Annotated in this window: 55 protein-coding genes, 1 tRNA gene and 1 pseudogene (2 of these 57 running past the window's edge); 18 read left to right on the forward strand and 39 right to left on the reverse strand. The window is 64.7% G+C overall.

Going from position 1 to position 56,689, the window contains the following annotated elements; all coding sequences use genetic code 11:
• The 8 genes from tatC to argS all read right to left on the reverse strand — a co-directional run.
• A protein-coding gene (gene tatC, locus FHT02_RS09115; protein WP_184086689.1) for a twin-arginine translocase subunit TatC crosses the window boundary here: on the reverse strand, window positions 1-102 show its 5' portion. 663 nt of this gene lie to the left of the window's left edge; the window shows 102 of its 765 coding nt (coding positions 1-102); it begins with the start codon at window positions 100-102; its stop codon lies off the left edge, out of view.
• Window positions 99-542, reverse strand: a complete 444-nt coding sequence (tatB, locus tag FHT02_RS09120; protein WP_184086691.1) for a Sec-independent protein translocase protein TatB — start codon at window positions 540-542, stop codon at window positions 99-101. The genes tatC and tatB overlap by 4 nt, the downstream gene beginning before the upstream one ends.
• 61 nt (window positions 543-603) lie before the next feature.
• Entirely contained in the window at window positions 604-846 is a 243-nt protein-coding gene (locus FHT02_RS09125) for a twin-arginine translocase TatA/TatE family subunit (protein ID WP_184086693.1), read from the reverse strand.
• A gap of 103 nt (window positions 847-949) precedes the next feature.
• Window positions 950-1,528, reverse strand: a complete 579-nt coding sequence (gene scpB, locus FHT02_RS09130) for an SMC-Scp complex subunit ScpB (RefSeq protein ID WP_184086695.1) — start codon at window positions 1,526-1,528, stop codon at window positions 950-952.
• Window positions 1,525-2,259: a segregation and condensation protein A gene (locus FHT02_RS09135; protein WP_184086697.1), complete on the reverse strand. Its 735-nt coding sequence runs from the start codon at window positions 2,257-2,259 to the stop codon at window positions 1,525-1,527. The genes scpB and FHT02_RS09135 overlap by 4 nt, the downstream gene beginning before the upstream one ends.
• Before the next feature lie 84 nt (window positions 2,260-2,343).
• Entirely contained in the window at window positions 2,344-3,351 is a 1,008-nt protein-coding gene (nagZ, locus tag FHT02_RS09140) for a beta-N-acetylhexosaminidase (RefSeq protein WP_184086699.1), read from the reverse strand.
• Window positions 3,352-3,361: 10 nt separating this feature from the next.
• On the reverse strand, window positions 3,362-4,081 hold the full coding sequence (locus FHT02_RS09145; protein ID WP_184086701.1) for an SPOR domain-containing protein: 720 nt from the start codon (window positions 4,079-4,081) through the stop codon (window positions 3,362-3,364).
• 1 nt (window position 4,082) lies between these two features.
• Entirely contained in the window at window positions 4,083-5,807 is a 1,725-nt protein-coding gene (gene argS / locus FHT02_RS09150) for an arginine--tRNA ligase (protein ID WP_184086703.1), read from the reverse strand.
• 223 nt (window positions 5,808-6,030) lie between these two features.
• Here argS and FHT02_RS09155 point away from each other — a divergent pair, with 223 nt between their 5' ends.
• Window positions 6,031-6,303, forward strand: coding sequence for a hypothetical protein (locus FHT02_RS09155; protein ID WP_184086705.1), 273 nt, complete (start codon window positions 6,031-6,033; stop codon window positions 6,301-6,303).
• A gap of 37 nt (window positions 6,304-6,340) precedes the next feature.
• Here FHT02_RS09155 and FHT02_RS09160 read toward each other — a convergent pair whose 3' ends face one another.
• The 22 genes from FHT02_RS09160 to FHT02_RS09265 all read right to left on the reverse strand — a co-directional run bounded on the left by FHT02_RS09160 (window position 6,341) and on the right by FHT02_RS09265 (window position 30,219).
• Complete coding sequence (locus FHT02_RS09160) at window positions 6,341-7,507, reverse strand: deoxyguanosinetriphosphate triphosphohydrolase (protein WP_184086707.1); 1,167 nt, start codon at window positions 7,505-7,507, stop codon at window positions 6,341-6,343.
• Window positions 7,504-9,588 carry an SPOR domain-containing protein gene (locus tag FHT02_RS09165; RefSeq protein WP_184086709.1) on the reverse strand — a complete coding sequence of 695 codons (2,085 nt, stop codon included), beginning with the start codon at window positions 9,586-9,588 and terminating at the stop codon, window positions 7,504-7,506. Before FHT02_RS09165 ends, FHT02_RS09160 begins: the two co-directional genes overlap by 4 nt.
• A 93-nt stretch (window positions 9,589-9,681) precedes the next feature.
• Complete coding sequence (ftsZ, locus tag FHT02_RS09170) at window positions 9,682-11,196, reverse strand: cell division protein FtsZ (protein ID WP_184086711.1); 1,515 nt, start codon at window positions 11,194-11,196, stop codon at window positions 9,682-9,684.
• A gap of 105 nt (window positions 11,197-11,301) precedes the next feature.
• Entirely contained in the window at window positions 11,302-12,564 is a 1,263-nt protein-coding gene (gene ftsA / locus FHT02_RS09175; RefSeq protein ID WP_184086713.1) for a cell division protein FtsA, read from the reverse strand.
• A 4-nt stretch (window positions 12,565-12,568) separates the two neighbouring features.
• Window positions 12,569-13,474 (reverse strand): cell division protein FtsQ/DivIB, encoded by a 906-nt coding sequence (locus tag FHT02_RS09180; RefSeq protein ID WP_184086714.1) that lies wholly within the window; start codon window positions 13,472-13,474, stop codon window positions 12,569-12,571.
• On the reverse strand, window positions 13,471-14,391 hold the full coding sequence (locus FHT02_RS09185) for a D-alanine--D-alanine ligase (RefSeq protein ID WP_281393140.1): 921 nt from the start codon (window positions 14,389-14,391) through the stop codon (window positions 13,471-13,473). Before FHT02_RS09185 ends, FHT02_RS09180 begins: the two co-directional genes overlap by 4 nt.
• A 5-nt stretch (window positions 14,392-14,396) precedes the next feature.
• Complete coding sequence (gene murB, locus FHT02_RS09190) at window positions 14,397-15,320, reverse strand: UDP-N-acetylmuramate dehydrogenase (protein ID WP_184086719.1); 924 nt, start codon at window positions 15,318-15,320, stop codon at window positions 14,397-14,399.
• Window positions 15,293-15,487 (reverse strand): hypothetical protein, encoded by a 195-nt coding sequence (locus FHT02_RS09195; protein WP_184086721.1) that lies wholly within the window; start codon window positions 15,485-15,487, stop codon window positions 15,293-15,295. Before FHT02_RS09195 ends, murB begins: the two co-directional genes overlap by 28 nt.
• Window positions 15,484-16,902 (reverse strand): UDP-N-acetylmuramate--L-alanine ligase, encoded by a 1,419-nt coding sequence (murC, locus tag FHT02_RS09200; protein WP_184086723.1) that lies wholly within the window; start codon window positions 16,900-16,902, stop codon window positions 15,484-15,486. Before murC ends, FHT02_RS09195 begins: the two co-directional genes overlap by 4 nt.
• Before the next feature lie 13 nt (window positions 16,903-16,915).
• A complete protein-coding gene (murG, locus tag FHT02_RS09205; protein WP_184086725.1) occupies window positions 16,916-18,067 on the reverse strand; it encodes an undecaprenyldiphospho-muramoylpentapeptide beta-N-acetylglucosaminyltransferase in 1,152 nt (383 codons plus the stop codon).
• Window positions 18,064-19,293, reverse strand: coding sequence for an FtsW/RodA/SpoVE family cell cycle protein (locus tag FHT02_RS09210; RefSeq protein ID WP_246352280.1), 1,230 nt, complete (start codon window positions 19,291-19,293; stop codon window positions 18,064-18,066). The genes murG and FHT02_RS09210 overlap by 4 nt, the downstream gene beginning before the upstream one ends.
• The gene (gene murD, locus FHT02_RS09215; RefSeq protein ID WP_184086727.1) at window positions 19,290-20,573 is read right to left on the reverse strand and encodes a UDP-N-acetylmuramoyl-L-alanine--D-glutamate ligase; all 1,284 of its coding nucleotides are present in this window, start codon (window positions 20,571-20,573) and stop codon (window positions 19,290-19,292) included. The genes FHT02_RS09210 and murD overlap by 4 nt, the downstream gene beginning before the upstream one ends.
• Complete coding sequence (gene mraY, locus FHT02_RS09220; protein WP_184086729.1) at window positions 20,570-21,640, reverse strand: phospho-N-acetylmuramoyl-pentapeptide-transferase; 1,071 nt, start codon at window positions 21,638-21,640, stop codon at window positions 20,570-20,572. The genes murD and mraY overlap by 4 nt, the downstream gene beginning before the upstream one ends.
• Window positions 21,640-23,013 carry a UDP-N-acetylmuramoyl-tripeptide--D-alanyl-D-alanine ligase gene (locus FHT02_RS09225; protein WP_184086731.1) on the reverse strand — a complete coding sequence of 458 codons (1,374 nt, stop codon included), beginning with the start codon at window positions 23,011-23,013 and terminating at the stop codon, window positions 21,640-21,642. The genes mraY and FHT02_RS09225 overlap by 1 nt, the downstream gene beginning before the upstream one ends.
• 46 nt (window positions 23,014-23,059) lie before the next feature.
• Window positions 23,060-24,475: a UDP-N-acetylmuramoyl-L-alanyl-D-glutamate--2,6-diaminopimelate ligase gene (locus FHT02_RS09230; protein WP_184086732.1), complete on the reverse strand. Its 1,416-nt coding sequence runs from the start codon at window positions 24,473-24,475 to the stop codon at window positions 23,060-23,062.
• A complete protein-coding gene (locus FHT02_RS09235; protein WP_184086734.1) occupies window positions 24,472-26,178 on the reverse strand; it encodes a peptidoglycan D,D-transpeptidase FtsI family protein in 1,707 nt (568 codons plus the stop codon). The genes FHT02_RS09230 and FHT02_RS09235 overlap by 4 nt, the downstream gene beginning before the upstream one ends.
• Window positions 26,175-26,750, reverse strand: coding sequence for a hypothetical protein (locus FHT02_RS09240; protein WP_184086736.1), 576 nt, complete (start codon window positions 26,748-26,750; stop codon window positions 26,175-26,177). The genes FHT02_RS09235 and FHT02_RS09240 overlap by 4 nt, the downstream gene beginning before the upstream one ends.
• Window positions 26,751-26,763: 13 nt before the next feature.
• Window positions 26,764-27,705: a 16S rRNA (cytosine(1402)-N(4))-methyltransferase RsmH gene (gene rsmH / locus FHT02_RS09245; RefSeq protein ID WP_184086738.1), complete on the reverse strand. Its 942-nt coding sequence runs from the start codon at window positions 27,703-27,705 to the stop codon at window positions 26,764-26,766.
• Window positions 27,702-28,187 (reverse strand): division/cell wall cluster transcriptional repressor MraZ, encoded by a 486-nt coding sequence (locus FHT02_RS09250; RefSeq protein WP_184086740.1) that lies wholly within the window; start codon window positions 28,185-28,187, stop codon window positions 27,702-27,704. Before FHT02_RS09250 ends, rsmH begins: the two co-directional genes overlap by 4 nt.
• A 307-nt stretch (window positions 28,188-28,494) precedes the next feature.
• A complete protein-coding gene (locus FHT02_RS09255; protein WP_184086743.1) occupies window positions 28,495-28,764 on the reverse strand; it encodes a hypothetical protein in 270 nt (89 codons plus the stop codon).
• A gap of 86 nt (window positions 28,765-28,850) precedes the next feature.
• Window positions 28,851-29,843, reverse strand: a complete 993-nt coding sequence (locus FHT02_RS09260) for a cysteine synthase A (protein ID WP_184086745.1) — start codon at window positions 29,841-29,843, stop codon at window positions 28,851-28,853.
• A 46-nt stretch (window positions 29,844-29,889) separates the two neighbouring features.
• Window positions 29,890-30,219, reverse strand: coding sequence for an Mpo1-like protein (locus FHT02_RS09265; protein ID WP_184086747.1), 330 nt, complete (start codon window positions 30,217-30,219; stop codon window positions 29,890-29,892).
• Between the two features lie 21 nt (window positions 30,220-30,240).
• Here FHT02_RS09265 and FHT02_RS09270 point away from each other — a divergent pair, with 21 nt between their 5' ends.
• From FHT02_RS09270 to aat, 4 genes are all read left to right on the forward strand, one after another.
• The gene (locus FHT02_RS09270) at window positions 30,241-30,738 is read left to right on the forward strand and encodes a DNA-deoxyinosine glycosylase (protein ID WP_184086749.1); all 498 of its coding nucleotides are present in this window, start codon (window positions 30,241-30,243) and stop codon (window positions 30,736-30,738) included.
• 90 nt (window positions 30,739-30,828) lie between these two features.
• Window positions 30,829-32,157: a GAF domain-containing protein gene (locus tag FHT02_RS09275; protein ID WP_184086751.1), complete on the forward strand. Its 1,329-nt coding sequence runs from the start codon at window positions 30,829-30,831 to the stop codon at window positions 32,155-32,157.
• A gap of 153 nt (window positions 32,158-32,310) precedes the next feature.
• Entirely contained in the window at window positions 32,311-32,691 is a 381-nt protein-coding gene (locus FHT02_RS09280; RefSeq protein ID WP_184086753.1) for a hypothetical protein, read from the forward strand.
• A 93-nt stretch (window positions 32,692-32,784) separates the two neighbouring features.
• On the forward strand, window positions 32,785-33,534 hold the full coding sequence (gene aat / locus FHT02_RS09285; protein WP_184086755.1) for a leucyl/phenylalanyl-tRNA--protein transferase: 750 nt from the start codon (window positions 32,785-32,787) through the stop codon (window positions 33,532-33,534).
• A gap of 35 nt (window positions 33,535-33,569) precedes the next feature.
• Here aat and FHT02_RS22030 read toward each other — a convergent pair.
• The 5 genes and pseudogenes from FHT02_RS22030 to FHT02_RS09310 form a co-directional block, all read right to left on the reverse strand.
• Window positions 33,570-34,112: pseudogene (locus FHT02_RS22030) on the reverse strand (DUF2155 domain-containing protein); the annotation flags it as partial.
• Complete coding sequence (locus tag FHT02_RS09295) at window positions 33,995-34,387, reverse strand: NADH:ubiquinone oxidoreductase subunit NDUFA12 (RefSeq protein WP_184086757.1); 393 nt, start codon at window positions 34,385-34,387, stop codon at window positions 33,995-33,997. The gene FHT02_RS09295 and the pseudogene FHT02_RS22030, both read right to left, overlap by 118 nt.
• 80 nt (window positions 34,388-34,467) lie before the next feature.
• Entirely contained in the window at window positions 34,468-34,902 is a 435-nt protein-coding gene (locus tag FHT02_RS09300) for a DUF192 domain-containing protein (protein ID WP_246352312.1), read from the reverse strand.
• 67 nt (window positions 34,903-34,969) lie between these two features.
• Window positions 34,970-35,569: a cold-shock protein gene (locus tag FHT02_RS09305; protein WP_184086759.1), complete on the reverse strand. Its 600-nt coding sequence runs from the start codon at window positions 35,567-35,569 to the stop codon at window positions 34,970-34,972.
• Window positions 35,570-35,635: 66 nt separating this feature from the next.
• The gene (locus FHT02_RS09310; protein ID WP_184086761.1) at window positions 35,636-36,178 is read right to left on the reverse strand and encodes a regulatory protein RecX; all 543 of its coding nucleotides are present in this window, start codon (window positions 36,176-36,178) and stop codon (window positions 35,636-35,638) included.
• Between the two features lie 118 nt (window positions 36,179-36,296).
• On the opposite strand from FHT02_RS09310, the gene FHT02_RS09315 reads away from it, so the two are divergent.
• The 10 genes from FHT02_RS09315 to rplA all read left to right on the forward strand — a co-directional run bounded on the left by FHT02_RS09315 (window position 36,297) and on the right by rplA (window position 47,742).
• Window positions 36,297-38,066 carry a fatty acyl-AMP ligase gene (locus tag FHT02_RS09315; RefSeq protein WP_184086763.1) on the forward strand — a complete coding sequence of 590 codons (1,770 nt, stop codon included), beginning with the start codon at window positions 36,297-36,299 and terminating at the stop codon, window positions 38,064-38,066.
• A 99-nt stretch (window positions 38,067-38,165) separates the two neighbouring features.
• Entirely contained in the window at window positions 38,166-40,523 is a 2,358-nt protein-coding gene (locus FHT02_RS09320; RefSeq protein ID WP_184086765.1) for an EAL domain-containing protein, read from the forward strand.
• Window positions 40,524-40,570: 47 nt separating this feature from the next.
• Window positions 40,571-40,647: transfer RNA gene (locus tag FHT02_RS09325), tRNA-Trp, on the forward strand.
• 189 nt (window positions 40,648-40,836) lie between these two features.
• Window positions 40,837-42,339, forward strand: coding sequence for an ATPase domain-containing protein (locus FHT02_RS09330; RefSeq protein WP_246352281.1), 1,503 nt, complete (start codon window positions 40,837-40,839; stop codon window positions 42,337-42,339).
• A 44-nt stretch (window positions 42,340-42,383) separates the two neighbouring features.
• The gene (locus tag FHT02_RS09335; protein ID WP_184086767.1) at window positions 42,384-44,408 is read left to right on the forward strand and encodes a PAS domain-containing protein; all 2,025 of its coding nucleotides are present in this window, start codon (window positions 42,384-42,386) and stop codon (window positions 44,406-44,408) included.
• 263 nt (window positions 44,409-44,671) lie between these two features.
• Window positions 44,672-45,283: a YqaA family protein gene (locus tag FHT02_RS09340; protein ID WP_246352282.1), complete on the forward strand. Its 612-nt coding sequence runs from the start codon at window positions 44,672-44,674 to the stop codon at window positions 45,281-45,283.
• A 284-nt stretch (window positions 45,284-45,567) separates the two neighbouring features.
• The gene (secE, locus tag FHT02_RS09345; protein ID WP_184086769.1) at window positions 45,568-45,765 is read left to right on the forward strand and encodes a preprotein translocase subunit SecE; all 198 of its coding nucleotides are present in this window, start codon (window positions 45,568-45,570) and stop codon (window positions 45,763-45,765) included.
• 10 nt (window positions 45,766-45,775) lie between these two features.
• Entirely contained in the window at window positions 45,776-46,315 is a 540-nt protein-coding gene (gene nusG, locus FHT02_RS09350; RefSeq protein ID WP_184086771.1) for a transcription termination/antitermination protein NusG, read from the forward strand.
• 298 nt (window positions 46,316-46,613) lie between these two features.
• On the forward strand, window positions 46,614-47,045 hold the full coding sequence (rplK, locus tag FHT02_RS09355; protein ID WP_184086773.1) for a 50S ribosomal protein L11: 432 nt from the start codon (window positions 46,614-46,616) through the stop codon (window positions 47,043-47,045).
• Window positions 47,046-47,049: 4 nt separating this feature from the next.
• Complete coding sequence (gene rplA / locus FHT02_RS09360; RefSeq protein WP_184086775.1) at window positions 47,050-47,742, forward strand: 50S ribosomal protein L1; 693 nt, start codon at window positions 47,050-47,052, stop codon at window positions 47,740-47,742.
• A 69-nt stretch (window positions 47,743-47,811) separates the two neighbouring features.
• On the opposite strand, the gene FHT02_RS09365 is transcribed toward rplA, so the two are convergent.
• Window positions 47,812-48,375 (reverse strand): L,D-transpeptidase family protein, encoded by a 564-nt coding sequence (locus FHT02_RS09365; RefSeq protein ID WP_246352283.1) that lies wholly within the window; start codon window positions 48,373-48,375, stop codon window positions 47,812-47,814.
• Between the two features lie 359 nt (window positions 48,376-48,734).
• On the opposite strand from FHT02_RS09365, the gene rplJ reads away from it, so the two are divergent.
• Window positions 48,735-49,250 (forward strand): 50S ribosomal protein L10, encoded by a 516-nt coding sequence (rplJ, locus tag FHT02_RS09370; protein WP_184086777.1) that lies wholly within the window; start codon window positions 48,735-48,737, stop codon window positions 49,248-49,250.
• 59 nt (window positions 49,251-49,309) lie between these two features.
• The gene (gene rplL, locus FHT02_RS09375; RefSeq protein WP_184086779.1) at window positions 49,310-49,687 is read left to right on the forward strand and encodes a 50S ribosomal protein L7/L12; all 378 of its coding nucleotides are present in this window, start codon (window positions 49,310-49,312) and stop codon (window positions 49,685-49,687) included.
• A 141-nt stretch (window positions 49,688-49,828) separates the two neighbouring features.
• On the opposite strand, the gene FHT02_RS09380 is transcribed toward rplL, so the two are convergent.
• From FHT02_RS09380 to FHT02_RS09390, 3 genes are all read right to left on the reverse strand, one after another.
• Window positions 49,829-50,485, reverse strand: coding sequence for a hypothetical protein (locus FHT02_RS09380; RefSeq protein WP_221239390.1), 657 nt, complete (start codon window positions 50,483-50,485; stop codon window positions 49,829-49,831).
• 882 nt (window positions 50,486-51,367) lie between these two features.
• Complete coding sequence (locus FHT02_RS09385) at window positions 51,368-52,231, reverse strand: TonB family protein (RefSeq protein WP_184086782.1); 864 nt, start codon at window positions 52,229-52,231, stop codon at window positions 51,368-51,370.
• A 25-nt stretch (window positions 52,232-52,256) separates the two neighbouring features.
• Window positions 52,257-54,146, reverse strand: a complete 1,890-nt coding sequence (locus tag FHT02_RS09390; RefSeq protein WP_184086784.1) for a CocE/NonD family hydrolase — start codon at window positions 54,144-54,146, stop codon at window positions 52,257-52,259.
• A gap of 385 nt (window positions 54,147-54,531) precedes the next feature.
• On the opposite strand from FHT02_RS09390, the gene rpoB reads away from it, so the two are divergent.
• Window positions 54,532-56,689: the 5' portion of a DNA-directed RNA polymerase subunit beta gene (gene rpoB, locus FHT02_RS09395; RefSeq protein ID WP_184086786.1), read on the forward strand. Its footprint extends 2,027 nt past the window's final position; 2,158 of the gene's 4,185 nt are visible here — the first part of the coding sequence; it begins with the start codon at window positions 54,532-54,534; its stop codon lies beyond the right edge, outside the window.

Consider the following 56,689-nt stretch of genomic DNA (forward strand, 5'->3'; position numbering starts at 1 on the left):
GCCGAACGCGAGCACCAATGCGCCCACCGACCAGAGGAGACGGCGGCGCAGCTCGACCAGATGCTCCAGCAGCGGTGCCTGGCTGTCGTCGATGTCTCTCACGGCCGCACCTCGTCGGTCGTACGTAGTGGAGCCTCAGGCGCAAGCGCAGGCGACTTGGTTTCTGCCAGTATCGGAGCAGGTTCCGGATGGATGTCCGGCTTGGCGACCATCACCGGTTCGGGATCGTGCGACGCGTCAGCATGCCCGTCGGCCGTGATCCCATGCGGAACGGCCTCGTCTTCCGGCGCCGGCAAGGAAGGTGTCGGCGGATGTTCGCGCATGATGCGCTCATTCTCCGCCTTCCACTTTTCTTCCATCTCGGCCAGTTCGGCCTCGCGGATCATCGTATCCATGCCCGACCGGAATTGCCGGGCGACGCCGCGCGCCTTGCCCACCCATTTGCCGACGAAATGCATCGCCCGGGGCAGGTCCTTGGGCCCGATCACCAGCAATGCCACTACGGCCACCAGCAGCAACTCTTGCGGCGCAACGTCGAACATTCAGCAATGCCTCACGCGCGCGCCACCGATGGCGCGCGTATCAACCAACAAGATGGACGGCTCAGCGTTCTTCGCGGACGCGTTCGGCTTCGGTCTGATACGCGGTATCCGTCGTGGGACGGCCTTCGATCCGAGTAGGCTCAGCCGGCTTGGCGGGCGTCTCGTCATCCTCGGCCATGCCCTTCTTGAACTGCTTGATGCCCTTGGCGACGTCACCCATCATGTTCGAGAAGCGTGCGCCTCCGAACAACAGGATGACCAGGACACCGACGATCAGCCAGTGCATCAGGCTCATGCTACCCATGAAAAATCTCCTTTATCGACGCCTATCTAGGCCCCGCGTGCGTGTCCGGCAACGGCTGTTGATCGCCCCGCAAGATATGAGGGGCGGATTTGGAGGGCGAGCCCTATTCGTCTTGCGTTACAGTTTCGCTTGTTTCTTGCTCCACCGCCAGATCCACCGGGTCCAGCAGCCCCGCCGCTCTCAAATCGTCGATCCCGGGCAGATCGCGCCGGCTCGCCAGGCCGAAATGACTGAGAAACGCCGAAGTGGTGGCATAGGTCAACGGCCGTCCCGGCACTTCGCGCCGCCCGGCAGGACGCACCCATCCGGCTTCCATCAGCACGTCGATGGTGCCCTTTGATATCTGTACGCCTCGAATCGCCTCGATCTCGGCGCGCGTGACGGGTTCGTGATAGGCGATGATCGCTAGCGTCTCGACGCCCGCGCGGCTCAACTTGCGGCTATCCTCGCGATCGCGCCGCAACAGATGGGCTAGGTCGGCAGCAGTCTGGAAGTGCCACTGGTCGCCGCGCCGAACCAGTTCGATTCCGCGCCCGGCATAGAGCTGTTCCAATGTGCGCAGTGCGGCTCGGACATCGGCTTGCGCGCCGACATGCGCGCGCAATTCCTCGATACCCAGCGGGTGTTCGGCGGCAAACAGCACCGCCTCCACCGCCCGCGCCAGATCCTCTACGCCGCTCATGGCAGCATCCGCACGTACAGCGGCGCAAAGGCGGATTTCTGCCGCAATTCCACCTTTCCCTGCCGCGCCAGCTCGAGCACGGCAACGAACGACGATGCCAGGGCAGACTTGCGATAGAGGTCGCCGGCGTCGGCGGGCAGGAAGCTTTCGATCACGCTCCAGTCGACCCGCTTGCCGACCAGGTCGGACACGCGCTCGATCGCTTCCTCCAGCGTCATCACGTCGCGGTGAGCAACGACATGCATCATCGGGCGGGTACGGGCGCTGATCCGGCCATACGCGGCGATCAGGTCAAAGATCTCGGCTTCCCATCGCGCCTGCCGCACGACCCGCAACCCTTCTGGACTTCCACGCGGGAACACGTCGCGCCCCATCCTATCGCGCGCGACCAGCCGCGCCCCGGCCTCGCGCATCGCGTTCAGCCGCTCCAGCCGCAGCTGAAGTCGCAACGCCAGTTCCTCTGGGCCCGGGGTCTCCTCCGGGTTCCGCGGTAGCAGCAACGCGGACTTGAGGAACGCCAGCCACGCCGCCATCACCAGATAATCCGCCGCAAGCTCAAGCTGAAGCGCTCGGGCCTGGTTCACGAAGCCCAGATATTGCTCGACCAGTTCCAGGATCGAGATCTGCCGCAGGTCCACCTTCTGGTTGCGGGCGAGCGCCAGCAAAAGGTCGAGGGGGCCTTCCCACCCTTCGATCTCGATCTTGAAGGTGTCGGCGGCGTCCTCGCTCATTGCCGATGGTTAAGCAGGCTAACGTCCATACCTGCAAGGCCCGTGTCGGATCAGCCAATCCTCCCTCGCGAAAGGAAGATCGAGTCAGGCCAACGCCAGCAGTTCGTCGCGCTTCGCAATGAGTGCCTCGAACTCGCCCGGGGCTCCGGCATCAGCGACCGTCGCCATCGCCCGCTCCAGCCGCGCCAGACACTCGGGCGCCGCGTCATGCACCTGCTCGGCGATGTCGAGCATCTCCCCCATCCGCGCCCAGCAGTCCAGAACGACGTCGCATCCGGCGGCCAATGCCGCGGCCGCCTTGTCACCTGCCGTGCCGGACAGCGCCTTCATGTCGATATCATCGGTCATCAGCAGGCCGTCAAAGCCGATCCTGCCGCGAATGACGTCACCGATCACCCTGGGCGACAGCGTGGCGGGGCGCTCCCCATCCCAGGCATCGAACACCACATGGCAGGTCATCGCCATCGGCGCACCGTTCAGGCGCGTGAAAGGCTCCAGATCGAGCTCGAGTGCCGCTGCGTCAGCGCGGACCCGCGGCAGTTCATAGTGGCTGTCGACCAGCGCACGGCCATGGCCCGGCATGTGCTTGACGATGCCGACAACGCCGGCGCGCCGCATGCCGTCGAGCATCGCCCGACCCAGTGCGGCAACGCGCATCGGCTCCCCGCCGAATGCGCGGTCGCCGATCGCCGGTGTGACGTCGGGCTGGCGCACGTCGAGCAACGGCGCGCAGTTCACGTTCACCCCTATGTCGGCCAGCATCAACCCTAGCGCCTCGGCATTGGCCCGCGCCGCTTCGAGCGCCGAGATTGGCGCCACGTCGTACAGCCGGTCAAACGCCTGTCCCGCGGGGAATGCCGGCCATTCGGGCGGCACCATGCGGCTTACGCGCCCGCCCTCCTGGTCGATCAGGATCGGCAAGTCCTCGCGGCCGGACAGTGCGCGCAGATCATCGGTCAGCGCCTTCATCTGTGCGCGATCCACGCAGTTGCGCTTGAACAAAATGTAGCCGAGCGGGTCGGCGTCACGAAAGAACGCGCGCTCGTCGGGAGTAAGAGCCGCGCCCGACATGGCGAAGATGACCGGTTTCATGATCCGAGCCTTAGCTCGTCACGAAGCAGCTTTCACCCGCAACCTTGAGCCGCCCGCAAATCTCGCGCGCCTGGCCGTTGCTGCCCGCGTTGACGCGCAGCCGGAAGATCGCCTTGCCGCCCTTCTCCGCGCGTTCGACCGATTTACCGAGCGGCGAGAGGTATCCGAACCGCTTGGACAGCTTGGCCCAGGCGGCATTGGCGCCGCCTTCGTTAGGGAACGCACCCAGCTGGATCAGCGCGCCCGACCCGGCGCCTGCACTGGCCGCCGCGGGCGCCGCGGAACGGGTGGGGCTTACCGTGGCCGCGGCCGGCACTTCGATCTTGGCGGTACGGCTACCCGGCTGCGCGGCGCCCTGCTGCGGCGCCGCCTTGCCCTGAACCGGATCCTCGGGAAGCGCGCCCACATTGATGCTGGCGTTGCTCTCGGCGCCCTGGCTGGTGGTGAAGACGGTGTCGCCCTGCCCTTCAACCTTCATGCCGCCCGGCTCCTGCGGCTTGACCTTGTAGTCGCCTGGCGGCGCCTGGATCAGTTGCCCGTTGCCCGTGCCGCCGCGCTGCTGGTCATACCAGCGATAGGCAAGCGCGCCGATTACCAGCAGCACGACCAGGATCAGGAGAAACAGCAGAACACGGCCGAAGGAGCGTCGTTCGACATACTCCTCCTCGACCGTTTCCAGCCATGGCAGCCGATCCTCGTCGGCAACGCTATCCCCTGACCGCACGCTCATCTCAGTGCATCTCCTGCACGGCCTCTACGCCCATCAGCGCCAGACCGTTGCGGATGATCTGCCCGATCCCGCGCGCCAAGAAAAGCCGTGCGCAGGTGAGCGCGGGTTGATCGGCAAGCAGGTAACGCCGCTCCGGGCGGTCATTGCCCGCATTCCACTGCGCATGGAAAACTGCCGCCAGATCATAGAGATAGAACGCGATCCGGTGCGGCTCGCGCGCCGATGCGGCACCTTCCACCACCCGCGGGAACTGCGCGGCGAGCTTCACCAGCACCAGATCCTCTGTATCAAGCAGGGACAGGTCGGCGCTCCCGCACGCGATTCCAGCCTCCTCCGCCTTGCGGTGAAGCGAGTGCACCCGGGCATGGGCGTACTGGACGTAGAACACCGGATTGTCCTTCGACGCTTCCACCACCTTGGCGAAATCGAAGTCCATCTGTGCGTCGGCCTTGCGCGTCAGCATGGTGAAGCGGACCACGTCCTTGCCGACTTCGTTTACAACGTCCGCCAGCGTGATGAAATTACCCGAACGCTTGGACATCTTCACCGGCTCGCCGGCACGCAGCAGACGCACCATCTGCACCAGCTTCACGTCGAACTTGGTCTCGCCCCCGGTCAGCGCCTGCACCGCCGCAACGATGCGCTTCACCGTGCCGGCATGGTCCGCGCCCCAGATGTCGATCAGCTGGTCGGCCGATTGCGCCTTTTGGAAGTGGTAAGCGAGGTCGGCGCCGAAATACGTCCAGCTGCCGTTGGACTTCTTGATCGGGCGGTCCTGATCGTCGCCAAATTGCGTCGAGCGGAACAGCGGCAGCTCGACCGGCTCCCAATCCTCGGGCGTCTCGCCCTTGGGCGCTTCCAGCACGCCATCATACACGAACCCGCGCTCACGCAGCCATGCCTCGGCTTGCTCCGGCTTGCCCGCCGCCTGCAATTCGGCCTCGGACGAGAACAGGTCGTGATGGATGCCGAGCAGCGCGAGGTCGTCCCTGATCATCACCAGCATCGCCGCGACCGCTTCCTTGCGGAACAGCGCCAGCCACTCGTTCTCGGGCGCACCAACGAACTTGTCGCCATATTCTGCCGCGAGCTTCGCGCCGATCGGCTTCAGATACTCGCCCGGATACAGGCCTTCCGGGATCTCGATCGTCTCGCCCAGCGCCTCGCGATAGCGTAGCTGCGCCGAACGGGCGAGCACGTCCACCTGCCCGCCAGCATCGTTGACGTAATATTCGCGGATCACCTTATGCCCTACGAACTCGAGCAGGCTGGCGAGCGCGTCGCCCACCACCGCGCCACGGCAATGGCCCATGTGCATCGGCCCGGTCGGGTTAGCGGAGACATATTCGACGTTGACCGTGCTGCCCTCGCCCATGCTGGAGCGGCCATAGGTCTCGCCCGCATTCAGGATCTCGCTCAGCTCGCCGCGCCACGCATCTTCGTTCAGCGTCAGATTGATGAAGCCCGGTCCGGCGACGCTCACTCCTGAAACTTCGTCCAGCTTCTGCAACTCGGCCGCGATCTTCTCGGCCAGCGCCCGCGGGTTGGTGCCCGCGGGCTTGGCCAGCACCATCGCCGCATTGGTCGCCAGATCGCCATGCGTCGCATCGCGCGGCGGCTCCACCGTAACCGCCCGTCGCTCCAGCCCGGCAGGCAAGTTACCGGCAAGCACAAGCGCGTCGAGAGCAAGGTTCAGATGCGCGGCGAAACGAGCGTAGAGCGTCATTCACATGTCCAACTGTGGCGGAGGCGCGGGGTATTAGCGCAGTGGCCGTGCGCCGTCACCTGTCCGTGCATGTCCAGGCCCGCATGCACAAGGCGGTTGCGCCTGGTGCAACCGCCTCGACTCCCATTTGCGTTTGCCTGCGATGCCGCAGTGCAACATTCTTGCGCGAAGAACATAAACCAGGATGCCGGTCTGGCTCTTTCAAGCAAGAAGGAGAAAGATCGTGACGAAGACCTTTTTCGCCGCCGCTGCCACTGCATTGTCGCTCGCTTCGCCCGCTGTCGCTTCCGAGCGCAGCTTCACGCGCGACGGCATAGTTTACAGCTACACCACCACCGAGCAGGACGGCGCGCGCGTACTCGAAGGCCGCGCATCGCAGGGTGGCAAGTTCCGCCTCGTCGTCCGCAACGGCTGGGTGAAGGGCGATGTCGCTGGCAATCGCGTGTCGTTCCGCGCACCAAAGGGCGTCGATCCGCTCCAGGTGGCGCAGCGCTGATAAGAGACAGGGCCTTCCCCACACCGGAAGGCCCTCGTCAGAAACCCTCGGGCAAGTCCACTGGACCGACGACCTCGCGATATCGCGCGATCGCGTACCGGTCGGTCATGCCGGCGATGAAGTCGGCGACGTGCCGGCTCCGCCAAGGATCCGTCTCGGGCAACCCGATCCGCCATTCTTCCGGCAAGCGTTCCGGATCGCTGGCATAAGCGTCGAACAGGCCCGCCACCACCATCTCCGCTCCCTCGGCCGCTGCCAGTTGGCTGGGGTGGTGATACAGGTTGGCGTACATAAAGCGCTTCAGGTCGCGTTCCGCGTCGCGCATGGACTCGGAGAACATGGCGAGCACCTGACCGGCCGCGCGCACATCCTCCACCGATTCTATCGCCAGATCGCGCAACCGCTGCCGAGTCGACTCGATCAGATCGTTTACCATCTCGCCGATCTGCGAGCGGATCAGTTCGCCCACCAACCGCTTGGGCGGCACTCGGGGGAACTTCGCCTGTACGCGGCGCCAGCCATCCGCGACCATCGGCAGGGCGGTCAATTGATCCAGCGTCAACAGCCCCGCGCGAAGCCCGTCATCGATGTCATGATTGTCATAGGCGATGTCGTCGGCGATCGCCGCGACCTGCGCCTCCAGCGAAGGCCATCGATCCAGCTCCAGCCCCAATTGCGCGTCCGCCGCCGCCAGCGCCCATTCCGGCCGGGCAATCGGGCCGTTATGCTTGGCCAGCCCCTCCAGCGTATCCCAGCTCAGGTTCAACCCGTTCCATAGCGGGTAGGGCCGTTCGAGCACCGTCAGCGTGCGCAGCGTATGGCCGTTATGATCGAACCCGCCCTGCCCTTCCAGCGCGCGCTCCAGCGCTTCTTCGCCGGCATGGCCGAATGGCGGGTGGCCGATGTCGTGCGCCAGGCAAAGCGCTTCGGTCAGGTCCTCGTTCAGCCCAAGTGTCCGCGCGATCGTGCGGCCGATCTGCGCCACTTCCAGGCTGTGCGTCAGCCGGACGCGGAAATGGTCTCCATCGGGCGCCATGAAAACCTGCGTCTTGTGCCGCAGCCGGCGGAAGCTGATCGAATGAATGACGCGATCGCGGTCGCGTTGAAACGCGTCCCTGGGCCCCCGCACTTCGCCGCCGGGCTCGGGATGCTGCCGCCCACGGCTCTGGTCGGGCATGCACGCCCAGGCTGCGTGGCGGATCACTTGCCGGTGATCTTGTTGATCTTCTGCCCAGCTTCGGACGTGAAGACGAAGCTCGACACGCCCGCCTTGGACAGCGTGTTTACGAACGCCTGCCCCTCGGCCTCGGTCTTGAAGGGGCCAGTGAGCAACCGGTTGGAGGCGCGCACCGGCGTCCACCAGCCTGCCTTGCCTTTGAACTCTGCCCGCGCCTTGCCTGCTAACGATTTCCACGCCTTGGCAAGATCGTTGGTATTGGCGCCGCTTGCCACCTGCACCCAAACCCGTTCAGGGTCGGGCTTGGCTGCCGGCTTGGCCTTCGCGTCGGCGGCCTTGTCGGCTTTGGCGGCCTTGCCGCCCTTTTCGGCCTTCGGCGTCCTGTCGCCCTTGACCACTTTGTCGCTCTTCGCCGCGGACGGCTCCTTCGCCTCTCCCTTGCGGGCTGGTGCCGGTCTGACAGGCGCCGGCTCCGGCTCGGGTGCCGGGGCGGCAGCCGCACGCACAGGTTCGGGTTCAGGCGCGGGGACCGGCACCGCGGTCGAGTTCACCGCCTCCAGTTCCGCGGCGGGAATGGTCAGATTGGCGACGATCGACGCAAGAACCGAGTCTTCCTCTCCCACCGCTACCGGCCCTGGCGGCGTGGGTTCGGAACGTGCGGCAGCGACCCGGACGTCGGCGGGAGCGGCAGGGGCCGCCGGCGTGACAATGGGCTGTGACTGTGGCTGCTCCGGCGCGGCCGCAACCGGTTGCACGGAAGCTGCCGTTGGCGCGGAAGTTGCGGGCGCAGCGGCGCTCGCAGTCACCGGAACAGAGCCGGCAGGAGCCGGGCGGCTGGCAGCCGGCACATTGCTCACGGCCGGCGCGGGCTCGCCCGGCGTGACAGGGAAGCGAGCCGGCGCCGCAGCGCCCGCAGGCAGCGTAGGCGGGGGAGCGGGCGTGGGTACAGGCCGTGCCGCCTGAACGGGCGCAGCGGCGGTTGTCACCGCCCCTTGCGAAAGCGATGAGTGTGTCGGCGCAGCCGATCCGGAAACCGGGGGGGAGGTCGGAATGGGTTGGACGAGGGGCCTGCTTTGGGCGAGGACCGGTCTCGGCGCCGGCTGCTGCACGATCGGCTGGGGAGCGGATGAAGCTGTAGGTGCAGGCGTACGCGGCGTGGGCATGGGAGCCACTGCCGCGACGGCTACCGGTGCCTGCGGTCTTCGGGCGCGCGTCGTTCGTTGATCACGCGCCGATCGCCGGTCGCGGTTACTGCCGGCGGGTGCCGGTACTTGCCGCACGGCGGCAACCTGCACCGGGCCCTGCGACGCCCCATAGCGCGGCAGCACAGGCGCCATGGCGGCGTCGGCCAGTCGGGCCTGCGTTGGCGACAATTCACCGAAATGCACCGCGAAAGCGCGGTCGGCGGGCGCGAGCGTCGGCAGGCGGCGGAAGAACGGCGCCAGCGGCTGGGCCATGTTGCCGGGCATCATGCTCGACGCGATCTTGTCCGCTCCACCTACGTCGCCATTCATGGCGAGGATGAACGCACGCGCCCGCCAGGCGGCACGGTCGCTCCGCCGGAGCAACGGGTCCAGCAGCGAATTGGCTTCGCTGACCTGTCCACTGATCCCCAGCGACAGCGCATAGCGACGGACGAGCTCGTCGTCGCGCTCGCGCTGAAGGGCGATCTTGTAGTCGGCCTGCGCCAGCCCGGGCTGGCCGAGCAGGTCATAGGCGAAGCCCCGGTCTGCGGCATAATCGCGGATCGCGACGCCGCGTGCTTCCGCGGATTGGAACAGCCGCAGCGCTTCCCCGGGCCGCTTCATCCGAACCAGCACCGACGCACGCCCAGCCGCTATCCGCGGGTCGCTGGGCGAAACGGATTCGGCGCGCTGGAAAAACGCCAGCGCGGCAGACAAGTCGTTCAGCCGCGTACTGAGCCGCCCCGCCTCCACCAGCTCCGAAAGGTTGCGGGGGTCGGTAGCAAGCGCACGCACCGTCTGCGCGAGTCGATCCGCATCCGGATTCGGCGTGGCGACCATCACCGTCTGCGCAAAAGCTGGGCCGACGCCCGCGATGATCGCCATCGCAAGCGCCGCCGAGTGCATCAGGAAAATGCGTGTCATATCGACGCGGAACAAGCCCAAAGCTGCCTAAACATCGGCTGACGTGCCGCCGGCCTTGCGCTCAACAGAGCCAAGTCGACGGCCAACGTCTGCTTACTGATTGTTCTGGCTGCGAAGGAAGCGCGGAATGTCCAGCGGGTCCTTGTCGTCGTCGTCGCCAGCAGCCTTGCTGCCGCGTGATGCGGATGCCATCCGCTCGAACAGGGTCCCGCCCGAACGGCGGCCCGGCTTCGCTTGCGACGCTTCCTCCTCCTCGGCGCCGGTCAACCAGCGGCGGCGGCTGCCGAAATCGGGCGCGGGTGCCGCAGCAGCGGGCTGAGGCGCGGCCGGCTGCGCCGGGACGGCGTTGTCCGATCCCAGCAGCAGTTCGTCGCCGCCGACGTCGCCGGTGTCCGGAACGGCCTGCTGCACAGGCGCCGGCGCCGGCGCATAGGGCTCAGGCACGCGGGGCGCCTCGACCGGCGGCTGAGGCACAGGCGCGCTTGCGGCGAATTGCTCGGGCTGCTCGGCTTGCGCGGCGGCTGGGGCTTCCGGTTCTGCCGATTCGGCGGGCGCCGCCACAGGTGCGGTCCGGCGGGGGCTAGCGAACGAGAATACCCGCGGCTGCTCGGCTGCCTGAGCCGGTGCTGGCCGTGCCTGCGCATCGGCGTCGATGCCTGTGGCGACCACCGAAACGCGGATGCGGCCTTCCAGTTCGGGGTTGAACGCCGAACCCCAAATGATGTTCGCGTCGGGATCGACCAACTCGCGGATGTGGTTCGCGGCTTCGTCGACCTCGAGCAGGCGCATGTCCTCGCCGCCGGTGATCGACACGATCACGCCCTTGGCGCCGTTCATGCTCACGCCGTCCAGCAGCGGGTTGGCGATCGCCTTCTGCGCCGCGATCAGCGCACGGTCGTCACCATCGGCTTCGCCGGTGCCCATCATTGCCTTGCCCATCTCCTGCATCACCGAACGGACGTCGGCGAAGTCGAGATTGATGAGGCCAGGCATGACCATCAGGTCGGTGATGCCGCGAACGCCCTGCTGGAGCACCTCGTCGGCCATTTCAAAGGCCTGCTTGAACGTGGTGTTGGCGTTGGCGATCAAGAACAGGTTCTGGTTCGGAATGACGATCAGCGTATCGACATACTTCTGCAGTTCTTCGATGCCGGCATCGGCCGATCCCGCGCGGCGCTTGCCTTCGAACGCGAACGGCTTGGTGACGACACCAACCGTCAGGATGCCCATGTCGCGCGCCGCCTTGGCGATCACCGGTGCCGCACCCGTGCCGGTGCCACCGCCCATGCCGGCCGCGATGAAGCACATATGTGCCCCTTCAAGCGACTTCTGAACGTCCTCGATGGTCTCTTCGGCCGCAGCACGGCCGATCTCGGGGCGCGATCCTGCGCCCAGACCCTGCGTGATCTTGGCGCCCAGCTGGATGCGCTGCGAGGCTGCCGATTGCTTCAGCGCCTGTGCGTCGGTGTTGGCGACCAGGAACTCGACACCCTGCACGTCCGCACGGATCATGTTCGCGATCGCATTGCCACCCGCGCCGCCGACGCCGATCACCGTGATCTTGGGCGTCAGTTCGTCGACATCTGCGGGAAGAAACTCAATGCTCATCTATGATCTCCCTGCGCCGCCTGCACGGAACGGCGCGTGTAAACCTTTCCTGCACCAACCGGGGGGGCGACTCTAGCCCAAACCCGCTCCGCATGCCCCATTTCTTTAATAATTCGCCCTAAACGCCGCCATTAGCCGCTGCAAAACCGCGCCGGGGCTCGCCCGGGTCACCATCTGGTGCGACGGCTCCAGGCTGCGCAGGTCGATCGGATCGGACGCCGCGAACCGCGCCAGCCCGGCCAGCGTGGTGAACGCCGGCCCCGCATGCGCGTCCGGCAAAGCTGCCAGGCCACGCGGGCGCCCGACGCGCACGGCACTTCCCAGCGCCTGCTGCGCATAATCGGCGATGCCTTTCAGCTCTGCGCCGCCTCCGGTCAGCACGATCTGACGGCCCACCGGATCCTGGAAGCCAAGCTTCTTCAATTCCTTCTGGATCTCGCCCATCAAGCGCTCCAGCCGCTGGCGGATGATGCCGTTCAGTTGCGCCTTGGTGATGCGCAGCGCGTCTGCCGCACTTTCTTCCGGCGTCGCGGGCATCACGTCGATTGTCTCGCGATTGTCGCGCGGGCTCAGATTGGCCGATCCGTGGAAACACTTGGTGCGCTCGGCCCATTGCCGCGCGGTGCCGAAGGCAGAGGCGATGTCGTCGGTCACGTCCGCCGACCCCATCGGGATCGATGCCAGCCCGGCCAGCACGCCGCCGGCGAACACCGACACATTGGTCACGCCCGCACCGATCTCCACCAGCGCCACGCCCAGTTCGCGTTCCTCTTCGGTCAAGCAGGCAAGCCCGGTCGCCACCGGCGCGGCGATGATGGAGCGCACCTCAAGATGCGCCGAACGGACGCACAGATCCAGGTTGCGCACCGGCGATCCGTCGGTGGAAACGACGTGGATGTCGACACCCAGCCGATCGGCATGCAGCCCCAGCGGCCGCTTCACGCCGGCAAGCCCATCGACCGTGTAGCGCGTCGGCTGCGCGTGCAGCACCATCTTCCCCTGGGGGTCGATCGCATCGCGCCCGGCCTTGAGCAGTTCATCGATGTCGGCCTGCTCCACGCGGTGGCCGCCCAGGTCGGCCTCCAGCTTCACCACGTCGGACACCAGCCCACCCGCCGAGAAGCTGACCCACACATTCTCGATGTTGATCCCGGCGATGCGCTCGGCCTGTTCCACTGCCTCGCGGATCGCGATCTCGGTCGCGCGCATGTCGGCGACATAGCCGCGCTTGACGCCGCGGCTTTCGCGCTGGCCCGTGCCCAGCACCACCAGCGACCCGCTGTCGGTGCGCTGCGCGATCAGCGCCGACACCTTGGACGAGCCCACGTCCAGTGCAGTGATCAGCCCTTCGGTCGGAAGCTTCGCCATGACTCTATTCCCCTGTCTTCGCCGCGTCGGCCGCCGCCGTCTGCGGCATCACGCGCCGCTGCACCACCATGTTGCCCGGAACCCGCATGTCGAAGCGCAGGCTGCCCTTGCCGAGCAAGCGCCGCTCGCCGTCCATCTCCGCGAACTTGTGCAGCGCCTGGCGCGATTCTGCCTCACCTTCGGGCAATTGCAACTTCTCGCCCGTGTTGAACGTCAGATCCCAGCGCCGGTTGCCCACCCAGGTCGCCGCGCGCACCAGCGGCTTGAGCGCCGGCGCCGCTTCCAGCAGCATGCTGCGGGCAGGTTCCTGCGAATTGGCGCCCTCCCCGATCAGCAGCGGCAGGTCGGGCATCGCGTCGGCCGACACCGGCTCCAGCGGCACGCCGGCGGTATCGACCAGCATCAACTGGCCGTGGTTCTGCCACACCGCTGCGGGCTGGCGTTCGACGATGAACACGCGCAGCGTACCCGGCAGCCGCCGCGACACACGCGCATCCTGCACCCAGGGATATTTGAGCAGCCGCTCGCGCACCAGCTTCAAGTCGACCAGCGGCATCGCGCGCGAATCCTGGTCCAGCGCCTGCGAATAGACAGTCATCTTGTCCATCCGCTTGATGCCGTCGATCTGGATCTCGTCCACCCGCAGCCCCAGATCGCCCAGCGTATTGGCGGCAGCCACACCCACCATGCCCGGCACCCCGGCCCATACGCCCACCGCCAGCACCGCCGCGCCCACCGCGCCGACGATGCTCCAGGTCGCGATCCCTTGCAGCGTCTTTTCGCTGAACGGCAACGCCGCCACTGCCTGGTCGAGCAGTCCTGCGCGCTTGGGCCGCCGCGCCGGCGCCTTGCGCGGCTTGGGCGTGGCGCCACGCCGCGTCGCCGTCCGCTGAACGGGCCTGCGGCTCACGCGGCCGCTCCCAAAGCTTCATCGACGATACGCTGCACCAGCTCGCCATAGCTGATGCCAAGGTGCCGCGCCTGCTCAGGAACAAGACTGAGCGGAGTCATCCCAGGCTGGGTATTCACCTCCAGCAGGAACAATCCTTCGATCCCCTGGCTATCATCCCAGCGGAAGTCAGAACGCGACGCGCCCTTGCACCCCAGCAGCCGGTGCGCGTCCAACGCGATCCGCTTGCACGCCTCCGTCACCTCGTCGGCGATCTGCGCCGGAAACACATGCTCGGTCAGCCCGTCGGTGTACTTCGAATCATAATCGTAAAAGCCGCTCTTGGGCTTCAGCTCGGTCACTCCCAGCGCCTGGTCGCCCAGCACCGCGGTGGTCAGCTCGCGCCCCCGGATGAACGGCTCGGCGAGCAGTTCGTCGAATTCCTGCCAGGGCCCCTTGGCCTCCGCCGCGATCGGGTTGCCGTAATTGCCCTCGGCAGTGACGATCGCCACGCCCACCGACGAGCCTTCGTTGACCGGCTTGAGCACATAAGGCCGCGGCAGCGGATCGCGCTCGAACAGCTCGGGGCTCTTGACCATCCGCCCGCCCGGCATCGGCACGCCGTGCGGCACCAGCGCCTGCTTGGTCAGCTGCTTGTCGATCGCGATCACCGAGGTGACCAGCCCCGAATGGGTGTAAGGCACGCCCATCAGGTCGAGCATCCCCTGCACCGTGCCGTCCTCGCCGGGCGTGCCATGCAGCGCATTGAACACCACGTCCGGCTTCAGCTCGGCCAGCGTCACCGCCACTTGGCGCGTCAGCTCGACACGCGACACCCGGTGCCCGCGTGCTTCCAGCGCATCGGCAACGCCATTGCCCGACATAAGCGAAACCTCGCGCTCGGCGGACCACCCACCCATCAGCACGGCGATGTGCAACTGCGTCACTTCTCTACCCCAATTCGCTGGATTTCCCATTCGAGCGTCACGCCCGACTGCGCCTTCACCTTGGCGCGTACGTCTTCGCCCAGCGCCTCGATATCCGCCGAGCTGGCATTGCCCAGGTTCAGCAGGAAGTTGCAGTGCTTCTCGCTCACTTGCGCATCGCCCCGCCGCAAGCCGCGACAGCCGGCGGCATCGACTAGCGCCCAGGCCTTGTGCCCGTCCGGGTTCTTGAAGGTCGATCCGCCGGTTTTGGAACGCAGCGGCTGCGATTCCTCGCGCGCGGCGGCGATACGGTCCATCTCCGCCTGGATCACCCCCGGTTCCTCAGGGCGACCTCGAAACACCGCCGACACCACGATCGCACCCTCGGGCAAGTCGCTGTGCCGATAGGTATAGCCCAGATCGGCCAGCGCCAGCGTCCGCCGCTCGCCCGATCGCAGCACCACGTCGCATGTGACCAGCACGTCCTTGGTCTCGCGCCCATAAGCGCCGCCGTTCATCCGCACGAACCCGCCGACCGTGCCGGGGATGGAGCGCAGGAACTCGACGCCGCCGATTCCCGCATCGCGTGCGCTCGACGACACCAGAATGCCGCTCGCCCCGCCACCACAGCGCAGCGTGACGTCATCGACGCGCTCGACCTTGGCAAACGCCTTGCCCAACCGCACCACCACGCCCGGCACCCCGCCGTCACGCACGATCATGTTGGAGCCCAGCCCCAGCCCCATGACTGGCACCAAGGGATCGAGTGCGAAGAGAAAATTGCTCAGATCATCGACATCCGCCGGCTCGAACAGCCATTCCGCCGCCCCACCCGCTTTGAACCAGACCAGCGGGGCAAGCGGCGCGCCATGCGTCAATCGTCCGCGAACCGGGGGCAGCGCGTAGCAGACGCTCACTTCCAGCCCCAGAGCTTGGCCCATTGCCCCCACAGCGCCAGGTTCGCCGCCGCCGCTTTCTGCCCGGCATCCTGCAAGGCCGTCATTTGCTTGCCGGCATCGAGCATCGTCTTCGCGGCGGCCATCTGCGCCTGCTGCGCCTGGATGATCTCGCGCTGCATTTCGACGGCGGTGGAAAACCAGTCGCTCATGCGACCGCACCCGCCCGCGCCTGCGCGATGCCGTCGGCCAGCCCTGCGGCCCATTTGGTGATGTCGCCCGCCCCCAGGCATACGACCAGGTCGCCGGGCACCGCCGCATCGGCCAGAACGCGTGCGAGCGCCCCTGCATCGTCAACCGTCGCGGCCGAGCGGTGTCCGCGCCGCTTCACGCCCTCGACCAGCGCCTCCGACGACACGCCTTCCTGCGGATGCTCGCCGGCGGCATAAACCGGGCTCACCAACACCATGTCGGCATCGTTGAATGCCTGGGCGAAGTCGTCCATCAGATTGCCCAGCCGCGAATAGCGGTGCGGCTGCATCACTGCGATCACGCGGCCCTGCGCGCTCTCGCGCGCCGCCGACAGCACTGCGCGGATCTCGACCGGGTGGTGGCCATAATCGTCGATCACCGTGATGCCATCGACTTCGCCCACCTTGGTGAAGCGCCGCTTGACGCCCCCGAACTGGGCGAAGCCCTGCTGGATCGTCGCATCCTCGATGCCCAGTTCCAGCGCCACGCCGATCGCCGCCAGCGCGTTCTGGACATTGTGGCGCCCGGGCATCGGCAGGTCGATATTCTCGATCGAACGCGTGGTGCCGTCGCGATGCCGGATGATCACTTCGAAGCGGTTGCCGCCCGGATGGGGCGTGACGTTGACGCCGCGCACGTCGGCCGAAGCGGCAAAGCCATAGGTCACGATCCGCCGGTCGCGCACACGCGGGATGATCGCCTGCACTTCGGGATGGTCGAGGCACAGCAAGGCCGCGCCATAAAAGGGCACGTTCTCGACGAACTCGACATAGGCGTCCTTGGCGCGGTCGAACGAGCCATAATGGTCGAGATGCTCGGGATCGATGTTGGTCACCACCGCGATCGTACCGTCCAGCCGCAAGAAGCTGCCGTCGCTCTCATCGGCCTCGACGACCATCCAGTCGCTGTCGCCCAGCCGGGCATTGGAGCCATACTGGTTGATGATCCCGCCATTGATCACCGTCGGATCGACATGGCCCGCGTCGAGCAGCGCCGCGATCATCGACGTGGTCGTCGTCTTGCCGTGCGTTCCCGCCACCGCCACCGTCGACTTGAGCCGCATCAGCTCGGCCAGCATCTCGGCGCGGCGCACCACGGGGATGCGGCGCTCATAGGCCGCTTCGACTTCGGGGTTGGTCCGCACGATCGCCGTGGAAGTCACCACCACCGCCGCGTCGCCCAGATTGTCGGCATTGTGCCCGATCGTCACCGGGATGCCGCGGTCGCGCAGACCCTGCACGACATAGCTCTCCGCTACGTCCGAGCCCTGCACCTGATAGCCCAGATTGTGCATCACCTCCGCAATGCCCGACATGCCGATGCCGCCGATCCCGACAAAGTGGATCGTGCCGATGTCGGTTGCGACACCCTTCATGCGCCGAAACCGTTCATGCGTGCGCAAGCCTTCCTTGAATTGCCTTGCGCCGGATCGCGATGGGTGCGGTCGGCGCGTGAATCGATTCCACCAGATCGGCCAGGTCGCTGGCGGCATGCGGACGACCGCAGCTGCGCGCGCGCACGGCCGCATTCTCCAGCCCCTGCGTGTCGAGGCCGAGCTTCTGGATCTGCTTGGCCAATTCGGCGGCAGTGAACGCCCGCTGCGGGATCGTCCGCGCGCCACCCGCCTTGGTGATCTCGCGCGCATTGGCGGTCTGGTGATCGTCGGTCGCCGAAGGCAGCGGCACCAGGATCGCCGGACGCCCGGCGGCGGTCAGCTCGGCGATGGTCGACGCGCCTGCGCGCGCGATCACCACATGCGCCCAGGCCAGCGCCTCGGGCATGTCGGCAATATAGGTCGCCAGGTCTGCGGGGATCTCATGCGCCTGGTACTTGGCGCGCACGGAGTCGATGTCTTCGATCCGCGCCTGGTGCGTGACCTGCAATCGGCGGCGGAAATGCACCGGCAGCAGCGCCAGCCCGTCGGGCACCACCTGGCTCAGCACGGTCGCGCCCTGGCTCCCGCCGGTCACCAGCACGCGAAAGATGCCGTCCTCGTCCAGCGCCGGATACGGCCGCTCGCGCAGCCTCAGCACGGCCTCGCGCACTGGATTGCCGACCAGATGCGTCTTGGCGGTCCATCCCGGCTTCATCCGCTCGACCTGGTCATAGGACGTTGCGATCGCCTTCACACGCCCGGCCACGAATCGATTCACCCGGCCCAGCACTGCGTTCTGCTCATGGATCACCGTCGGGATGCCAGCGCGAAACGCCGCCAGCAGCGATGGCAACGCGGGGTAGCCGCCAAAGCCGATCACCGCCGCTGGCTTCAATTCCTTGTACAGCCGCAGCGCCATCGATCGCCCGGCCAACACGTTGCGCCCGGCGCGCAGATAGCCCAGCGGCCCGCCGCCCAGCCGTCCGGCCGGCAGCACATGCGTCTCGACATCCTCGAACAGCCCGGGGAAGCGCACGCCCCGGTCGTCGCTCACCAACGCGACATGGTGTCCCCGGCTGGCAAGCTCGGCCGCCAGCGCCGCCGCAGGAACCATATGCCCCCCGGTTCCCCCCGCTGCCAGAACATAGCTGCGCGCGTTCGTCATGTGTTGCTCCAACGCCCCCGATAGGATGAGCGCTTCAGATACGGGTTTCGCCGCGTGAAAGCGAGCAGCAGGCCAAAGCCGATCGACAGCGCGATCATCGACGACCCGCCATAGCTGATGAATGGCAGCGTCATTCCCTTGGACGGCGCGATGCCGGTGTTCACCGCCATGTTGATCAGCGCCTGCACACCGAACTGCGCGGCAAGGCCGGATGCCGCGAGCAGGCGGAACGCATCCTCCTCGTCCAGCTGTTTCATCAGCACGCGGACGACGATCGCGGCATAGAGCAGCACGATCACGATGCAGGCGAGCAGCCCGAACTCCTCGCCGATCACCGAAAAGATGTAATCGGTATGCGCCTCGGGCAGGCGGAACTTCATCTGGCCGCTGCCCGGGCCGGTGCCGGTAAGCCCGCCGGCAGTCAGCGTGTCGTGCGCCATCTCGACCTGGTACCGGTCGGCGAGCGCCGCTTCCTTGGTCGGGAACAGGAAATTGTCGATGCGCGTGCGCGCGGTGTCGTAGAAGATATAGGCCGCGACCACGCCGGCCACCGCCGTTCCAGCCAATCCGCCGATCGCCAGGGGCGAAATGCCCGACACGATCAGCAGGATGACCCACACCAGCGCGAACACGATCGTCTGGCCGAAATCGGGCTGCATCATCAGCAGCACGCCGACCAGTGCCGTGACTCCGCCGGTAATGAACAACACCGGCAATTCGGGGTCTTTCGCGCGGAAGGACAGCATCCAGGCGGTCGACACGATGAACAGCGGCTTCAGGAACTCAGAGGGTTGCAGGTCCGAAAAGCCCAGGCTGATCCAACGGCGCGCACCATTGGTTTCATGCCCGATAAACGGCACGAGCAGCAGCAGGAACAGGAAAAACCCCGCGCCCAGCAGCGACAAACGCCGCGCCAGCGTCACCGGCAGCATCGACACGCCGATCAGCACCGGCATCGAGACACCGACCCACATCAGCTGGCGCCAGAAATAATACATGGCCGGGACGACATGCCCGGCGCCCGAATAGCGCCGCGCAGTCGCCGGCGAAGCCGCCGCCACCGCCACCAGCCCGATTGCGATCAGCAGCATCGCAAGCAGCAGCAGCACGCGGTCCACTTCCCAGAACCACATGCCCGCACGTGAGGTGTTGGCGCGGCTCAGCTGGTTGGACACCCGCCGCTTCACCTCGGTGCTCACTGCCTGCGTCTCGGCCGGCTTGTTCATGCCAGCGCCTCGACGGCATCGCGAAATGCCTGGCCGCGCGCCTCGAAATCCTTGAACTGGTCGAACGACGCGCACGCCGGCGACAACAGCACCGTCTCGCCCGGCTGCGCCTGCGCGGCGGCGCTGCGCACGGCGGCCTCCAATGTGCCCGAACGCTCCACCGGCATGTCGGGCGACAGGATGTCTGCGAATGACGCGCTCGCCTCACCGATCGTATAGGCCTTCACGACATGGCCGAAGCCTGGCCGGCACGCCTCCAGATCGTCGGTCTTGGCCAGCCCGCCGACAATCCAGTGGATACGCCCGAACGCCGACAGCGCCGGCGCGGTGGAGGTCGGGTTGGTCGCCTTGCTGTCATTGACAAACAGCACGCCGCTCCGTGTCGCCACCCGCTCCATCCGGTGCGGCAGACCGCCGAACGTTGCCAGGCCCCGGTCGATCGCCGCCTGTTCGATCCCCAGCGCCTCGCACGCGGCAATCGCCGCCAGCGCGTTCTGGGCATTGTGCGGCCCTTGCAGCGCCGGCCAGCGCGACTGGTCCATGCACACGCCCGGCGCGATCTTGGTCAGATCCTCCGACCGTCCGGAGGTCGCAAGCTGCCGCGCGATGCTGGCGGACGCAGCGTCGCCGATCCCGATGATGGCGGCATGCCCCCGCGACTGCATCGCGAACAACCGCGCCTTGGACGCAGCATAGCCCTCGAACCCGTCATAACGGTCGAGATGATCCGGCGTGATGTTGAGCAGCACCGCCACGTCGCAATCCAGGCTGGTGGTCAGGTCGATCTGGTAGCTCGAAAGCTCGAGCACATAGACGCCGCCCTCGGGCAGCGGATCGCGCCCCAGGATCGGCAGCCCGATATTGCCCCCCGCCAGCGACGCTACACCCGCGGTGCGGCAGATATGATCGATCAGCGCCGTCGTGGTCGACTTGCCGTTCGTCCCGGTGATCCCGACAACCTTGTGCGCCGGCAAACCGCCGCGCGCCTGCGCGAACAGTTCGATGTCGCCAATCACCGGCACCCCGAACGACGCCGCATGCGCCGCAATCGGATGCCGGTTGAGCGGCACGCCAGGCGACACCACGACACCCGCAAACCCGGTAAGGTCGAGTGTAAGCGGGTCCGCCACAGAGGCCAGCCCGCTACGCGCCGCCTCGCTCGTATCCCAGGCAAAAACCTCCGCCCCGCTCGCCTCGAGCGCACGCACGCTCGCCAGCCCCGAACGCGCCAGCCCGAGCACCGCATAGCGTTTGCCGCGCCAGGCGCTGCTCGTGATCACCGCAGCTTCAGCGTGGAAAGCCCCGCCAGCGCCAGCACGAACGCGATGATCCAAAAGCGGATCACCACCGTCGGCTCCGACCAGCCGAGCTGTTCGAAATGGTGGTGGATCGGCGCCATCTTGAACACCCGCTTGCCGGTGCGCTTGAAGAAGAACACCTGGATGATGACGCTCAGCGCCTCGACCACGAACAGCCCGCCGATGATGCCCAGCACCAGCTCATGGTGCGAGGTGACCGCGATGGTGCCCAGCGCTCCGCCCAGCGCCAGGCTGCCGGTGTCGCCCATGAACACTGCTGCGGGCGGCGCATTGAACCACAGGAACGCCAGCCCCGCGCCGATGATTGCGCCGCAAAAGATCGCCAGCTCGCCCGATCCCGGCACATGCGGGATGCCCAGATACGTCGCGAACTTCACGTTGCCGGTCAGGTACACGATAACCATGAACGCCAGGCTGGCGATGATCACCGGCATCGACGCCAGCCCGTCCAGCCCGTCGGTCAAGTTCACCGCATTGCCGAACGCCACGATCGTGAACGCGGCAAAGACGATATAGAAATAGCCCAGATCCGGATGCACGCCGCTCAGGAACGGCACATAGAGCTGCGTCGACCCCTGCGAGATGATGATCCAGCTTGCGATTCCGGCAATGACGAACTCACCGATCAGCCGCGTCCGCCCCGAAACGCCCGCGGTGCTCGCCTTGCGCACCTTGTCATAGTCGTCGAGGAACCCGATCATTCCGAACCCGCAGGTGACGAACATGCACGCCCAGACATAGGGATTGCTCAAATCCATCCACAACAGCAGCGAGACGGTCAGCGCGGTCAGGATCATCAGCCCGCCCATGGTCGGCGTGCCGCGCTTTGCCAGGTGGCTCTGCGGCCCGTCGGCACGGATCGGCTGCCCCTTGCCCTGGCGCACGCGCAGCCAGCCGATGAAGCGCGGCCCGATGATCAGCCCCAGCAGCAGCGCGGTCGCCACCGCCGCGCCGGTGCGAAAGGTAAGATACCGGATCAGGTTGAGGACACCGGGGAAGCCCAGATGCTCCGCGATCAGGTACAGCATTAGGCAACAGCCCTTTCCGCCAGCGCCGCCACCAATGTGGACAACCGCACGCCATTCGAACCCTTGACGAGAACCGCGTCTCCCGGCGCCAGCACGGCTTCGAGCCGTTCGCGCGCCATCGCGGCGTCGGGCACATGGACGAAATCGATCCGCCCCTCAAGCGCCTTTGCGAGCGGGCGCATCGCCTCGCCGACCAGCACCGCGTGCGACACGCCGGCAGCCTCGATCGGCGCGGCCAGTTCGGCGTGAAACGCGGGCGACTGCTCGCCCAGTTCGCGCATCTCCCCCAGCACCACCAGCTTGCGCCCGGCCTCCTGGCGCAGCACGTCCAGCGTCGCGCGCATGGAAGCAGGGTTGGCGTTATAGCTTTCGTCGATGACCAGCGCCTCGCCCTCGCCGACGCGCACCACCGTCCGCGCTCCGCGGCCAGCCAGCCCGCCCATCTCGGCCAGTGCCAGTCCCGCCATCTCCATGTCGCCGCCCACCGCGTCCACTGCGGCCAGGATCGCTATGGCGTTCGACACCCAATGTGCCCCTGGCTGCGACAAGTTGAAGCTCAGCTCGCGCACACCGAAGCGCGCCGAGACGAACGTCCCGTTCGCGGTCCGCATCGCCTCGACCGCACGATAGTCCGCGCCCTTGCCAAGCCCGAACGTCACGATCCGCTCGGCATAGGGCCGCGCCGCATCGATCAGTTGCTCTCGATACGCGCTGTCAAAGGGCACCACCGCGGTGCCCCCGGGCACGAGCCCCTGGAATATCTCGCCCTTGGCCGCCGCGATCGCCGCTTCGGATTCGAAAAAGCCCATGTGCGCCGGCGCGATGGCAGTGACGATCGCCACATGCGGCCGCACCAGCCGGGTGAGCTGCGCCAGCTCGCCGGCATGGTTCATGCCCATCTCGAACACGCCGAACCGCGCGTCGCGCGGCATCCGCGCCAGGCTCAACGGTACGCCGGTATGGTTGTTGTAGCTCTTGACCGATCGATGCGCGCAGCCCGGCTCGACACGATCGAGCGCCGCGAACAGCGCTTCCTTGGTTCCGGTCTTGCCGACCGAGCCGGTGACGCCGATCACCTGGCCGTGCATCCGCGCCCGCGCGGCCCGCCCAAGCGCGTCGAGCGCGGCGACGGTGTCGGCAACCAGCACATGCGGCCCCTCGACCACGTCGGACACCAGCGCGCCCGCAGCCCCTTGCGCCAACGCCTGCGCAACGAAGCGGTGCCCGTCGGTCGCCTCCCCCTTCAGCGCCAGAAACAGGTCGCCAGGCCCCACTTCGCGCGAGTCGAAGGTCACGCCAGAAACATCGAAGTCCGCCGAAGCCACCCCGCCTGTCGCAGCAGCGATCTCCGCAGCGGTCCACAGTGCCGTCATGCCCCTCCTCTCCCTCGACGGAGGAGAGCCTTGTCACGCCCAAAGCTCACGCCGCGCACTCGCGCGCAACGGCAACATCGTCGAACGCCAGCACCAGGTCGCCGACGATCTGCCCCTGCTCATGTCCCTTGCCCGCCAGCAGCACGATGTCCCCGGCCTGCGCCAGCTCGATCGCCGCGCCGATCGCCGCGCGGCGGTCGCCGATTTCGCGTGCGTCGGGCGCGCCTTTCAGGATCTCGCGGCGGATCGCGGCGGGATCCTCGCTGCGCGGATTGTCGTCGGTCACGATCACGATGTCCGCCCCTTCAGCCGCCGCCCGGCCCATCGGCTCGCGCTTGCCGGGATCGCGGTCCCCGCCGGCGCCAAGCACCAGGATCAGCCGCCCTTCGGCATGCGGCTTCAACGCCGCGACCGCCGCTTCAATGGCGTCGGGCGTGTGCGCATAATCGACATAGACCGGCGAACCCTGCCGGGTGATCGCCGCACGCTCCAAACGGCCGCGCACCGGCTGCAACCGGGCTAGGTCCGAAATCGTCCGCGCCACGTCTCCCCCCGTCGCGATCACCAGCCCCGCGGCAACCAGTGCGTTCGCCGCTTGGTACGCGCCGATCAGCGGCAGGTTCACCTTGTGCTGCATACCCTCGGCTTCGATCACCAGCCCCTGGCCAAGCAGCGTCGGCATTCGCGCGACCAGCTTCAGCGTCTCGCCATGCTCGCCGACCGTGATCAGCCGGTTGCCGCGCATCCGCGCCAGTTCTTCCACGCGCGGCGCATGCGGATCGTCGGCCCACACCACCGCCGTTCCGTGGATGTCGAGCACATCGGCGAACAGCCGGAGCTTGGCACAGAAATACGCCGCCATGTCGCCATGGTAATCAAGATGGTCGCGGCTCAGATTGGTGAAAGCCGCGGCGCGCACCGCCAACCCCTCGGTCCGGTACTGCGTCAGTCCGTGCGACGACGCCTCGAAGGCAAGGTGAGTCACCCCCTCGCGCGCCAGCCCGGCGACATTGGACAGGAAGGTGACGATGTCGGGCGTGGTTAGTCCGGTGCTCACGCGCTCATCGGCGGTGGTGACCCCCAGCGTGCCGATCGACGCCGCGTGATGCCCCGCCATGCGCCACAGCTGCCGCGTCATCTCGACGCTGGACGTCTTCCCGTTGGTACCCGTGACCGCAACCGACGTGTCCGGAAACGGTGCGAAGAAACCCGCGGCAAGCTGCGCGAAGCGCTCGCGCGGGTTGTCGCTGGCAATGTGCACGGCGCCGGCCACTTCGGCCTCGGGCCGGGCGACGACCGCAACGGCCCCGGCCCGCACGGCGTCGGCGATGAAGTCCTCGCCGTTCACCCGCGCGCCCTGGAAAGCGCCGAAGACCGTGCCGGGTGCCACCTTGCGGTGATCGATCGCAAAGCCGGTGACAACCGCCGGGTCGCTCCCGCCGATCAGCGTATTCAGCTTCATCGTGCCGCCTTCGCGCCGGCGGGGCCGGTCCAGAGCAGCGGCATCAGGTCGCTCAGTTCGATTTCGCGGCTATTGTCGGGGGTCACACCCAGGATCGAGCCGGTCCGGCTGACCAGGCGGCTGACCACCGGCGATGCGGTCCAGGCGGCGGTAGTACGGGATACGGTGGCGGTGCGCTGGGGTGAATCGAGCATGGCGACCACCACATAGCGCGGTGCGTCGATGGGGAAAGCCGCAGCAAAGGTCGATACGTTGCGCCCCTTGTCATATCCACCCGCGGACGCGGCTTCGGCGGTGCCGGTCTTGCCGCCCAGGCGATAGCCCTTGGCCTCGCCCATCCGGCCGGTGCCTTTCAGCACGATCAGCCGCAGCATCTGCCGCATCCGCACGCTGGTGGCTTCGTTCATCACGCGCGTCCCCGCCACTGTTTTGCCCGGCGCGACCTTGAGCAAGGTCGCCGGGCGCAGCGTGCCCCCATTGACCATCGCCGCATAGGCATTGGCCAGGTGCAGCGGCGTCACCGCGATGCCGTGGCCATAGGCAGTGGTCATCACTGTGGTGCGCGCCCAGAATGTCGGCCAGAGCGGCTTTGCGCCGTCGTTCAGTTCGATTTGCGGCCGCTGGTCGAAACCGAGCCGCTGGAACAGGCTCTGCATCCGCGCCGCGCCCATTTCGTCGGCGATCCGTGCAGTGGCGATGTTGGACGAGTAGATCAGCACTTCGGGCACGGTCAGCCAGCGAAAGGTCTCGTCGCCCGGATCGTCGCTGATCCGGAAGCGCCCGACCTGAAGCGGGTGCGTCGCGTCGAACCGCCGCCCCATCGATGTAAGCAGACCAGCGTCGATCGCGCCGGCGACCGCCAGCGGCTTGAAGGTCGATCCAAGCTCGTACACGCTCTGCGTCACGTTGTTGCGCGGCGGCGGCCCCTTGATCGCGTTGGGATTGAACGTGGGCAGCGACACCATCGCCATCACTTCGCCGGTGTGCACGTCAAGAACGATGCCCGCCGCGCCGCGCGCCCGGAAGGTGTTCATCGCCCCGCCAAGCTCGCTTTCCAGCGCCGCCTGGACCCGGGAATCGATCGAAAGCGCGACCGGCTGTCCGCGCAGCGCCGGATCGGACAAGCGCTTGTCCAGCACCTTCTCCATGCCGGCGACGCCACGCCCGTTTGAATCGATAAAGCCAAGCACGTGCGCCGCCATGGTGGACTGCGGATACAGCCGGTCCGGCTCGCGCTGGAATTCGATCGCCGGCTCGCCCAGCGCATTGACCGCGCTCACCAGCTCTGGAAGCGCGCGGCGCTTCAGAAACGCGAAGCCGCTGCCCGATTTCAAAATCGCGAGATACTGCCCGCTGCTCTGCTCGGGCATCAATTCGGCCAGCTTCTGGGCCAGCACCGCCTTGTCGCCGATCACCTGGTTGGGGTGAATGGCGATGGTCCACGCGTCGATCGTGCGCGCCAGCGGTGCGCCGGTACGGTCGACGATGTCGCCGCGCGGCGGGATCAGGCCCGCAGCGATGTCGCGCGCGGTGGCGGGCTCCGCCCACAGCGCCAGCAGCGCCAGCTTGCCGATCACCACCAGCATCCCCGCACCGAACAGCAGCGACAGCACCATCAGGCGCAGTTGCGCGACGGCGACGAGCGCCTGCCGGGGCCCGCCCGTACGGCCCTGCCGGACCGGCGGGGCGACGACGACGATCAACGCAGCGCCAGCTTCTCGCGCTTCGCCAGCTTGGCGAGGTCGTCCAGAGTGGATGCGCTCAGAACCCCGGCTTCGGTCATGGCCACGGCGCGGCGATCGGCTTTTTTCATCAGCTTGTTCAAGTCCTCACCCGCCTGCGCCACGGCCTTTGCCGGCGCGGCGACATTCGGCGCGGCTTGCGCGGGTTGGGACTGGGCGGGAAGCGGCGTTGCGACGGCAGGAGCACTCGCCACGCCGGTCGGCACGATCAGGGCGGCGGTCTGCACCTCGGCGCCGCCGGGCATTTGATCGAGGTTCGCCAAAGCGACTTCCCCTGACAGGAACTGCTGCGCGTCCGGGGCGGCCAGCGCCAGCACTTCGCCGTTCCAACGCTCGAGCTGGGCCAAATTCGCGCGGGTGTTGAACTCGGTCTCCAGCTGGCGGATGTCCTTCTGCGCAGCGACGATGGCGGCCTTGGTCGCGTTGAGCTTGGCCAGCTCGGCAGCGCCATGCGAGTTCACGAGGTAGCAGGCCGGCGCGACGACGACGCCGCACAGGAACCAGCCTACGCCCTTGAACCGATTCATCGCCATCTACGCCACTCCCTCACTCACACCACGGTGCCGCCGCCGTGCGCCGCGCCACGCGCAACGTCGCCGACCGGGCACGCGGATTACGCGTCAATTCCGCCTCGCTCGGCCGCACGGCCTTTGCGGGCGTTTCGAAACTCGGCGCCGCCCGCGGCCCCACCGCCGGACGATGCCGCGATCCCGCCGGCTCGCTGCCGCTGCGCTCGCGCAGGAACCGCTTCACCAGCCGGTCCTCCAGGCTGTGGAACGTCACCACCGCCAGTCGCCCGCCGGGCTTCAGCACGCGCTCGGCCGCAGCCAGCCCTTCCACCAGCTCGTCGAGCTCGCGGTTCAGGTGAATGCGGATCGCCTGGAAGATCCGGGTTGCCGGATCCTTCTTGTCATGCGGCTTATGGTTTAAGGCTTTCCTAACCACGTTCGCCAGTTCGGAGGTTCGCTTAAGGGGCCTTGCGGAGACGATCGCGCGCGCGACCCGGCGCGACCGGGGCTCCTCGCCAAATTGAAACAGTATGTCGGCGATGTCGGCTTCGTCCGCCGAGTTCAGCCAGTCCTCGGCGCTCTCGCCCGCCTGGCTCATCCGCATGTCGAGCGGACCGTCCTGCTGGATCGAAAAACCGCGCTCGGCCTGGTCCAGTTGCATCGACGACACGCCGATATCCAGCGTCACGCCGTCGACCGGCGCCAGCCCGCGGCTTTCCAGCTCATGCGCCAGCTGGCTGAACGGCGCCTCGATCAGCGTCAGTTTGCCATCGTGCTCGGCGACAATGGATTGGCCGCCTTCGATCGCAGAGGGGTCACGATCGAAAGCGGCCACCTCGGCACCCTGCGCGAGGATCGCTCTGGTGTATCCGCCCGCGCCGAAGGTCGCGTCGACGTGCCGCTCGCCGGGTTGGATGGCGAGGCCGTCGATCACTTCGTCGAGCAGGACCGGGATGTGCGGCTGGCCGGGCGCGCTCACAGCTTCACCCCCTTGCTCTCGCACAGAAACGCACAAATCTCGCGCAGGCCCGGATCGGCATTCTCGTCCGCCATCAGCACTTCGGGTGCCCAGATGTCGAACGTCTCGCCCGATCCGTTGAAGAACGCCCACTTTCCGATCTTCGCCTTCATCTTGAAGAAGGGCGGCAGCACGAAGCGGCCGCTGTCGTCGAACGGCGCCTTTTCGACCTGGCCGAACGCGCGGCGCTTGGCGCTGCTGCCGGTGACTTCGCCACGGTCCGACGCCTGCTGCTCGCGGCGGTCGATGCGGTCGTATTTCTCCTTGGACCAGCTCAGGTCGTGCGCGGACAGGCACGCGTCCTCGGGATGCAGCCCCACGACGATCTGGCGGATATCGGAATTACGTTCGGCGGCGGCGCGCAGGTCGGCGGGGATGGCGACGCGACCCTTCAGGTCGACCGCCTGGAGCGCAAATCCCTCGAAGAGCTCCCTGTCCGCCACGCCGCACCCCTTTGGAACCGTCCCTGATGCTCCGAAGGCCGCACAATTCCCCATGCGGACCGGCTCCGGCTTGCGCCGGAAGGGATCGTCTTCCTGGTGCAGTTCCTAACGTAGATGGATGCGGGCGACAACGGAAAATCCGGGGATTTTACGGGAAATGGCCCCACCAACCGCCACTCTGGACCCATGTTCTGTGAAGAGTCATGGTATGTTCAACCTAAGTTCCTGATTTCGGCCAAACGCCAAAAAGCGCAGCCGCAAGCGACTACGCTTTCCGCGTCGACAAGATGTTAGACTGCGACCCCGATCAGGGCCGCGGCGACTCCGCGCTCTCGGGAGTTGCAGTGGAGGAAGTGCTCGGCGTCACACCCAATTCGGCCAAAGGCTCATCCCGCCCCTTGACCGTCGCCGCGCTGTTGGACGCACCATCGGTCATGTTGGCCACCACCGCGGAATTCGGCGCCCCCACCGCAGAAACCGGCTCATCGCGGTTGGCCGACGAAAACAAAATACTCGCCAATCCAATAAGCACCAGCACAACCGCCAAGCCGGTCATCCCGACACGGAAGCGCTGCATCGCTTGGGCAGAGTCCTGGTGCGATCCCGACTTCATAGCTGTGGCGGAAAAGTAACACCTCCTCCGCCCCCTGTCTACGCAGCTGCTCAGCTCGTCGCTGTTGCGATGGGTACGGACAAGCCCTTCGACTGAAGCCACTCGGGATTGTAGAGCGTAGAAAGGTAGCGGAAGCCCGTATCGCAGAGGATCGTGACGATCCTTTTGCCCGGTCCAAGATGCCGGCCAAGTCGCACCGCCCCGGCCACGTTGATGCCGGACGACAGTCCGAGGCACAGGCCCTCCTCCGCCAACAGGCGCCGGACCCAGGCGAGTCCCTCCTCGTCCGAGATACGGAACTGAGTATCGATCGGCGCACCTTCCAGATTGCCGGTGATCCGCCCCTGCCCAATCCCTTCGGCGACCGACGACCCTTCAGAGTGCAACTCGCCATGCGCGTAATAATCATACAGCGCCGCCCCATGCGGATCGCTAAGCGCAATGCAAACCCGCTCGTCCTTGGCCTTGAGCCCAAGTGCAACGCCGGCAAGCGTCCCGCCGGTTCCGACCGCGCAGGTGAAGCCGTCGACCTGCCCTTCCATCTGGTTCCAAATTTCCTCGGCAGTGCCAACGATATGGGCCTTACGGTTGGCCGTGTTGTCGAACTGGTTGGCCCAGATCGCATTGGGCGTCTCTCCCGCGATGCGGCGCGACGTGTGCACGAAATGCCCTGGATTGGAGTAGGGCGCAGCCGGCACCAGCACCAGTTCGGCACCCAGCGCGCGCAGCGTGTCCATCTTTTCGCGGCTCTGCGTCTCGGGCATGACGATGATGGTCTTGTAGCCGCGGGCATTCGCGACCAGCGCCACGCCAATGCCAGTGTTGCCCGCCGTCCCTTCGACGATGGTGCCGCCGGGCCGGATCAGTCCTCGCTCCTCGGCATCACGCACAATGAACAAGGCGGCGCGGTCCTTGATGGAAGCGCCGGGATTGGCAAATTCACATTTGCCGTAAATCTCGCAACCCGCTTCCTCGCTCGGGCCCTTGAGCCGCACCAGCGGTGTTTTGCCGATCAGCGCGAGCGTATCCGGTACTACATGCATGGCGGCTAAATAGCGGCTCGAGGGCGGCTCCCGCAAGCAAGTGAAACTATGTCGGCACGCCAGCCTGCTTGAGGTGCGGCTCCAAACGGCCAGCCAGCCATAGAAAGAACATGCGATAATCAGACAGGAGCGACCAAAGCGGATAGGTGAAAGTCGCCGGCCGGTTCTTCTCCACGCCAAAATGCGCGGCCCATGCGAACCCGTAGCCAGCCAGCGGCAAAGCAAGCCACCACCATCCGCCCAAGCAAATTGCCAGAACCAGAAACAGGAAGGTCAGCGCTGTTCCCGCATAATGGAGGCGGCGTGTTGCCGGCCTGGCATGCTCCTGGAGGTAATAGGGCCAGAAATCCCGGTAGCGGGTGATGGTGCGGGCCATTGACGCAGGCTATCGTGGCCTATGGAACCGCGCAAGCACTCCTTCCCACCAATCGTCAATGCTGAGGTGCAAGTGCTCGTCCTCGGCTCGCTGCCCGGCGAACGCTCGCTTGCCGAACGGCGGTATTACGCCCATGCGCAGAATCAATTCTGGCGCCTCATCTCCCCAGCTGCGGGCGAGGACCTAGCGCCGCTTTCCTATGAGGCTCGTCTAGCCGCGCTTCTGCGGGCGCGCATCGGCTTGTGGGACGTAGTCGCCAGCGCCCGCCGCACCGGAAGCACCGACGCGGCGATGCAAGATGTAGTGTCACATGATATCGCCTCGCTGGTGGGCGGACTCCCACATCTGCGCGCCGTCGCCTTTAACGGGAACACCGCCTTCAGGTACGGCGTCAAGCAGCTTGGGCAGATCGCCGAGCGCTTCACCATCGTCCCACTTCCTTCCAGCAGTCCGCTGCACACCGTCGGCCTTGCGGCGAAGCTGCCCGCTTGGGCCGCGCTGAAGGATCTGCTTGCGTGAGTTGATGTGCCTCAACCTCCTTCGGGACGAATACGGAATACAGATGACCCGCGAACATCCTTATTTGCGTGTGCAGGAAGGAACGCGAGAATGATGTTGGCCGACACTTTGATCCCGGCCTTGCGAGCCCTTCCGGAGGGCAGCCGGGAAACACCGCGGCAACGCCTCCTGGAACTTCTGGCAGCCCTCGCCGCCGACCTGCTTCAGACGACGGACCTGTCTCTAGCGCTCGACCGTTTGCTCGAGTCGACGCGCTCGGAGCTAGGGCTTGATGCGTTTTTCCACTATAGCTATGATGAACGCTTCGGGCTGCACCTCAATGCTTCTGCCGGGATGGCCCCGGAAGAGGCCGCGCGGATGCCCACCCTCCGGCTTGGTCAGGGCGTGTGTGGTACCGTGGCGCGCGACCGAGCCATGGTCGTCATCGAACGCGCCCAGCAATCGGCCGAACCGATTGCAACGGCAGTGCGCGAGATGGGCTTCGACGCCTTTCTCTGCGTGCCGCTGCTGCATCAAACTGAACTGCTCGGCACACTGGCTTTCGGCCGACGCGGCACCGACAGCTTCGATGAGAGCGAGGTCTATTTTCTCCAGGCGATCGCTAGCTACGTTGCGCTTGCCCATTATCGAGTGGCCACCGAATCGGCGCTCCGGGCAGGCCTTGCCGAGCGGGACCGGCTGATCGCCCAGCAGCAGGAGATGGAACGCCACATAATCGCATTAACCCGCACCAGCGCCCTTGGCGCAGTGGCGACCACAGTCGCTCATGAACTTAATCAACCGCTGGCGGCAGCCGCCAATTACGTGGCCGCCTTGCGCCTATCCCGCAACGCAAGCCCCGAACAGACGGTTCTTCACGCCCGAGAAGCCGAAGGACAACTGCTGCGTGCGGGGGAGATCATCCGGCGCATCCGCAGGATGATGTCGCGCGAAGGGCTCGACCCAAGGGTCGATCGGCTCGAGCCCATCGTTCATGAGGCTACTGCGCTGGTGACAGCAGCGGCGGCCGGCCCACTGCCCGATTTCCGCGTGCAGATCGACGCGGATGCGTCAGAAGCATTTGTAGATCACATCCAGATCGTTCAAGTTCTCGCCAACCTGTTGCGCAATCTGGTCGATGTGACACGATCCTCACCCGGGGCGGTAATCACTGTGGAAACCCGGCGAGTCAGCGCAGACGCAATCGAGTTTCGAGCTGGCCATACCGGAACCGATGCTCCCGAAGCATTCCTCGCGGCGCTGGCGCTTTCCGGGTCTACGGTGTCGCGCGCTGGCGTCGAACTTGGCTTTGCGCTTTCCCGCACGTTAGTAGAGGCACATGGCGGAACGCTTAGGGTTGAGCACTCGCCCGAAAACGGCGATGTTTTCGCGTTTACAGTCCCGGCCTCCCCAGCGTTGGGAATTTCCCTGCTTCATTAAGCGGCCGCAGCGAGTGCAAAGGCCAGTCGGAACCGGAGCCTTCTGACATGCTGCAGCAAGATTTCGCGCTTATGCGCTGCATCGCAAAAGCTCCAGGTGATCTCCCGAATCCCCTTGACCTTTGATCGCAGCCTAAGGAAAGCACGCGACGTGATGAAGAACCTCCCTATTTTCGCCGCCGCCGTAGCGATTCTCTCGCTTTCGGCATGTGAGAACAAGCCCGAGGAAGTGAGCAGCACCGCGCCAGATCCGATGGCGTCGCAGCTTGCGAATGCCGCCCCGGTCGAACTTCCGCCGGCGATCGCGTCGAGCGTTACGCTGCGCTGCAATGACAACAGCCTTTTGTTCGTCGACTTTTTTCAGGGTGACAAGCAGGTGCAGGTGAAGAGCGAAAAGGCTGGAAAGGCCACCATGCTCAAGGCCCCGGAAGCTGGCCAGCCTTACGTCGCAGAAGGTGGCTACAAGCTCACCGGCACCGCCAAGAACGTCGACGTCACGCTGCCTGGCTCCGGCTCCAAAACCTGCCACGCCTGATCAGCCCCAAGAAGACACCAAGAGGGCCGGTGGACGTTTCCGCCGGCCCTTTTTCGTGTCACGATACGTTCAACGCGATATCGTGAGCAGCCGATGAGCCAACGCCTAGCAACGCAAGACGATCTGGATCCTGGCTTGGTCCTGCGCGCATATGCGATGGGCGTCTTCCCGATGGCCGATCACCGGCTGGCTTCCGGCGTTTATTGGGTTGAGCCGAAGCTGCGGGGTGTACTCCCCCTCAAAAGCTTTCATTTCTCCCGGTCCCTGCGAAAGACCGTAGCATCCGACCGCTTCCGCGTGACCGTGGATACCGAGTTCGCCCGCGTCCTTCAGCTTTGCGCGGAATGCGCGCAGGATCGCCCCGACACCTGGATCAACGGTCCAATAGAGCGCGTATTCCTCGACCTCCACCGCCGCGGCTTCGCACATTCGATCGAATGCTGGGACGGGCACAGGCTCGCGGGGGGACTATATGGGCTGGCGCTTGGCCGCGCGTTCTTTGGCGAGTCGATGGTCACCCGCGTGCGCGACGCGTCGAAGGTCGCATTCGCGCATCTCGTTGCCCGCTTGCAGGCAGGCGACTTCTCGCTCCTGGACTGTCAATTCCAAACCGATCACCTCGCCTCGCTGGGCGCGGTGGAAATACCGCGGGATGACTATGTCGCGTTGCTCGGCGCTGCGCTTGGGGAAGGCTCAGCCGGACTCGCCTCAGGCGATCCCTGGACCGCTGATTTCTTCGCGCTCGACCGACTACCCTGTCCCGACCCGGGCGTCGGCGCCGGCACAGTCTCTGGCCCATTGTCGCGGAAGGTCATCGCGCAGCTCTTAGGCCAAACGTCGTAAATCGGGTGTTGGACGACATTCAGCGCTGGCCGCTCTTTGTAGAGCCAGCCTGAGAAGACGCGGCGCCAACTTTTGTCGAGCTGCAGTACGTCCAACTGGATGAAGGCACCGGTCAGTTGATCGCCTTCCCAGGGCGCTGTGCGGTCGCAGGCACGCAACCGCACGATGACATCGCCAATCCGGCCCGCCTGTCCCGGCTTCAGCTTGAACTCGCGCGCCTCTCCGTTTCGCTTGTTCAGGATACCCAGAACAGCGACACGTTCGCTCATCGGGGTGGCGGCTGCGTTCGTCACGCTGCTGTCAGCGTCTACCGACACAATCTCAGCGCCGCCGACAGTGTTACCTTGGCCGCTGGTGACCACTAGGTCCTCGGCGGCATTGTTGCCGGCCTGATCGCTCTCGCCCTTGCACGCACCAAGTCCAAGCAGCAGCATCGCTGCCGCGAGTCCGGACTTCGGCATCATGCGTCCGGGGTCCAAGCCTCGTAATCGCCGGTGGAACGGGCGCGGTGACCGCCGGCTTCCAAGGCCCCGGGCGGCCGGTAGGCCAACTGGGTTCCCGTCCGGTTGGGCTCCCATTCCTTTTCCCAGGTGCGCATGGGTGGCAGCGCCTCATCGGGCACTTCATCGATTTGATGGTGTAGCCAGCTGAACCATTCAGGCGGAATGCGGCTTGCATCGTTGGGACCGTTGTAGATCACCCAGCGGCGCGTGATCCCGTTCGGATCCTTTCCCCCGCTATAGTACAGGTTGCCGAGTGAGTCCTCGCCAACCCTGGTCTTGCCGCGCAGGCCAAGCGAGGTACCGATGGTGGCACCTTCCCACCAAGTGAAGATCGACATCAAGAGACCCATGGGTTGCCGATACTCCGGGATAGTGCGGCGGGCAACTGCCGATGCGCACCAGCACGCGCCCCCCCCTGCGCCGTCACAACTTACCGGGAAGCAGGCGCCCAACGCACTTTGTCGCCCACGCGGATGCCGTGCTGCGCCGCTTTCCCGCCGCTGATCTCAAGCACCGCGCTTACGGGCTCGCCCGATTTGACGGGCGTCTCCGAGAAAGGCGCCACGTTCGAAGCAATTGCCGCGATTGTTCCGTTCGGCCGGATGAACAGGATGTCGAGCGGGCTAGGCGTGTTCTTCATCCAAAAGCTGGCCTCCCGCGGCGGACCTTCAGCGGGATAGGGCGCGAACAACATGCCGCCGTCCGGCGAGATGTCGGTGCGGAACATCAGCCCGCGATCCTGCTGCGCGTGCGTCCGTGCGATTTCCACACGGAAGCGGTGAGAACCCGTCGCACTTTGGATCGTGACGATAGTCGATGCGGCAGTGGACCGCGCCGTCTGAGCAGAAGTGCCGTGGACGCTCAATCCGCCACAGGCAGCCAGTGCTCCCAAGGCAGCGGTCCCGACCCACCGCCGCGTCCTTACCGTCACGTCAATCAACCCTTTCGACGGCTACTACCAGAGGCCCCTTGTCCCCTTCGACAATGCGCGCTCTTAGCGGATCGCCCGGTTCCACATCCTCCACATGACCTAAACGCAGCGTCTCCATGTGCACGAATATGTCGGCGGAGTCGCTGTCGCGCACCACGAAGCCATAGCCCTTCAGCCGATTGAACCATTTCACCGTCACGGTGACGAACGGTCCCGCAGTCTCAACCAACTTCAACCGGTCGACTCGGTCGTTTGGACGCTTTGCCGGTTCAATGGCGTTAGTCACGTCGATCGAGCGAATTTCTCGCGCCTGAAGCCCGCGTTGGCGCCGCACCGCGACACATTCGACACGGGCCCCCTCGGGCAGACTGCGGCGACCATGTTCCTGAAGCACGCTAAAATGGATCAATATGTCGCCGATTGCAGGATCGTCGGCGATCAGGAATCCGAAACCGCGCGTGACGTCGAACCATTTAACTGTCGCTGCATAGACAGCCTCTCCCGGTTCCCCCCTAGCGGACTCCGAAGAAGCGCCCCCCTCGTCAGTCACTGCCCGCAAGATGCGCCCGTCACTAGGCGCAAGCTGTGAATCAGCACGCATTATTGTTGCCCCCTAAGAACCCACGGTATCACAGCAGTTTCTCGAAATGGAACTGCTTTATGCTTATCAGTCCCGATCGGGGACAAGCATCCATTCCACGTCGTCACCCGGCGCCATGCGGACGATAGCGCGTGAAAGCGTCAGTGCATGTCCGGCCCGCAGCATGGCACCGAGTTGCTTTTCCTGAAGGGGCCTCTCAGCTTGTGTAGTTGCAAAGGGCCCGATCCGCTTGCGTCGGGCAAAGGCGAGCGCGCTTGGAACCGCCTCCGCCTCGATCAGCGTAGCAATGTGCTCGGCATCTTCTCCGATGACCCCGGAATGGCGGAGCGCTCCCTCCACTCGCCTGCCGCCGAGCCCGCGCCGGGCCATCGCGCCGGCCTTGCTCTCCGCATAAAGACGGTCATTCACATATCCGAGTTCCGCCATCCGCTCTGCCAGGAGCTCGGGTGCAGCCTCTTCTTCCCCGCCCCATCCGCGCTCGCGCAGCTTCCGTCGCAAATAACTGGTTAGCCTGCCCCGTGTCGTCGCATATCGCTCGACATAGCGCAGCGCGAGCCCCTCAAGGCTTGAAGGGTCTAGCGGAGGGGGTGTGGCTTTCGTTCGCGGCATGCGCCATGATTGTGCCACAGTGGCAACCGATTTTGAACGATAGTGCAGAGCAGAGCCGATGCAGTTAATGCATGGTGGTCGAGATCGGTCTGCAGCATGCAGGGGCATGAGAGTAAGAATGAATTTGGACGTTAAGGTACCACTCGACAGCCAGGCTGAGCCTGCAATGCTTGTCCCTACGGCTACCGAGGATGCCCTGCCGCGTCGGTTCGCCGATTTTGCCACGTTGGGTGATGCCCTAGATTATGCCGCCACGGGCCAGCGCGGCCTGAACTTTCACGATGCGCGTGGCAATCTCGTCCGGCCCTACCCTTTTTCGGAGCTCCGTCAGGACGCGCTGCTTCAAGCCTATCGCTTGATCGAGGCCGGCGTGAAACCGCAGGACCGCATTGCCTTGATTGCCGAAACCGGCGTCGAGTTTGCCTCGCTGTTCTTCGGGGTCATCTACGCCGGCGCCTGGCCCGTGCCGCTTCCGCTACCCACCAGCTTTGGCGGAGCGCAGTCCTATATCGACCAGCTTCGGGTTCAGCTCGACAGCTGTGATCCGAGCATGCTGATCTACCCGCCGGAGATCGGCGCGATGTGCGCCGAGGCCGCGCGCATTTCTGATGTGAACGGGGTCGACTGGTCCGAGTTCGGCAGCCGTGCCGCGACACAGGCAATGCTGCCGCAGGCCGACACTATGGATATAGCGTATCTGCAATATTCCAGCGGCTCCACGCGCTTTCCGCATGGCGTGGCGATCACGCATCACGCGCTGCTCAACAACTTGTCGGCGCATAGCCACGGGATGCAGCTGGTTGAAACCGACCGCTGCGTATCCTGGCTGCCCTGGTACCACGACATGGGCCTGGTCGGTTGCTTCCTCTCGGTCGTCGCAAATCAGGTTTCCACCGACTATCTAAAGACTGAGGATTTTGCGCGGCGCCCGCTCGCCTGGCTCGATCTAATCAGCCGCAACAGCGGCACCACCCTGTCTTATTCGCCCACATTCGGCTACGACATTTGCGCACGCCGTATGTCCAGCCAGACGCGCGCGTCGGATCGGTTCGACCTATCGCGCTGGCGGGTAGCGGGCAATGGCGCCGACATGATCCGCCCGGACGTAATGCAGTCCTTCGTCGACGCCTTTGCCGACGCCGGGTTCAAGGCCACTGCTTTCCTGCCAAGCTACGGCTTGGCCGAAGCGACTCTTGCCGTGTCGATCATGCCACCGGGGGAAGGCATCATCGTCGAACTGGTCGAGGAAACGCAGCTGTCGGGCGGCTCACAACGTGCTGGACGGCCGCAGCGTTTTCGCGCCATCGTCAACTGCGGCAAGCCCGTGAAGGACATGGAAGTCGAGATTCGTGAGGAAGACGGCACGCCGCTTCCTGAAAAGGCAATCGGCAAGGTTTGGTGCCGCGGCCCTTCGGTTATGACCGGCTATTTCCGCGACCCTGATTCGACCGAGGCCTGCATGAAAAACGGTTGGCTGGACACCGGGGATATGGGGTATATCTCAGAGGGTTACGTCTATATCGTCGGGCGCGCGAAGGACATGATCATCGTCAATGGCCGCAATCACTGGCCCCAGGACATCGAATGGGCTGTCGAGCAGCTTCCGGGTTTCAAGCAGGGCGACATCGCCGCCTTCGCAATAACGACGCCGGGCGGCGAGGAAACACCCGCCGTGCTGGTCCAATGCCGCACCTCCGATGAGAAGGAGCGCGTCCGCCTGCGGGATGAGATTCGCGAGCGCGTACGCTCAGTTACGGGCATGAACTGTGTCATCGAACTCGTGCCACCCCGCACCCTACCTCGCACCAGCTCGGGTAAACTCAGCCGTGCCAAAGCTCGAAATCTTTACCTGAACGGCGACATCAAACCTTATGACATCGCCGCCTGACGCTGCGGCGCGGCTGCTGAAAAGCATGCTTCGCTGAAAAACAGGCTTCTCACGGCCCATCGCAACCACTCGCTAACTTCCCCGGCGTACACCGCTCGAGTGACCAGCCAGACCAGTTCCCAGTTCGCAAAGCCGCACATCGATGCCCGCGCTCTGCTCGGCCTTCGGGACCCGGCAGACGCCACGAATTGGGGCCGCATTCGCGCCGCGCAACTGCATGCCGGCAGCCAGCTTGCACTGTTCATGCTCGCCGCCAATTTGATCGGCGCGTCGATGATAACGCTGCTGCTGACGCCGCTGGTGCCGATGTGGCAGCTCGCTGGCTGGGCGGTGCTGGTCGGGGTCGTCAGCTGCGTGGTGGCTTTCCGGCGGCTCTCCGACCGCCACCGCAATGCGCTCACCGCTGAGCTCAAGGGCGTGCGGGACACCGCCTATGAAGGCGTGGCGCTGGGGATCGCCTGGTCGATCCTCCCGCTCGCCTTCGGTCACCATGCCAATGCCATGGTGGCACTGGGGCTCTGGGTGATCCTGTCGCTTCTGATGACCGCGTCTGCAGTGGCGATGGCGGCATTGCCGCTCGCCACCATCGCCTTTGTCACCCTTGTCGGCGCGTCGATCGCGCTCACCCTGCTGTTGATCGCGTCGCCGGTACTCGCCTGCGCGGCGGGGCTCTTCACCGTGCTACTCGCCATCGCAACCATTGGTCGGGGCAAGTCGCTCGTGGTGATTCGCGCCCACGAGATCGCATTGGCCGAACGCGACGAAACCGTTAGCCTGCTGCTCCGAGAATTCGAGGAGAACGGGTCGGACTGGCTGTGGGAGATCGACGCGCAGCGGCGAATCGTCCGCGCCAACCCGCGCTTTGCGGTGTCGCTCGGCGTCGACCCGATGACCATGAACGGCACGCCTTTCCTTCAGGTGCTCGCCGGCCCCACTTGGGAAGCAGGCAATTTCTCCGCGGGCCTTCGCGAACTCGCCGATAAGCTAAAAAGTCGGGAGTCCTTCCGCGACCTGTTGCTCCCGGTCTTTGTCGATGGCGAGGAATATTGGTGGGAGATGTCGGCATCCCCCCGCTTCGATGAGCGCGGCGCGTTTTGCGGCTTCCGAGGGGTGGGCTCCGACGTCACCGAGCAGCGCCGCTCGGCCGATAAGATCAACAAGATGGCACGGTTCGACACGCTCACCGGCTTGCCAAACCGCCTGCTCATCAACGAAACGCTTCAGCGCGCCATGCAAGAGGCCGACCGCTGGAGCTCGCGCTGCGCATTCATGATGATCGACCTTGACCGCTTCAAGGCTGTCAACGACACGCTGGGCCACCCAGTCGGTGACCGCCTGCTGGGCCGTGTGTCAGAACGTCTTCAGACGCTGGTGAGCGAAAACGAGATGATCGGCCGGCTTGGCGGCGACGAGTTCGCAGTGGTCGTGCGCGACGCAACTGATACCGCCCGTACCGAACGGCTCGCCCACACGATCATTGAAGTGCTTTCGCGCCCGTATGAGGTCGACCAGCATACACTCTACATCGGCGCGTCGGTGGGGCTCGCCATCGGGCCGCGCGACGGCCGCAGTGCCGAGATGCTGATCCGCTCCGCCGATCTCGCACTGTACCGCTCCAAAGACGCAGGGGGTGGCGTATACCATGCGTATGAACCGCAGCTCCATGTCGTGGCCGAGGAACGCCGAGTCCTTGAAATCGCACTGCGTGGCGCAGTCGAGAACCGGGAGATGCACCTGCAATATCAGCCCGTCGTCAACGCCGCGACTGGCCAGCTGACCGGCTTCGAAGCGTTGTTGCGTTGGCAGCACCCTGAACTGGGTAACATCTCCCCCGCCAAATTCGTACCACTTGCCGAGGAAGCCCGCCTGATTGCGCCGATCGGCGAATGGGTTTTACGTACCGCCTGTGCCGAGGCTGCGCGCTGGGACCTGCCCGTGCGGGTCGCAGTCAACGTCAGTCCCGAACAGCTGCACAATCCTGCCTTCGTGTCCGTCGTGGCGCAGGCGCTGGCGCAGTCCGGATTGCCACCCGAACGACTCGAGCTTGAAGTCACAGAGAGCGTCTTCATGCGCGAAGGTACCCAGGCAACTCAGGTCCTGGAGCGTATTCTCGATCTCGGCGTCCGTCTCAGCCTCGACGATTTCGGCACCGGCTATTCATCCCTCGGCTATCTCGCCCATACCCGCTTCAGCTCGATCAAGATCGACCGCAGCTTCGTCCAGGGCGCCTCGAAAGGAACCAAGGAAGCTATCGCCATCATCCGCGCGGTGGTGGCGCTCGCCGATAGCCTGGGCATGGCCACGACTGCGGAGGGGGTAGAGACTGAGGACGAGCACCTCATGGTCCAGCAACTCGGCTGCTCCAAGGTTCAGGGCTATTATTTCGGCCGCCCGCTTCCGGTGCAGGAGGCGCGGATTCTCGCGACGCGGCAAGTTGGTGGATCGGTCGCCGCATGATCGCTCTTGCCGAGTTCGCCAGGGCCCGTTAAAGCCGCCAACCGCACAGGGGCGTAGCTCAGCTGGTTAGAGCGTCGGTCTCCAAAACCGAAGGCCCTCGGTTCGAATCCGAGCGCCCCTGCCAAGTTCGGCTGTTGCCGACATCGACCTTGATCCATGTTAGCAATTCGCTGTCGGATTTCCAGAATAAGGGTGACCCGGTGGACCGACGGGTAGGTCAATAGACCAAGCCGAAGGGCATCATGCCGGATCGGCAGCGTTCCAGGTCAGCTATCTATTCAAATCCCCAGACGCTAAAGCGCAATTGAACCTCATGACGATTGCGGCGATGGCGACACCAGATATCATACGGACCGGCAATGACGGCCTAGACACCATCCTGCGTGGCGGGCTGCCGGCTAACAGGCTTTATCTTCTTGAGGGTGCGCCGGGCTCCGGCAAAACGACGCTTGCGCTCCAGTTCTTGCGCGAGGCCGTTCGTCGTGGCGAAAAGGCGCTGTATATCACGCTATCCGAGACGAGGGAGGAACTCGCCGTCGTCGCTGCGTCGCACGGGTGGAACCTCGACGAATTCGATGTCTTCGAGCTTAACTCCGCTGACGACGTGCTCGGAACAGGGCGCGAGCAATCAATCCTTCACTCGTGGGAAATGGAGCTCAGCGGGACGGTTAAGCTGATCCAGGAGGAAGTCGAGCGCATTCAACCTTGCCGGGTGGTGTTCGACAGCCTGTCGGAAATGCGGTTGTTGGCCCAGGATCCGCTTCGGTATCGGCGTCAGGTACTGGCGCTGAAGCAGTTCTTTGCCGGGCGGAAATCGACCGTGATCCTAGTCGACGACCTGACTGGCTCTCGCGATTGCGGCGGCGATACGCACCTTCACAGCCTCTGCCATGGCGTCGTCACACTCGAACGGCTGACGCTAGATTTCGGCGCCGCGCGCCGCCGGCTGCAGGTTCAGAAGATGCGCGGCATCGACTTCACGGCGGGATATCATGATTTCACGATCAAGAAGGGTGGCCTCGACATCTATCCACGCTTGATAGCGGCCGAGCATCACAGCAGCTTCGTTGGCGACCCGGTGCCGAGCGGCGTGGGCGCACTCGACGCGCTGATGAGCGGCGGGCCGCTGCGGGGCTCAAGCACATTGGTCACGGGGCCTGCCGGCACTGGCAAGACCACTATCGCGCTTCAATATGTCTATGCCGCGTGCGAACGCGGCGAATGCTCGACCATCTATGAATTCGACGAGCGGATAGGCACGTTGATGGCGCGCGCCACGGCGTTCGGCCTCGACCTTCAGAAACATGTCGACAGCGGGTGCCTGGTCATCCAGCAGATCGACCCGGCCGAGGTCGCGCCCGGCGAGTTCGCAGCACTCGTTCAACGCGAAGTGGAAAATCGCGGGGTCAAGATGATCGTGGTCGACAGCCTGAACGGCTATCTCGCGGCCATGCCGCAGGAGCAGCAGTTGATCCTGCAAATACACGAGCTGCTCTCATATCTGAGCCAGCGCGGCGTAGTGACGTTCCTCATCAACCCGCAGCAGGGATTGTTGGGTACGATGGCGACGAACCTGAACATCTCCTATGTCTCCGATGCTGTAATCATGCTGCGCTTCTTCGAGGCGCAGGGGAGATTGCGCAAGGCGATCTCCATCCTGAAAAATCGAGCGGGGCCGCATGAGGACGCGATCCGCGAACTGCGGATCGATGCACAAGGCGTCCGCGTGGGTGAGCCGCTGGTAGACTTCAAGGGCGTGCTCACGGGGACACCGGAATATACCGGTGAGCGGGCGCCTCTTCTGGAAGCACGCTAGCTTTGGGCCATCGGACCGCCCCCGAGGGCAGCAAGATCCTGATCATGGCACCTTTCGGGCGCGATGCCGAAAGCGCGCGCGAGTTGCTTGCAGCGCATGGCTACAATGCTGAAACCTGCCCAGACTTGGCCTCCGTCGCCGCCAATCTTGACGATCAGGTGGGTGTCATTCTCCTGACGGAGGAAGCGTTGGCCGGAGATCGACAGCAGCTTGAATGGTCGCTCGCCGCTCAACCTGCCTGGTCTGACGTGCCGATCGTATTGCTTGCTGCCCGCCGGGCGGGGCACCCGCAGGCAATCGAGAAGAGCCGAGTGGCATTGATCGCTTCTTTCACCAATGCGATCGTCCTTGAGCGCCCGATCGGTTCAGCGTCGCTAACCAGCACGATCGCATCCGCGATGCGTTCGCGCCAGAAGCAGTTCGAATCCCGCGACCGCTTGCTGGAGGTGGATGCGGCGCGTCGGGCGACTGAAGCAGGCGAAGCGGAGTTGCGACTGGTGGCGGATGCGCTGCCCGTGTTGATCGGCTTCGTTGACTCGGATCTTCGCTACCGCTTTGCCAACAAGGCGTATGAGCATTGGATGTACATGTCTCCCGACGAGGTGATCGGTCGGGATGTTCGTGAGATCGTCGGCAAAGAAGGTTTCGCCGTTCGCGAGGCGGCGATGCGCCAGGCGCTGTCCGGCGATGAGGTTCGTATCGAACTGTCTTGGCCGCATCGTGACGGTCGACGTCGGGACGCGGAAATTCGGTACCTGCCACGGCGTGCCTCGACCGGCGCGGTCGACGGCTTCTACATCTTTGCGCTCGATATCACCGAGCGGCGAGAAGCTGAGGAGGAACTGGAGCGCAGGGTCGCCGAGCGGACCGAGGCGCTTCATAGCGAGATGGAGCGTCGGACCAGCGCGGAAACCGCATTGCGCCAAAGCCAGAAGATGGAGGCGGTCGGGCAGCTTACGGGCGGCATCGCGCACGATTTCAACAACATGTTAACCGGCGTCATCGGCGCCATGGACATCATGAAGCGCCGCCTTGCCGCAGGAAGAACCGACGACCTCGCGCGCTTCATGGATGCAGCGTCCAGCTCTGCGCAGCGTGCTGCCGCGCTGACCGCCCGCCTCTTGGCGTTCTCGCGGCGACAATCGCTCGACATTCGTCCGATCGACGTCAACACCCTGATCGCCTCATTGCAGGACCTGCTGCAGCGCTCGGTCAGGGAGAATATCACGCTCAGGGTGGTGCCCGGCCCGGGTCTGCCTCAAGCCACTACAGACGCCAATCAGCTCGAGAACGCGATCCTCAACCTTGTCATCAATGCGCGCGACGCCATGCCGCAGGGCGGCGCGTTGACGATTGAAACAAGCGAGGTCGAAGTGGACGTCGCGTACGCGTCCGCCCGCCCGGAGATCAGCCCCGGCCGATATATCGTCGTCGCGGTGTCGGACACCGGCGTAGGCATCGCACCCGATCTGCTCGACCGGATCTTCGAGCCATTCTTCTCGACCAAGCCGGTTGGCCAGGGCACAGGGCTGGGGCTCTCAATGATCTACGGTTTCGCCCAGCAGTCCGGCGGGCAGGTGCGCGTCCACAGCCAGCCGGGGCAGGGCACGTCAGTGAAGCTGTTCCTTCCCGCTTCCACGCTGGAAGAGCGGGCGGTCGTCGATGACACTACGCCCGCCGCGATCGAAGGAAGCGGGCAAGCCGTTCTTCTGGTTGAGGACGACGAATCAGTGCGCCTGCTTGTTCGCGCCGTGCTGGAGGAATTGCGCTACAACATTGTTGAAGCGCGGGACGCAGCAGAGGCGCTGCCGGTGCTCTCGTCCGAACGCCATTTGGATCTTCTGATCTCCGACGTCGGGCTCCCGGGCATGAATGGACGCCAACTCGCGGAGCTCGCCCGTGAGCATCGCCCCGACTTGCCGATCCTCTTCGTGACGGGCTACGCCGAGAATGCGGCGATACGCTCGGGCTTTCTTGGTACCAACATGAGCATGATCACCAAGCCTTTCGCGATCGACGCATTAGCCGCGAAGATTGCTGGAATGATCCCGACCAGCCCAGTTGCGTGAGCGCGCGCTAGTGTCGTCCGTGACGTAATGGAAGCGCTCTCGGATCAAGGTAGCAATCGAGCCGAGCCGCAGAACTGCGCTTTCACTACTTTCGGTCGCTATGTTCCGCGAGACATTACGTCGTGTCCCGGCAAAATAGGTGCTGACGGCGGTGACCCTCACCTCTCGTGCGGGAGGCGGCATATGCAAGCCGGACACAAGCTCAAAGCCTTATCTCCTCCGATGGCGCATTCGCGCTTCCGCTGCACCTGCGAATAGGGCAGATGCTGCTCGCAACGATCTATTCCGGAGACTGCATGTTTCGCGCGATGTACGACTGGGTCTTGCGCATGGCGCATCATCGCCACGCGATGCGCAGCCTTGCGGCGATTTCTTTCGCGGAAAGCAGCTTCTTCCCAATCCCACCGGACGTAATGATGGTGCCGATGGTGCTCGCGCGCCGCGAACAGGCATTTCGCATCGCCGCGATCTGCACGGCCGCCTCCGTGATCGGCGGCATGTTCGGCTACGCGATCGGCTATTTCCTGCTGGAGAGCATCGGTCAGTGGGTAATCAACCTGTACCACATGCAAGACAAGGTCGGGCAATTTCAGGCGATGTACGGCCAATACGGCGCCGCGATCATCCTGCTGAAAGGGCTGACACCGATCCCGTTCAAGCTAGTGACTATCGCCAGCGGCATCGCCCAGTTTAACTTCCCGCTTTTCGTGATCCTCGCAACGATCACCCGCGGCGCTCGCTTCTTCATAATCGCTGCGTTGCTCAAGCGCTTCGGCGAGCCCGTGCAGGCCTTTATCGAGAAGCGGCTGAACTATTTCGCCTGGGGTTTCCTGATCCTCCTGGCCGCCGGCTTCGCCGCGGTCGCCTATCTCTGACATGTTGCCACGCGAGGAAGCGCGTAGTTTGCGCGGCAGCGCGACGAACCTCCCTGCGCCTCCACACCTCCGCGGGAACCTTTTACTTTCTTTACGACCTCATGCCTCGGCATGAAACGCCGCAAGCGGCCGTCCACCACCCCGCTTGCTTTCCGCGCCCCACGTCGCTAGGTACCCAACCCAATCCGACAGCGTGATGGGAAAGCGCCGGCTCCTTTTGGAAGGGTCCGGCAGCGGACCCATGCCTCGCTCAAGGAACAAGTTTGAAGCGAGGATAGCCAGCGGTGGCCAAGACCAGTCCCGTCGAATTCGTGAAACAGGTCCAGGCCGAGACCAAGAAGATCGTGTGGCCCTCGCGCCGCGAGACGGTCATGACCGGCGTGATGGTTGTGATCATGACCACCCTCCTCGGCATGTTCTTCTTCGGCGTGGACGCGATGTTCGACGCGATCGTCCGCTTCCTCCTTAGCCTCGCGCAGTAAGGATCAACAGATGTCGCGCTGGTACATCATCCACGCTTATTCGGGTTTTGAGGGCAAGGTACGCGACCAGATCATGGCCGACGCCACGCGTCTGGGCCTCGACCGCCTCGTCGACGCAGTTGAAGTACCGACGGAGACCGTTACGGAAGTCCGCCGCGGCAAGAAGGTGCAGTCGGAACGCAAGTTCTTCCCCGGCTATGTCCTCGCCAAGCTCGAGATGAACGACGACGTGTATCACTTGGTGAAGAACACGCCAAAGGTCACCGGCTTCCTTGGCTCGTCGGGCAAGCCCCAGCCGATCAGCGAGGCGGAAGCCGCGCGCATCCTGAACACCAAGGATGAAGCTGCGGCAGCCGCACCCAAGGCGAAGCTCAAGGTCGATTACGACATCGGCGACACCGTCAAGGTCACCAGCGGCAACTTCGCAACCTTCTCGGGCGTGGTTGAGGAGCTCGACTACGACAAGAACCGCGTCAAGGTGTCGATCTCGATCTTCGGCCGCGCCACTCCGCTGGAACTGGGCTTCGAGGACGTCGAACGCGTGAAGTGAGCGCCTGAATGGGTTCACGGGATCTAGAGGTCGGGGCGAAAGCTCCGGCCTTTCTCGTTTTCACCCCCACCGGCGGCATCCTCCCCTTCGGATCGGATCAAGTCCGAGTGCCAAGAAGGGAGAGCGGGGCTCGCACCGACTTCTTGTAAATCAATGCGATTGCCTGCCAGCAACTTCTGCGCTATGGGCGCGCACTTCCAAAGCCACAGCAATGGAAACACGTGCGGGAGGATGCCTCAGCATCCGCCTGAACCGCTAAACTTGATCGGGGCCGCCAAAGCCCCTGAAAGAGAGTGACATGGCAAAGAAGATTACCGGCTATATCAAGTTGCAGGTGCCCGCTGGCGCCGCAAATCCGTCGCCTCCGATCGGCCCTGCCCTGGGTCAGCGCGGCGTGAACATCATGGAATTCTGCAAGGCGTTCAACGCGCAGACCGGCGACCAGGAAAAGGGCACCCCCCTTCCCACCGTCATCACCGTCTATGCGGACCGTTCATTCTCGTTCGAGACCAAGACGCCTCCCGCGACCTACCTCATCAAGAAGGCCGCGAACCTGAAGTCCGGTTCGAAGGAGCCGGGGAAGGTTTCTGCCGGAAAGATCAAGCGCTCGCAGCTTTCCGAGATCGCGACCGCGAAGATGAAGGACCTGAACGCCAACGACATCGAGGCAGCGACCAAGATCATCGAAGGCTCCGCCCGCGCGATGGGCCTCGAAGTGGTGGAGGGCTGAGAACATGGCTAAGCTGACCAAGAAGCAGAAGAACTGGACGATCCCGGCCGAGAAGCTGCACGGTGTCGACGAAGCGATCGCGCTGGTGAAGTCCAACGCAACCGCGAAGTTTGACGAGACCGTCGAAGTCGCGCTGAACCTGGGCGTTGATCCACGTCACGCAGACCAGATGGTCCGCGGCGTCGTGACTCTGCCCAAGGGCACCGGCAAGACCGTGCGCGTTGGCGTGTTCGCCCGCGGCGCCAAGGCTGAGGAAGCCACCGCCGCCGGCGCGGACGTCGTCGGCGCCGAGGACCTGATGGAAGCCATTCAGGGCGGCAAGATCGACTTCGATCGCTGTATCGCAACTCCGGACATGATGGGCCTTGTCGGCCGCCTCGGTAAGGTGCTTGGTCCCAAGGGCCTGATGCCGAACCCGAAGCTTGGCACCGTGACCATGAACGTCGCCGCCGCTGTGGAAGCAGCGAAGGGCGGTCAGGTCGAGTACCGCGTCGAAAAGGCCGGCATCATCCACTCCGGTATCGGCAAGGCATCGTTCCCGGCTGAGGACCTGCGCGCGAACTTCGACGCTCTGGTCGACGCGGTCGTTAAGGCCAAGCCGACCGGCGCCAAGGGCAAGTACCTGAAAAAGGTCGCGCTTTCGTCCTCGATGGGTCCGGGCGTTAAGATCGATACGGCGGAAGTCGCCGCCGTCTGATTGCTTCATAGCGTCGGATCAGAAAGGGCCGGGAGCGATCCCGGCCCTTTTTTCGTCCGCACCAGCGTTCTAGCCGTAAAATTGCGGCAACCAGTTCCGAGTCACCGTCACTCGATCGCCCAGCTTCGCCGCGCGAAACAGCAGAGCGGCGAATTCGTCAGGCAGGCCGATGCAGCCATGGGTGGCGTAACGGTTGTCGACCGTGTCCCCGCTTCCGTGCAGTGCAATGCCAGTCCAGGTTAGCCGGAGCATGTAAGGCATTGGCGCATGGTAGATGTTGGAGATATGGTCGCGGTCCTTCTCCAGAATCTTAAACGATCCCAGTGGCGTCGGCTTGTCATCATTGCCGTAGATCAGGATCGTCCGCCCGATCTCCACGCCGCCGCGATAGACATACAGCCGGTCCCGCGCGATGTCGGCGACGATCTCGATCCGCCCGACAGTTGCTCGCGCTGGTTCCCAAAGATACTCCCCTTCCGCCAAGTCGGCGTCGGGGGCGAGTATCTCCGTGACGATCGGTACGTCCGCGGCGCGAGCAGGTGCGGCAAGGAATATTGGCAGCAGCAGTGCCAGCAGCATCAGCAGCCGACTCGTTCGGGTGAAGTTCGCTAGGCGCGCGTAAAGCTCAGTCATGCGGCACGATATCGCGCCGATACGCGCCCTGCCCAGCCCCACTTCGCGGCTGTGCCGCCGGGGCACACCGTGATCGCACATTAACCGGACTGGGCAAGCGACAGAGGCAATTGACTTTCATGGGAGTATCGCTATCAGCGCCGCTTCGCCTGGGTGCTTGCGCCCATGCGTTCCGTCCGAGACAGCGAGTGACCGGGATCTGCCGGTCTTAATTTCTCGCCAAGACGGGGACAGAGTTCACGGAGTGCCGCACTAGCGGCGCCTCCGGGTCATGCCAGGGTCCAATCTCCGGCTGACGATCGTGCCCCTCGGACTTGTGTAACCGGAGCCTTTCGAGGCTCCATAACGAGGAGACCGGCATGGATCGTTCCCAGAAGGCCGATGCCGTTGCCGAGCTGAACCGCACCTTTAGCGAGGTTGGCGTGGTGGTTGTCACCCGCAATCTCGGGATGACCGTCAAGCAGTCGACGGACCTCCGCAACAAGATGCGCGACGCCGGTGCGAGCTACAGGGTCTCGAAGAACAAGCTTGCCAAGATTGCCGCTGAGGGCACCGATTATTCGGTGATCTCGGACCTGCTCACGGGTCCGACGGCGCTCGCCACTTCCACCGATCCCGTGGCTGCTGCCAAGGTCATCGCGGAATTCGCCAAGACGAACGACAAGCTCGAGATCGTCGGCGGAGCAATGGGCGCGACGCTGCTTGATGTGGAGGGCGTGAAAGCGCTCGCGACGATGCCGTCGCTGGATGAACTGCGTGCCAAGATCGTGGGGCTCATCGTCGCTCCCGCGACCAAGATCGCAACCATCACCCAGGCGCCGGCCGCGCAGATTGCGCGCGTCCTTTCGGCATATGCGGAGAAGGAAGCCGCCTGAGCGGCCCCTTCTTTCGAGACCAATATTCAACAACCTATCTGATTTGATTGGAGTTTATCATGGCTGACCTTAACGCAATCGTCGACCAGCTGTCCGAGCTGACCGTTCTCGAAGCAGCCGAGCTGTCGAAGCTGCTCGAAGAGAAGTGGGGCGTCTCGGCCGCTGCTGCTGTTGCAGCTGCTCCGGCTGCTGGCGGCGGCGCCGCTGCTCCGGCTGCTGAAGAGCAGACCGAGTTCGACGTGATCCTCACCGGCGACGGTGGCAAGAAGATCAACGTCATCAAGGAAGTCCGCGCGATCACCTCGCTCGGCCTGACCGAAGCCAAGGCACTCGTCGAAGGCGCTCCGAAGGCCGTCAAGGAAGGCGTGTCGAAGGACGAAGCCGAGAAGATCAAGAAGCAGCTGGAAGAAGCTGGCGCGACCGTCGAGGTCAAGTAAGCGTCAGCTGCACACCGCAGCGAAAAGGAAGGGCGGCTCCCAACGGAGCCGCCCTTTTTTTCATGAACGGGGCAGAGCCGCCGCTTCGGCGAACCCGCATAAGAGCTGCACACGCAACTTCTGCGATACAGTCCTTCCCTCTCAGGCCGCGGCAGCCGCCTTGGGAAAGTAGCGCGTAGCAGCGAACGGCCCAGCAACGGGGCGATCGAGCCAGATCGGCCCAAGCTTGCCTCCCTGCCCTGAAGTTCCGATCAGGAAGTCGGCGCCAAATCGTCGGATCGAGATACCGGAACGCCATCTAACGTCGACAAATACCATCGGCACGAACATTGGCTTGGCCGCCAGTTGAACGACGTGCAGCGCCCGCCGCGGCAGCGACAGGCGCACCGGTATGCGCCCGCCAGACGCCGACGCCAGATCGAACGGCGGGACCACGCCATCCCCAAGCACCGTTGCCGCGTGATACGCAGCAGAGTGGCGATCCTGCTCTGGATTTGCGCTCAGCATCGTTAATTGAACCCGTACATTCTCCGCCGGCCCGAGCTGGCGATTCCCGAGCAGAAGTTCGAGTTCGATGATCACCTCATCCGTCGTCACGCTCAGCCGCTGTGGACGCAGCCGGATGTCGAAAGGATCCTCTCGCCCTCCGGCGGGCAGCGACGGTACGGCCGGCTTTTCCGCAGGCGGCGATATACCCGGCAGCTTGCGTGGGACCGGGGCAGGCTGCGGCAAGACTGCTTCTTGTTGAACGACCTCCTCGTCCTCGACAGTCCGCCGGCCAAGCTGGCGATAGCCCACAAACCCAAGCGCGACTGCGGCTCCGCCGATCAGTGCCCATAGCCATGCAGGCAGATCGCGGGAGCTCGAAGCGTCCACGGCTGGTGTCGGAGCGATGTCGGGTTGCGAAAGCGACGCTGGCACTTCCGACTGCTGAGGCGGTGGGGTAGGCGTCGGTGCGGTGGCAGTTGGCGGCTGCGGCTGCGGCTGCGGTGATTGCACCGGTTGCGGAGAAGCTCGCTCCGCGCGCTGCGACTCCGGTGCCACCTGCCGCTCCGCTTGAAACGCCGGCTCGGCGCTCGGCGGGGCGGTTGCGTCGGGTGTCGGATCAGGCGCTGGCGTAGGCTTCGGTGGCGCGAGGGTGAATCGCTCCGGAACAACGCCCGGCAATGCTCCCTCTGTCGGTGGCGGCGGAGCAGGTGTGGAAACGGGCGGCACCTCCTGCGCCAGCACGGGGGCGGCCCAGAGAGTCATTGCCACGGCGCTCATGGCCGAGGAGGCCCGCAGCATCACGTTCGCTTTCTCAAAGAGGTTCACGGCATGATCCTACCGCGTTCAAGCTGAACTTGCGCTGCATCCGACCGCGTGTCAGCAACCACTCGCCTCCCGTGGAGCCGCGAAAAGGGGATGTTGATGGTCCAGATGGCAGCACAGCGGCCGCAAGGGGCAATGCTCTGTCCAAATGCTTTGATTTTGTTGTAACGCCAGTGATCCGTTGCCGGGTAGCCCACTCGCATCATTCCCGGGAAGTATCACTGGGAATAGCGATGTAGTGGACACTCCGGCAAGTGCTGGATTGCGCTACAACGGATGCGGCGGGTGGTTGAGCGATTCACGTCGGCGGTGGCGGACTCCAAGGTGTGCGCGGAGTCGTTGATCTCGCTACGGCAATAGGCCTCAACCTCAACTGGCTACTTGCCAAGTCACCCGCTGCACGATGTACGAGCGGACGGGTTTGCCTGCCGCGTTCAGCGCCGGCTCCAGTTTTGCGCGGCGCGCCACCAACTTACAGGTCAAGTCGGCGAAATCATCCGGGTTCGTCCGGTCCAAGACGTGGCAACCGGTGATCTTGCCAGTCTCATCCACGTCGAGCCGGAATTGGACGAAGCCATTATGGCCCATCCTGACAGCCTGCATCGGGTAATCGCTGGCACTGAGCCACTGGGCAGGCGCTTGCCTTCCCCTAGCGGGACGGCTCAGACTCGCCTGCTCCTCCGGATCGTAGCCCCAACTCTTGACCAGATGAGTCTGGCACGCGCGGAGCTGCGCCATCGCCTTGCCAAATCCGCCAAAATCCAGTCGGAACGGCTTTCGGTGCTGCAAGGTCACGGTCAGGCCCGAGATCGACGCTTCGCGTTCCGGAGTGAGAGCAGGCGCGTTCCCGTCCCGTTCGCTCCACCCATTGTCGAAGCGCACGCCGCTGACCCACAGCGCCTTTAGCTTGCCCGCATTGCCGTTCACGCTCTCCACCTCGATCGGCTCCGCAGACAACCCGAAGTCGAGCTTCACCTTGGTGCGTAGCTCCGTCGAAGAGACCCGGCGGCCATACAGGCCCAGCATGAAGCTTTCACTCGGCTCGTACCGCGTTATCCGCAACACGACCGGGTTCTTGACGTCACCGAATTGCGCCGCGAGATGGCAGGCGTCGTCATCATAGTCGGCGATCCAGGCACCGGTGCGCTTGAGCACCTCCGGCGCCTGTTCCTTTGCCGCAGCTGGCGCGGGAAGCGCCACGACTGCCAGACCGATCCACATCCCCCTGACCATCTGCCCCTCCCTTGGAGACGTCCCGCTATTTCGTTGGCGAATCCAGCGGCACGACCGGCAGCATTACGCTGCTCGACTGTGCGCCGCCATGGACGATCGACACCGTAGCCTTCTGGTAATCCGCCTTTTTGGCGAAGAAGATGTTCGGAACGTACTTCTGCGGGTTGCGGTCATAGACCGGAAACTGCGAAGACTGGATCTGGATCATGATGCGGTGACCCGGTTGGAAGACATGATTCACCGCGGGCAGCCGGAACTTATACTCCTGGACCTTGTTCGCCGGGATTGGCGTCGGGTTCGCGAAGCTGTTGCGGTATCGGCCGCGGAAAATGTCCATGCTGATCGGAAGCTGGTAACCGCCCATTTCGGGGGTGTTTGCCATCTCGTCAGGATAGACGTCGATCACCTTGACGACGAAGTCGCCATCGGTACCGGTCGTCTTCGCGAAGATATCGGCGATCGGGGCACCGGTGACGCGGACTGGCCTGTCGAGGACGGGCGTCGAATAAGTCAGCACGTCGGGGCGACCGTCAACGAAGCGCTGGTCCCATAGCAGATATGTTTTCCAACGGCCGTCGCCGAAGTTCACCGGGCGCGGCAAGTGCGGGACGGGCTTGTCGGGATCGGAGACATAGCTGTCCTCACCCCTGCCCGCAGGCGCGAAGCCGAGGCTTGAGCCCGCCTGAAGGTAGATGGGGGTGAGCTTGCTGGTGAGCGGCCACTGTTCGTAGCGGTCCCAGCGGTTCTCGCCGGTGTTGTAGAGCATCGCCTTGGGCGGGGTGAAGGCGGGAGAGCCGTCCTTCAGATAGGCGTTGAAGAAGGGCAACAGCACGTCGCGGCGGGCTTGCAGGGCCGTGTCCCCTTCGAAATTCAGCACGCCAAGCGACGAGCCATTATAATTGAAGCCTGAGTGGCGCCACGGGCCCATGAGGAGGAAGTTGCTGTTCGCTTGCGGCGTTTTCTGGAGCTCCTCGAAGGCGTGGATGGCGCCGTACATGTCCTCCTGGTCCCACAGGCCCTGTTCCCAAAGCGTAGGAACGTTGGACGGATTCTTCGCGAGCAGCTTGTCGAGCGCCTGCCCCTGCCAGAAGGCGTCGTATGCGGGGTGCGCTGCCATTCGGTTCCAGAATGGCAGCTGGTCGTAACCGAACTGCTTGGCCCAATCGCCCGCCGATCCGACGCGGCGGAAGGTTTCGTAATCGTCATAGCCGCCACTGGGGGGCGACTTGCCCGCGCCCTTGTAGCCGGTCTGGCTGGCGATCCAGCCGATATTGGCGAGGCGGAAGGCGCCGTGGTGGAACCAGTCGTCCCCCATCCAGCCATCGACCATCGGGCTTTCGGGTGCGGCGACCTTAAGCGCTGGATGCGGGTTTAGCAGCGCCATGACCACGGTGAAGCCTTCATAGGACGAGCCGAGCATGCCGACCTTGCCGTTACTCTCGGGCGTGTTCTTCACCAGCCAGTCGATCGTATCCCACGCGTCTGTGGTGTGATCGACCTCCGTGGGGTTGAGCGGGCCCACTGGTGGGCGGGTGACGACATAATCGCCTTCGGAGCCGTATTTGCCGCGGATGTCCTGGAAGACGCGGATATAGCCGGCTTTCACGAAAACCTCGTCACCCTCGCTCAGCATCGACACCATCTTGGTGCTGCCGATGCGGCGGGTGCGGCCGGCGGCGTTATAGGGCGTGCGGGTGAGGAGGATGGGCGCGTTGCGGACGCCCTTGGGAATCATGACGACGGTGAAAAGCTTGGTGCCGTCGCGCATGGGGACCATGACTTCGCGGCGGACATAGTCGTTCGCCTGGTTGGGGGCGGTGAAGTTTGGAGGAATGTCGTTGAAGGGAATCTGCTGCGCATGGCTTGCGGTGGCGAGAGTGGTGGCGGCGAGTAGAGCGACGAGGGACTTGCGCATGCGGATCTCCGAGGTTTGGCGCAGTTAAGCGTGGCGGCCAGCATCTTGTCTACGCGGAAAACGAGCCGGGCCGATTTTACGTTTTTCGCCGTTTCCCCACATTTTCAGCGCGTTAGACGTCGACCACCTGCCCCGCCCCGTTTGCGCCCCCCGCACCTGCCCCCTTTGACATGTTGGACATGGCGACCTATATCGCCCTCACACTACAGCACCGGGAAATGATGCGCCGTCGCGCAGCGCATCGATCGGATTGGGGCTGTGGATCGAGACGACGCCGAGAGCTGCCGGAATCCGAAAGGATATCGAGCGGCTTTTTCGCGTCGCTTCGCACGTCCCGGCCCCGGAAAGGGGCACGAATTTACGGCTGACGAGGCAAGAAAACCCTATGGCTACCAACGCGATCGAAAGCGGCGCCGCGACTGCGCGCGCAGGCTCGGGCGGCACGCTGAAGCGCCGCATCCGCAAGGTGTTCGGCGACATCCACGAAGTGGTGCAGATGCCGAACCTGATCGAGGTTCAGCGCGAATCCTACGAGCAGTTCCTGCGGTCCGATCCGTCGATCGGCTATGTGTCGGGCCTGGAAAAGACGCTGCGTTCGGTGTTCCCGATCCGCGACTTCGCCGGCACCGCCGAGCTGGACTTCGTCAACTACGAACTGGAAGATCCCAAGTTCGACGTGGAAGAATGCCGCCAGCGCGGCATCACCTACGCCGCGCCGATGCGCGTTACCCTTCGCCTGATCGTGTTCGAGGTCGATCCCGATACGGAAGCCCGGTCGGTGCTCGATATCAAGGAGCAGGACGTCTACATGGGCGACATGCCCCTGATGACGGGCAACGGCACCTTCTTCATCAACGGCACCGAGCGCGTCATCGTCAGCCAGATGCACCGGTCGCCGGGCGTGCTGTTCGATCATGACCGCGGCAAGACCCACGCCAGCGGCAAGTACCTGTTCGCCGCGCGCGTGATCCCGTATCGCGGCTCGTGGCTCGATTTCGAGTTCGACGCCAAGGACATCGTCAACGTCCGTATCGACCGCAAGCGCAAGCTGCCGGTCACGACGCTGCTCTATGCGCTGGGCCTGAACAGCGAGGACATCCTCAGCCACTTCTACAACCGCGTGACCTTTGTCCGCGGCGAAGGCGGCTGGCAGATCCCGTTCGCGGCAGAGAATTGGCGCGGCGCGAAGCCGATGTTCGACATCGTCGACGCCGCGTCGGGCGAGGTCGTGTTCCCCGCCGGCCAGAAGATCAGCCCGCGCGCGGCCAACAAGGCTGGCAAGGACGGTCTCCAGACGCTGCTGATCCCGACCGAGGAAGTCTTCGGCCGCTACAGTGCGTACGACCTGATCAACGAAGCCACCGGCGAGATCTACATCGAAGCCGGTGACGAAGTGTCGGCCGAGAATCTCGAACTGCTCGACAAGGCGGGCATCGACCGCCTCGAGCTGCTCGATATCGACCATATTTCGACCGGTCCGTGGATCCGCAACACGCTGAAGGTCGACAAGGCCGAGGAGCGCCAGCAGGCGCTGAGCGACATCTATCGCGTGATGCGTCCTGGCGAGCCGCCGACGCTGGAAACGGCAGAGTCGCTGTTCGCCGGCCTGTTCTTCGATCCCGAGCGCTACGACCTGTCGGCCGTGGGCCGCGTGAAGCTGAACATGCGCCTGGAGCTGGACGCCCCGGACACGCACACCACGCTGCGCACCGAGGACATCCTGGCGGTGGTCAAGACCCTGGTCGACCTGAAGGACGGCAAGGGCGATGTCGACGACATCGACAATCTGGGCAACCGCCGCGTGCGTTCGGTGGGCGAGCTGCTGGAAAACCAGTACCGCGTCGGCCTGCTCCGCATGGAGCGCGCCGTGAAGGAGCGCATGAGCTCGGTGGACGTGTCCACCGTGATGCCGAACGACCTGATCAACGCCAAGCCGGCAGTCGCTGCCGTGCGCGAGTTCTTCGGTTCGTCGCAGCTGTCGCAGTTCATGGACCAGACCAACCCGCTGTCCGAAGTGACGCACAAGCGCCGCGTGTCGGCACTTGGGCCGGGCGGTCTGACGCGTGAGCGTGCAGGCTTCGAAGTCCGCGACGTTCACCCGACGCACTATGGCCGTATCTGCCCGATCGAAACGCCGGAAGGCCCGAACATCGGTCTGATCAACAGCCTGGCGTCGTTCAGCCGCGTCAACAAGTACGGCTTCATCGAGACACCTTACCGCCGCATCGTCGACGGCAAGGTGACCAACGACGTGGTCTATCTGTCGGCAATGGAAGAGGCCAAGCACACGATCGCGCAGGCTTCGGCCGAGCTCGACGAAGAAGGCCGCTTCACCGAGGAGCTGGTGTCTTCGCGTCAGGCCGGCGAATTCCTGATGGCGTTCCCCTCCCAGATCACGCTGATGGACGTTTCGCCCAAGCAGCTGGTCTCGGTCGCGGCATCGCTGATCCCGTTCCTGGAAAAGGACGACGCCAACCGCGCGCTGATGGGATCGAACATGCAGCGCCAGGCCGTGCCGCTGGTGAAGGCCGAAGCGCCTTTCG

Source organism: Sphingomonas xinjiangensis, assembly GCF_014199255.1.
GTDB classification, from domain to species: Bacteria; Pseudomonadota; Alphaproteobacteria; order Sphingomonadales; family Sphingomonadaceae; genus Sphingomonas; species Sphingomonas xinjiangensis.

Bases quoted from the DNA above. Each gene is read 5' to 3' on its own strand.
- tatB (WP_184086691.1), bottom strand. From the start codon at position 542: ATGTTCGACGTTGCGCCGCAAGAGTTGCTGCTGGTGGCCGTAGTGGCA.
- FHT02_RS09125 (WP_184086693.1), bottom strand. From the start codon at position 846: ATGGGTAGCATGAGCCTGATGCACTGGCTGATCGTCGGTGTCCTGGTC.
- scpB (WP_184086695.1), bottom strand. From the start codon at position 1,528: ATGAGCGGCGTAGAGGATCTGGCGCGGGCGGTGGAGGCGGTGCTGTTT.
- FHT02_RS09135 (WP_184086697.1), bottom strand. From the start codon at position 2,259: ATGAGCGAGGACGCCGCCGACACCTTCAAGATCGAGATCGAAGGGTGG.
- nagZ (WP_184086699.1), bottom strand. From the start codon at position 3,351: ATGAAACCGGTCATCTTCGCCATGTCGGGCGCGGCTCTTACTCCCGAC.
- FHT02_RS09145 (WP_184086701.1), bottom strand. From the start codon at position 4,081: ATGAGCGTGCGGTCAGGGGATAGCGTTGCCGACGAGGATCGGCTGCCA.
- argS (WP_184086703.1), bottom strand. From the start codon at position 5,807: ATGACGCTCTACGCTCGTTTCGCCGCGCATCTGAACCTTGCTCTCGAC.
- FHT02_RS09165 (WP_184086709.1), bottom strand. From the start codon at position 9,588: ATGACACGCATTTTCCTGATGCACTCGGCGGCGCTTGCGATGGCGATC.
- ftsZ (WP_184086711.1), bottom strand. From the start codon at position 11,196: ATGAGCATTGAGTTTCTTCCCGCAGATGTCGACGAACTGACGCCCAAG.
- ftsA (WP_184086713.1), bottom strand. From the start codon at position 12,564: ATGGCGAAGCTTCCGACCGAAGGGCTGATCACTGCACTGGACGTGGGC.
- murB (WP_184086719.1), bottom strand. From the start codon at position 15,320: ATGGGCCAAGCTCTGGGGCTGGAAGTGAGCGTCTGCTACGCGCTGCCC.
- FHT02_RS09195 (WP_184086721.1), bottom strand. From the start codon at position 15,487: ATGAGCGACTGGTTTTCCACCGCCGTCGAAATGCAGCGCGAGATCATC.
- murC (WP_184086723.1), bottom strand. From the start codon at position 16,902: ATGAAGGGTGTCGCAACCGACATCGGCACGATCCACTTTGTCGGGATC.
- murG (WP_184086725.1), bottom strand. From the start codon at position 18,067: ATGACGAACGCGCGCAGCTATGTTCTGGCAGCGGGGGGAACCGGGGGG.
- FHT02_RS09210 (WP_246352280.1), bottom strand. From the start codon at position 19,293: ATGAACAAGCCGGCCGAGACGCAGGCAGTGAGCACCGAGGTGAAGCGG.
- mraY (WP_184086729.1), bottom strand. From the start codon at position 21,640: ATGCTGTACCTGATCGCGGAGCATCTGGGCTTCCCCGGTGTCCTCAAC.
- FHT02_RS09225 (WP_184086731.1), bottom strand. From the start codon at position 23,013: ATGACGGCACTGTGGACCGCTGCGGAGATCGCTGCTGCGACAGGCGGG.
- FHT02_RS09230 (WP_184086732.1), bottom strand. From the start codon at position 24,475: ATGAAGCTGAATACGCTGATCGGCGGGAGCGACCCGGCGGTTGTCACC.
- FHT02_RS09240 (WP_184086736.1), bottom strand. From the start codon at position 26,750: ATGGCGATGAATCGGTTCAAGGGCGTAGGCTGGTTCCTGTGCGGCGTC.
- FHT02_RS09255 (WP_184086743.1), bottom strand. From the start codon at position 28,764: ATGCAGCGCTTCCGTGTCGGGATGACCGGCTTGGCGGTTGTGCTGGTG.
- FHT02_RS09260 (WP_184086745.1), bottom strand. From the start codon at position 29,843: ATGCATGTAGTACCGGATACGCTCGCGCTGATCGGCAAAACACCGCTG.
- FHT02_RS09265 (WP_184086747.1), bottom strand. From the start codon at position 30,219: ATGGCCCGCACCATCACCCGCTACCGGGATTTCTGGCCCTATTACCTC.
- FHT02_RS09270 (WP_184086749.1), top strand. From the start codon at position 30,241: ATGGAACCGCGCAAGCACTCCTTCCCACCAATCGTCAATGCTGAGGTG.
- FHT02_RS09275 (WP_184086751.1), top strand. From the start codon at position 30,829: ATGATGTTGGCCGACACTTTGATCCCGGCCTTGCGAGCCCTTCCGGAG.
- FHT02_RS09280 (WP_184086753.1), top strand. From the start codon at position 32,311: ATGAAGAACCTCCCTATTTTCGCCGCCGCCGTAGCGATTCTCTCGCTT.
- aat (WP_184086755.1), top strand. From the start codon at position 32,785: ATGAGCCAACGCCTAGCAACGCAAGACGATCTGGATCCTGGCTTGGTC.
- FHT02_RS09295 (WP_184086757.1), bottom strand. From the start codon at position 34,387: ATGGGTCTCTTGATGTCGATCTTCACTTGGTGGGAAGGTGCCACCATC.
- FHT02_RS09305 (WP_184086759.1), bottom strand. From the start codon at position 35,569: ATGCGTGCTGATTCACAGCTTGCGCCTAGTGACGGGCGCATCTTGCGG.
- FHT02_RS09310 (WP_184086761.1), bottom strand. From the start codon at position 36,178: ATGCCGCGAACGAAAGCCACACCCCCTCCGCTAGACCCTTCAAGCCTT.
- FHT02_RS09315 (WP_184086763.1), top strand. From the start codon at position 36,297: ATGAATTTGGACGTTAAGGTACCACTCGACAGCCAGGCTGAGCCTGCA.
- FHT02_RS09330 (WP_246352281.1), top strand. From the start codon at position 40,837: ATGACGATTGCGGCGATGGCGACACCAGATATCATACGGACCGGCAAT.
- FHT02_RS09335 (WP_184086767.1), top strand. From the start codon at position 42,384: ATGGCACCTTTCGGGCGCGATGCCGAAAGCGCGCGCGAGTTGCTTGCA.
- FHT02_RS09340 (WP_246352282.1), top strand. From the start codon at position 44,672: ATGCTGCTCGCAACGATCTATTCCGGAGACTGCATGTTTCGCGCGATG.
- nusG (WP_184086771.1), top strand. From the start codon at position 45,776: ATGTCGCGCTGGTACATCATCCACGCTTATTCGGGTTTTGAGGGCAAG.
- rplK (WP_184086773.1), top strand. From the start codon at position 46,614: ATGGCAAAGAAGATTACCGGCTATATCAAGTTGCAGGTGCCCGCTGGC.
- rplA (WP_184086775.1), top strand. From the start codon at position 47,050: ATGGCTAAGCTGACCAAGAAGCAGAAGAACTGGACGATCCCGGCCGAG.
- FHT02_RS09365 (WP_246352283.1), bottom strand. From the start codon at position 48,375: ATGACTGAGCTTTACGCGCGCCTAGCGAACTTCACCCGAACGAGTCGG.
- rplJ (WP_184086777.1), top strand. From the start codon at position 48,735: ATGGATCGTTCCCAGAAGGCCGATGCCGTTGCCGAGCTGAACCGCACC.
- rplL (WP_184086779.1), top strand. From the start codon at position 49,310: ATGGCTGACCTTAACGCAATCGTCGACCAGCTGTCCGAGCTGACCGTT.
- FHT02_RS09385 (WP_184086782.1), bottom strand. From the start codon at position 52,231: ATGGTCAGGGGGATGTGGATCGGTCTGGCAGTCGTGGCGCTTCCCGCG.
- FHT02_RS09390 (WP_184086784.1), bottom strand. From the start codon at position 54,146: ATGCGCAAGTCCCTCGTCGCTCTACTCGCCGCCACCACTCTCGCCACC.